This window comes from Ensifer sp. EB106-03-01-XG145, from assembly GCF_058792075.1.
Window position 1 is genome coordinate 339,476 of the sequence record NZ_JBYTEC010000002.1, and the last position, 57,671, is coordinate 397,146.

45 protein-coding genes and 1 riboswitch (2 of these 46 running past the window's edge) are annotated in these 57,671 nt (G+C 63.5%); of the genes, 19 read left to right on the forward strand and 26 right to left on the reverse strand.

The window, feature by feature from the left end:
* The 5 genes from AC3WWH_RS10190 to AC3WWH_RS10210 all read right to left on the reverse strand — a co-directional run.
* Window positions 1–825, reverse strand: the 5' portion of a protein-coding gene (locus AC3WWH_RS10190; RefSeq protein WP_058322909.1) for an ABC transporter permease. Its footprint begins 30 nt before the window's first position; 825 of the gene's 855 nt are visible here — the first part of the coding sequence; it begins with the start codon at window positions 823–825; its stop codon lies beyond the left edge, outside the window.
* A 4-nt stretch (window positions 826–829) separates the two neighbouring features.
* Complete coding sequence (locus tag AC3WWH_RS10195) at window positions 830–1,753, reverse strand: ABC transporter permease (RefSeq protein WP_057251787.1); 924 nt, start codon at window positions 1,751–1,753, stop codon at window positions 830–832.
* A 60-nt stretch (window positions 1,754–1,813) separates the two neighbouring features.
* Window positions 1,814–3,301 (reverse strand): ABC transporter substrate-binding protein, encoded by a 1,488-nt coding sequence (locus AC3WWH_RS10200; protein ID WP_373419894.1) that lies wholly within the window; start codon window positions 3,299–3,301, stop codon window positions 1,814–1,816.
* Between the two features lie 90 nt (window positions 3,302–3,391).
* Complete coding sequence (locus tag AC3WWH_RS10205; protein WP_058322911.1) at window positions 3,392–5,224, reverse strand: ABC transporter ATP-binding protein; 1,833 nt, start codon at window positions 5,222–5,224, stop codon at window positions 3,392–3,394.
* 13 nt (window positions 5,225–5,237) lie between these two features.
* Window positions 5,238–5,822 (reverse strand): winged helix DNA-binding protein, encoded by a 585-nt coding sequence (locus AC3WWH_RS10210; RefSeq protein WP_057251784.1) that lies wholly within the window; start codon window positions 5,820–5,822, stop codon window positions 5,238–5,240.
* 121 nt (window positions 5,823–5,943) lie between these two features.
* On the opposite strand from AC3WWH_RS10210, the gene AC3WWH_RS10215 reads away from it, so the two are divergent.
* Both AC3WWH_RS10215 and AC3WWH_RS10220 read left to right on the forward strand, forming a co-directional pair.
* Window positions 5,944–9,564 carry a hydantoinase B/oxoprolinase family protein gene (locus AC3WWH_RS10215; protein WP_113398604.1) on the forward strand — a complete coding sequence of 1,207 codons (3,621 nt, stop codon included), beginning with the start codon at window positions 5,944–5,946 and terminating at the stop codon, window positions 9,562–9,564.
* Window positions 9,565–9,852: 288 nt separating this feature from the next.
* The gene (locus AC3WWH_RS10220; RefSeq protein ID WP_058322982.1) at window positions 9,853–11,754 is read left to right on the forward strand and encodes a methyl-accepting chemotaxis protein; all 1,902 of its coding nucleotides are present in this window, start codon (window positions 9,853–9,855) and stop codon (window positions 11,752–11,754) included.
* Between the two features lie 71 nt (window positions 11,755–11,825).
* On the opposite strand, the gene AC3WWH_RS10225 is transcribed toward AC3WWH_RS10220, so the two are convergent.
* From AC3WWH_RS10225 to AC3WWH_RS10250, 6 genes are all read right to left on the reverse strand, one after another.
* A complete protein-coding gene (locus AC3WWH_RS10225) occupies window positions 11,826–13,367 on the reverse strand; it encodes an aldehyde dehydrogenase family protein (RefSeq protein ID WP_058322913.1) in 1,542 nt (513 codons plus the stop codon).
* An 11-nt stretch (window positions 13,368–13,378) separates the two neighbouring features.
* Window positions 13,379–14,260 (reverse strand): NAD(P)-dependent oxidoreductase, encoded by an 882-nt coding sequence (locus AC3WWH_RS10230; RefSeq protein WP_058322914.1) that lies wholly within the window; start codon window positions 14,258–14,260, stop codon window positions 13,379–13,381.
* 190 nt (window positions 14,261–14,450) lie between these two features.
* Window positions 14,451–15,368, reverse strand: coding sequence for a LysR family transcriptional regulator (locus tag AC3WWH_RS10235; RefSeq protein ID WP_245299172.1), 918 nt, complete (start codon window positions 15,366–15,368; stop codon window positions 14,451–14,453).
* Window positions 15,369–15,392: 24 nt separating this feature from the next.
* Entirely contained in the window at window positions 15,393–16,550 is a 1,158-nt protein-coding gene (locus AC3WWH_RS10240) for a M20 aminoacylase family protein (RefSeq protein ID WP_058322915.1), read from the reverse strand.
* Window positions 16,551–16,624: 74 nt separating this feature from the next.
* Window positions 16,625–17,140, reverse strand: a complete 516-nt coding sequence (locus AC3WWH_RS10245) for a hypothetical protein (protein ID WP_113398605.1) — start codon at window positions 17,138–17,140, stop codon at window positions 16,625–16,627.
* 14 nt (window positions 17,141–17,154) lie between these two features.
* Entirely contained in the window at window positions 17,155–17,973 is an 819-nt protein-coding gene (locus AC3WWH_RS10250) for a DUF3100 domain-containing protein (protein WP_058322917.1), read from the reverse strand.
* Between the two features lie 449 nt (window positions 17,974–18,422).
* Here AC3WWH_RS10250 and AC3WWH_RS10255 point away from each other — a divergent pair, with 449 nt between their 5' ends.
* The 7 genes from AC3WWH_RS10255 (at window position 18,423) to AC3WWH_RS10285 (ending at window position 26,514) form a co-directional block, all read left to right on the forward strand.
* Complete coding sequence (locus AC3WWH_RS10255) at window positions 18,423–19,448, forward strand: ABC transporter substrate-binding protein (RefSeq protein ID WP_492376972.1); 1,026 nt, start codon at window positions 18,423–18,425, stop codon at window positions 19,446–19,448.
* 166 nt (window positions 19,449–19,614) lie between these two features.
* Window positions 19,615–21,120, forward strand: coding sequence for a sugar ABC transporter ATP-binding protein (locus AC3WWH_RS10260; RefSeq protein WP_058322919.1), 1,506 nt, complete (start codon window positions 19,615–19,617; stop codon window positions 21,118–21,120).
* Window positions 21,120–22,112, forward strand: coding sequence for an ABC transporter permease (locus AC3WWH_RS10265; protein ID WP_492376973.1), 993 nt, complete (start codon window positions 21,120–21,122; stop codon window positions 22,110–22,112). The genes AC3WWH_RS10260 and AC3WWH_RS10265 overlap by 1 nt, the downstream gene beginning before the upstream one ends.
* Window positions 22,109–23,065 (forward strand): ABC transporter permease, encoded by a 957-nt coding sequence (locus AC3WWH_RS10270; RefSeq protein ID WP_058322921.1) that lies wholly within the window; start codon window positions 22,109–22,111, stop codon window positions 23,063–23,065. Before AC3WWH_RS10265 ends, AC3WWH_RS10270 begins: the two co-directional genes overlap by 4 nt.
* Window positions 23,062–24,081 (forward strand): LacI family DNA-binding transcriptional regulator, encoded by a 1,020-nt coding sequence (locus AC3WWH_RS10275; RefSeq protein ID WP_492376974.1) that lies wholly within the window; start codon window positions 23,062–23,064, stop codon window positions 24,079–24,081. The genes AC3WWH_RS10270 and AC3WWH_RS10275 overlap by 4 nt, the downstream gene beginning before the upstream one ends.
* Before the next feature lie 81 nt (window positions 24,082–24,162).
* Window positions 24,163–25,407 (forward strand): Gfo/Idh/MocA family protein, encoded by a 1,245-nt coding sequence (locus AC3WWH_RS10280; protein WP_113398607.1) that lies wholly within the window; start codon window positions 24,163–24,165, stop codon window positions 25,405–25,407.
* Window positions 25,408–25,677: 270 nt separating this feature from the next.
* Window positions 25,678–26,514 (forward strand): universal stress protein, encoded by an 837-nt coding sequence (locus tag AC3WWH_RS10285; RefSeq protein ID WP_058322923.1) that lies wholly within the window; start codon window positions 25,678–25,680, stop codon window positions 26,512–26,514.
* A 50-nt stretch (window positions 26,515–26,564) separates the two neighbouring features.
* Here the strand turns inward: AC3WWH_RS10285 and AC3WWH_RS10290 are convergent, their stop codons facing one another.
* Window positions 26,565–27,014: a pyridoxamine 5'-phosphate oxidase family protein gene (locus AC3WWH_RS10290; RefSeq protein WP_057251770.1), complete on the reverse strand. Its 450-nt coding sequence runs from the start codon at window positions 27,012–27,014 to the stop codon at window positions 26,565–26,567.
* Between the two features lie 249 nt (window positions 27,015–27,263).
* Between AC3WWH_RS10290 and AC3WWH_RS10295 the strand changes: the two genes are divergently transcribed.
* Both AC3WWH_RS10295 and AC3WWH_RS10300 read left to right on the forward strand, forming a co-directional pair.
* Window positions 27,264–27,647, forward strand: coding sequence for a hypothetical protein (locus AC3WWH_RS10295; RefSeq protein WP_058322924.1), 384 nt, complete (start codon window positions 27,264–27,266; stop codon window positions 27,645–27,647).
* 48 nt (window positions 27,648–27,695) lie between these two features.
* Entirely contained in the window at window positions 27,696–28,481 is a 786-nt protein-coding gene (locus AC3WWH_RS10300; protein ID WP_058322925.1) for a transporter permease, read from the forward strand.
* A gap of 42 nt (window positions 28,482–28,523) precedes the next feature.
* On the opposite strand, the gene AC3WWH_RS10305 is transcribed toward AC3WWH_RS10300, so the two are convergent.
* The gene (locus tag AC3WWH_RS10305) at window positions 28,524–29,006 is read right to left on the reverse strand and encodes an Lrp/AsnC family transcriptional regulator (protein ID WP_058322926.1); all 483 of its coding nucleotides are present in this window, start codon (window positions 29,004–29,006) and stop codon (window positions 28,524–28,526) included.
* 161 nt (window positions 29,007–29,167) lie between these two features.
* Here AC3WWH_RS10305 and AC3WWH_RS10310 point away from each other — a divergent pair, with 161 nt between their 5' ends.
* The 3 genes from AC3WWH_RS10310 to AC3WWH_RS10320 are packed head-to-tail and all read left to right on the forward strand — an operon-like array spanning window position 29,168 to window position 32,832.
* Window positions 29,168–30,373 (forward strand): diaminopropionate ammonia-lyase, encoded by a 1,206-nt coding sequence (locus AC3WWH_RS10310; RefSeq protein ID WP_058322927.1) that lies wholly within the window; start codon window positions 29,168–29,170, stop codon window positions 30,371–30,373.
* Between the two features lie 3 nt (window positions 30,374–30,376).
* Window positions 30,377–31,552 carry a M20 aminoacylase family protein gene (locus AC3WWH_RS10315; protein WP_156433122.1) on the forward strand — a complete coding sequence of 392 codons (1,176 nt, stop codon included), beginning with the start codon at window positions 30,377–30,379 and terminating at the stop codon, window positions 31,550–31,552.
* A gap of 29 nt (window positions 31,553–31,581) precedes the next feature.
* Complete coding sequence (locus tag AC3WWH_RS10320; protein ID WP_058322928.1) at window positions 31,582–32,832, forward strand: Zn-dependent hydrolase; 1,251 nt, start codon at window positions 31,582–31,584, stop codon at window positions 32,830–32,832.
* A gap of 224 nt (window positions 32,833–33,056) precedes the next feature.
* Here the strand turns inward: AC3WWH_RS10320 and AC3WWH_RS10325 are convergent, their stop codons facing one another.
* The 4 genes from AC3WWH_RS10325 to AC3WWH_RS10340 form a co-directional block, all read right to left on the reverse strand.
* The gene (locus AC3WWH_RS10325; RefSeq protein ID WP_492376975.1) at window positions 33,057–33,605 is read right to left on the reverse strand and encodes a hypothetical protein; all 549 of its coding nucleotides are present in this window, start codon (window positions 33,603–33,605) and stop codon (window positions 33,057–33,059) included.
* A 213-nt stretch (window positions 33,606–33,818) separates the two neighbouring features.
* The gene (gene thiC / locus AC3WWH_RS10330; protein ID WP_058322930.1) at window positions 33,819–35,639 is read right to left on the reverse strand and encodes a phosphomethylpyrimidine synthase ThiC; all 1,821 of its coding nucleotides are present in this window, start codon (window positions 35,637–35,639) and stop codon (window positions 33,819–33,821) included.
* A gap of 90 nt (window positions 35,640–35,729) precedes the next feature.
* Window positions 35,730–35,858: riboswitch (TPP riboswitch) on the reverse strand.
* 95 nt (window positions 35,859–35,953) lie between these two features.
* Window positions 35,954–37,318, reverse strand: coding sequence for a sigma-54-dependent transcriptional regulator (locus tag AC3WWH_RS10335; RefSeq protein WP_058322931.1), 1,365 nt, complete (start codon window positions 37,316–37,318; stop codon window positions 35,954–35,956).
* A 3-nt stretch (window positions 37,319–37,321) separates the two neighbouring features.
* The gene (locus AC3WWH_RS10340; RefSeq protein ID WP_113399025.1) at window positions 37,322–39,190 is read right to left on the reverse strand and encodes a sensor histidine kinase; all 1,869 of its coding nucleotides are present in this window, start codon (window positions 39,188–39,190) and stop codon (window positions 37,322–37,324) included.
* A 228-nt stretch (window positions 39,191–39,418) separates the two neighbouring features.
* On the opposite strand from AC3WWH_RS10340, the gene AC3WWH_RS10345 reads away from it, so the two are divergent.
* Window positions 39,419–40,744, forward strand: a complete 1,326-nt coding sequence (locus tag AC3WWH_RS10345) for a dicarboxylate/amino acid:cation symporter (protein WP_113399026.1) — start codon at window positions 39,419–39,421, stop codon at window positions 40,742–40,744.
* Window positions 40,745–40,823: 79 nt separating this feature from the next.
* Here AC3WWH_RS10345 and AC3WWH_RS10350 read toward each other — a convergent pair whose 3' ends face one another.
* Entirely contained in the window at window positions 40,824–41,543 is a 720-nt protein-coding gene (locus AC3WWH_RS10350; protein ID WP_058322933.1) for a helix-turn-helix transcriptional regulator, read from the reverse strand.
* 90 nt (window positions 41,544–41,633) lie between these two features.
* On the opposite strand from AC3WWH_RS10350, the gene AC3WWH_RS10355 reads away from it, so the two are divergent.
* Window positions 41,634–42,245 (forward strand): glutathione S-transferase family protein, encoded by a 612-nt coding sequence (locus AC3WWH_RS10355; protein ID WP_058322986.1) that lies wholly within the window; start codon window positions 41,634–41,636, stop codon window positions 42,243–42,245.
* Window positions 42,246–42,317: 72 nt separating this feature from the next.
* On the opposite strand, the gene AC3WWH_RS10360 is transcribed toward AC3WWH_RS10355, so the two are convergent.
* Complete coding sequence (locus tag AC3WWH_RS10360; RefSeq protein ID WP_113399027.1) at window positions 42,318–42,818, reverse strand: hypothetical protein; 501 nt, start codon at window positions 42,816–42,818, stop codon at window positions 42,318–42,320.
* Window positions 42,819–43,294: 476 nt separating this feature from the next.
* Between AC3WWH_RS10360 and AC3WWH_RS10365 the strand changes: the two genes are divergently transcribed.
* Window positions 43,295–44,197, forward strand: coding sequence for a hypothetical protein (locus AC3WWH_RS10365; RefSeq protein WP_113399028.1), 903 nt, complete (start codon window positions 43,295–43,297; stop codon window positions 44,195–44,197).
* Window positions 44,198–44,345: 148 nt separating this feature from the next.
* On the opposite strand, the gene AC3WWH_RS10370 is transcribed toward AC3WWH_RS10365, so the two are convergent.
* The 7 genes from AC3WWH_RS10370 to AC3WWH_RS10400 form a co-directional block, all read right to left on the reverse strand.
* Entirely contained in the window at window positions 44,346–45,269 is a 924-nt protein-coding gene (locus AC3WWH_RS10370) for a response regulator transcription factor (protein ID WP_058322936.1), read from the reverse strand.
* The gene (locus tag AC3WWH_RS10375; protein ID WP_113399030.1) at window positions 45,262–48,648 is read right to left on the reverse strand and encodes an ATP-binding protein; all 3,387 of its coding nucleotides are present in this window, start codon (window positions 48,646–48,648) and stop codon (window positions 45,262–45,264) included. The genes AC3WWH_RS10370 and AC3WWH_RS10375 overlap by 8 nt, the downstream gene beginning before the upstream one ends.
* A 186-nt stretch (window positions 48,649–48,834) precedes the next feature.
* On the reverse strand, window positions 48,835–50,238 hold the full coding sequence (locus AC3WWH_RS10380) for a CehA/McbA family metallohydrolase (protein WP_113399031.1): 1,404 nt from the start codon (window positions 50,236–50,238) through the stop codon (window positions 48,835–48,837).
* A gap of 7 nt (window positions 50,239–50,245) precedes the next feature.
* Complete coding sequence (locus AC3WWH_RS10385; protein WP_492376976.1) at window positions 50,246–51,349, reverse strand: ABC transporter ATP-binding protein; 1,104 nt, start codon at window positions 51,347–51,349, stop codon at window positions 50,246–50,248.
* A gap of 13 nt (window positions 51,350–51,362) precedes the next feature.
* The gene (locus AC3WWH_RS10390; RefSeq protein ID WP_113399038.1) at window positions 51,363–52,193 is read right to left on the reverse strand and encodes a carbohydrate ABC transporter permease; all 831 of its coding nucleotides are present in this window, start codon (window positions 52,191–52,193) and stop codon (window positions 51,363–51,365) included.
* The gene (locus tag AC3WWH_RS10395) at window positions 52,193–53,101 is read right to left on the reverse strand and encodes a carbohydrate ABC transporter permease (protein ID WP_057251755.1); all 909 of its coding nucleotides are present in this window, start codon (window positions 53,099–53,101) and stop codon (window positions 52,193–52,195) included. The genes AC3WWH_RS10390 and AC3WWH_RS10395 overlap by 1 nt, the downstream gene beginning before the upstream one ends.
* A gap of 116 nt (window positions 53,102–53,217) precedes the next feature.
* Entirely contained in the window at window positions 53,218–54,579 is a 1,362-nt protein-coding gene (locus tag AC3WWH_RS10400) for an extracellular solute-binding protein (protein WP_093235684.1), read from the reverse strand.
* Window positions 54,580–54,811: 232 nt separating this feature from the next.
* Here AC3WWH_RS10400 and AC3WWH_RS10405 point away from each other — a divergent pair, with 232 nt between their 5' ends.
* Together AC3WWH_RS10405 and AC3WWH_RS10410 are read left to right on the forward strand one after the other, a co-directional pair.
* Window positions 54,812–55,852 carry a LacI family DNA-binding transcriptional regulator gene (locus tag AC3WWH_RS10405; RefSeq protein WP_058322942.1) on the forward strand — a complete coding sequence of 347 codons (1,041 nt, stop codon included), beginning with the start codon at window positions 54,812–54,814 and terminating at the stop codon, window positions 55,850–55,852.
* Between the two features lie 11 nt (window positions 55,853–55,863).
* A protein-coding gene (locus AC3WWH_RS10410; RefSeq protein WP_113399033.1) for a DUF5054 domain-containing protein crosses the window boundary here: on the forward strand, window positions 55,864–57,671 show its 5' portion. The gene runs 127 nt beyond the window's last position; only the first 1,808 of its 1,935 coding nucleotides appear in the window; its start codon is at window positions 55,864–55,866; its stop codon lies off the right edge, out of view.

Here is a 57,671-nt window from a genome sequence, read left to right on the forward strand (position 1 = left end):
GCTGTCGCGCAGCCAGTCGCCGAGAAGATTGAGGCCGAGGACGGTGAGCAGGATCGCCAGGCCCGGGAAGACGCTGACCCACCAGGCGTTCTGCAGGTAGGTGCGGCCGTCGGCGAGCATGCCACCCCAACTCGGGATCAGCGGATCGACGCCGAGGCCGAGGAAGGTAAGGCTGCTTTCAAGCAGGATGTTGTTGGCGACGTTCAAGGTCATCAGCACGATGACCGGGCCGATCAGGTTGGGCAGCAGGTGCTGGAACAGGATCTTGTAGTCGCGAACGCCGATGGCGCGGGCCGACTGGATGAATTCGCGCTCGCGCAGCGACAGCACCGAACCGCGAACCAGCCGGGCATATTGCACCCACTGCGAGACGATCAGGAGGATGATGGTGTTGGTCAGCCCGCCGCCGACGATGGCGATGAAAGTGATCGCAAGCAGGATGAAGGGGAGCGCGAGTTGAACGTCGGCAAAGCGCATGACGAGCATATCCCAGAAGCCGCGATAATAGCCCGAAACGAGCCCCATGACCACGCCGACGACGACGGCGCCGGCAACCGAGGTCAGGCCGACGAGCAGCGAGATCTTGCCGCCGGCAACCACGCGGGCGAGCACGTCGCGCCCGAGCGGGTCGGTGCCGAGCGGATGGGCCCAGTTGACGAAGGGCGGCGTCAGCCGCGCCATCAGATTGATCTTGTCGACGCCACCTGGAAAGAGCACGCCGGAGAAGAGCACGGCCAGGCAGATGCCGCCGGTCAAAAGCGCACCGAGAATGAATTCGAGGTTGCGGAAACGGGCGAAGCGGGTGTTTGCAGCCTTGGTGGTCATCGGCTCACTCCGTCCGGATGCGCGGATCGACGAGACCATAGGCGATGTCGACCAGGAGATTGACGAACACGATCATCAGGGAAAGCACCGTGATGACCGCCTGAAGCACGGGGTAGTCGCGCGAGGCGACCGCATCGAAGGCGAGCGTGCCCATGCCCGGCCAGTTGAAGACGAGTTCGACGACGACGATGCCGCCGAGCAGGCCGCCGAACTGCAGGCCGAAATAGGTGATCAGCGGGATCGCGCAATTGCGCAGCGCATGCTTGTAGAGCACTTTGGTCTCACTGAGGCCCTTGGCGCGGGCAACCATGATGTATTGCGACTGCAGGGTTTCCAGCATCGCGGTGCGCACCAGCCGCACATTCGTCGCCGTCAGGATGATGCCCATGGTCAGCGCCGGCATGATGAAGCTCGCAAAGCCGTCCATGCCGCTCGGTGGCAGCCATTTCAGAACGATCGAGAACAACAGCACGAGCATGATCGCCAGCCAGAAGTTCGGGAAGGACAGGCCGATCAGCGATAGGATGCGGATCGTCTGATCCGCCCACTTGCCGCGCGCAACGGCGGCGCGGATACCGAGCGGGATGGAAATCGCGATCGAGACGATCAGCGAGGCGAAAGCGAGCAGCATGGTCGCCGGGAGGGCAGAGGCAATCAGCTGCGAAACCGGGGTGCCGCCGAGGAAGGAGCGGCCGAAATCGAGCGTGAACATGCCTTTGATGAAGTCGGCATATTGCGAAAGGAACGGCTGGTTGAGGCCGAGCCCCTCGCGGATGCGCACGAGGTCTTCCTCAGTCACGCTGCCGGCGCCCTGCGCCAGCATCAGGGCCGGGTCGCCGGTGAACCGGATGGCATAGGAAACGGTCAGTGTCACGACGAACACGACGAAGACCGCCTGCAGAAAACGTTTGATCAGAAATCCGGCCAAGTGACCCGCCCTTTAAAGAAAATGGTCCGCCGCCTCACGCGCGGCGGCGGACCGGATTGTTTACTCGACCGTCACGTCCGTGAGCCGCAGGCGGCTGTCCGGCACCGGGGTGAAGTTCTTGACGCGCTTGCTCACGCCGAAGATGGCATTGAGGTTGTAAAGCGGCATCTCGAGCGACCGGTCGGCGGCGTAGTTGGCGATCTGCTTGAGAATCTCCTCGCGCTTGGCCCGATCGGTGATCGAACGCTGGGATTCGAGCAGGTTGTCGAGTTCCGCATCCTGGTCGTAGGGATTCCACTTTTCGCCGGAGTGGTACATGGAGTAGGCGGTGTTGTCGTAGTCGAGTGTCCAGCCACCCCAGGACTGCTGGAACATCGCGCCGGTCTTGCCGGCCGGGATGATGTCGTTCAGCAGAACGTTGGTTTCATAGGGCTTGATCGTCGCGTTGATGCCGATCAGTTGCAGGTAGCTGGCAATCGCCTGTACGACCTCGTTGAAGGTCGCATCGTTGCCGCGAACGTCGATCTGCACGGAGGCGCCCGGCGCAACACCGGCTTCCTTCAGAAGGGCCTTGGCCTGTTCGGGATCGTAGGGCAGCGGCTTCATCGCCGGGTCGAAGCCGAAGGAGAGCTTGCCTTGGAAGCTGGCGATCGGGTCCGCCTGGCCGCCGAGGATCGACTGGATGATGGTGTCGCGATCGACGCCGAGGATGAGCGCCTTGCGCACCTTCGGATCCTTGGTGATGCCGTCGCGGGTGTTGAAGCGCAGAGCGTAGACCGTCGGGCCGGCGCTGGTGACGATCTCCAGGTTGCTGTCGTCCTGGATGGTCGGGATCATGCCGATCGGAATGGTCGGCGGGATCACGAGATCGACGCGGCCGGCCTGCAGTTCGGCAACGGCGGTCGCCGGCTCCGAGATGAAGCGGTAGTTGAGGTTCGAAAGCTTCGGCGCGCCGCCCCAATGATCGGCAAAGGCTTCGAGCTTGATGCCGACCTTCGGCTCGTAGGAGACGAACTTGAACGGGCCGGTTCCGACCGGATGGGCGTTGAAGTAGTCCTCGCCCTTCTCCTGGATGTACTTCGGCGGCACGATCATTGCGCCGTAGCCGGCAAGCTTGGTGAGCAGCACCGGATCCGGGGTCTTGAGATGCAGGTCGACTGTCTTCTCGTCGATGATCTCGACCTTTTCAATCACGGCATAGTTGGACTTCTGCGGGCCCTTGGAGCCTTCCTCGCCGAGCAGGCGGTCGAAAGTGAACTTCACCGCTTCCGCGTTGAAGGGCTCGCCATTGTGGAACTTGACGCCTTCGCGCAGCGTGAAGCGCAGGCGCTTGCCGCCGTCGAGCTCTTCCCACGCGGTGGCAAGGCCGGGCACGAGCTTGAGATCCGGGCCGCGATAGGTGAGGCCGTCATAGATGTTGGTGGCGACCGACGCCCAGTTGACGAGGAAGGTGTCGACCGGGTCCCAGCTACCCGGATCCTGCGGCGACGACACGGTCAGCGTGCCGGCGGCAAAGGCCGGGGCTGCGGTCATGAAACTGCCGGCCATCGCAAGGGCGATGAAAGCGGCGTGGATCCCCTTTTTGTTGATCATTTACTCACTCCTGTTTCGACAGCCTTCTCTAGGGAAGAAAGCGGCTCATGCGCCCTTGGTCACAAAGTGGCCGGGGGCGATCTCTTTGCGCGGCAGAACCGCGGGTTCGTCGCCGACACGGCGGATCGGGCTCGGGATTTCGCCTTCCAGCATGGCACGCTCGCGGCCCTTGCCGGGTTCGGCGACGGGCACAGCGGAAAGCAGCCGGCGCGTATAGGGATGGGAAGGTGTTTCGAAGACCTGCTGGCGGCTGCCGAATTCCATGATCTGGCCGAGATAGAGCACGGCGACGCGATGGCTCATGCGCTCGACCACCGCCATGTCATGGCTGATGAAGAGATAGGCGAGGCCTTCCTGCTCCTGCAGTTCCATGAACAGGTTGATGATCTGCGCCTGGATCGACACGTCGAGCGCCGAAAGCGCCTCGTCGGCGATGATCAGCTTGGGGCGCGAGGCGAGCGCACGGGCGATGCAGACGCGCTGGCGCTGGCCGCCGGAGAATTCGTGCGGGTAGCGCCTGGCATGCGCCGCCGTCAGGCCGACGCGCTCCAGGAGTTCGTGCACGCGCTTTTCGATTTCCTTTTCGCCGAGGATCAGACCATGGGTGCGGATCGGCTCGGCGATCGAGAAGCCGACGGTCTTGCGTGGGTCGAGCGAGGCGAAAGGATCCTGGAAGATATACTGGATTTCCTGCTTCAGTCTCTGCCGCTCGGCATAGCTCATGGCCGAGACGGGCCGGCCGCCGAAGAGGATCTCGCCCGATGTCGCGTTCTGCAGCTGCTGGATCGTGCGGCCGATCGTCGACTTGCCCGAGCCGCTTTCGCCGACGAGCGCCAGCGTTTCGCCTGGGAAGATATCGAAGCTGACGTTTTCGATCGCGTGCACGCGGTGCGTCGCCTTGCCGAAAAGGTTCTTGCGCACGTCGAAACGGGTGACGAGATCGCGCACGGACAGGATCGGTGCGGCCTCATAGCGGGCGGTGCGCTGGATATGGACGTCGCCGACGCGCTTCGGCTCGCCGTCGACCATCATGGTCAGCGGCAGGCGCTTCGGGAATTCTTCGCCGGTCATGCTGCCGAGTTTCGGCACGGCGGAAAGCAGCGTCTGGGTGTAGGGGTGCTTGGGGCTTGCGAAGATCTCGTCGACCGGGCCTTCCTCGACCTTGCGGCCCTTCCACATGACAACGACGTCGTCGGCCATTTCGGCGACGACGCCCATGTCGTGGGTGATGAAGATCACCGCCATGCCGAGTTCCTTCTGCAGGTCCCGGATGATCGTCAGGATCTGTGCCTGGATGGTGACGTCGAGCGCCGTCGTCGGCTCGTCGGCGATCAGAAGCTTTGGCCGGCAGGCAAGCGCCATGGCGATCATGACGCGCTGGCGCATGCCGCCGGAAAGTTGGTGCGGATAGCGGCCAATCAGTTCGCCGGAATCAGGTAGTCGCACCATGTCGAGCAAGCGGCGCGTCTCGGTGAGCGCTTCCGCCTTCGTCATCTTCTCGTGCAGCATCAGCACTTCGGCGACCTGGTCGCCGATGGTGAAGACCGGGTTCAGCGAGGTCATCGGCTCCTGGAAGATCATGGCGATCTCCTTGCCGCGGATGGCGCGCATGGTCTTCTGCGGCGCGCTCGTCAGGTCGATCTCGCCATCCTTGCCGCGAAATAGAATGCGGCCTGAGGGGAACTGGCCACCCATCATGTCAGATAGCCGCATGATCGAAAGCGACGTCACGGATTTGCCGGAGCCGGATTCGCCGACGATTGCCAGCGTGCGTCCGGGTGTTACCGTGAAGCTCAGATCTTCGACGACGGGGTTGCCGTTGAAGGCGACGGAAAGCTTCTCGACGGCGAGCAGCGGCGCAGGCGTATCGACGGTCACGCGGTCTTCCTCGTTACAATGTGGTCGCGGCGCGCGCGGACTGTTCATAGGCGCCCGACATGAAACGCAGGACGGCGGCGATCTCAGAGAGTGTCTCTTCGGAGGGGCGGGCCTTTGCGGTCGACGAGACCAGCAGGCGTTCGCGGATCTGGGCGTAGCGCGTGCAGGCGTCCGACCCCTTGTCGGTGATGAGGATGGTCTTTTCCTTGCCTTCCTTGCCCGTCGTCACCAGGCCTGCGGCCTCGAGCTTGCGGATGGCATAGGTCGCGACATGGGTGTCTTCGATATCCAGCACCAGACAGATGTCGGCGAGCTTCTTGCCGCGGTCGCGATGGCGGATCGTGTGCAGGATCAGGATTTCGATCGGGGAAAGGCCCGGCACGCCGGCGGCCGCCATGCAGCGCATCATCCAGCGATGAAAGGCGTGCGACGCGAGGATCAGGCCGTATTCCACTTCCGAAAGACCAGGGGAACCGCCTTCCGCCAAGTGCGCGGAGGAAACGATCGGGCCGATGGCCGCGACCGGCTTTAGATGTTCGGGCAGGGCGTTTTCGGCCCATTCCCGACCTTCGAAGCTATCCTCAGGCTTCTTCGTCATTCAGCTCTTCCTCATCTTGACGATTTTATGTCATCATTTTATCGACATTTTGTCAACGAACTGCTTTGATGAATTTCCGGGCTTGCACAGTCATGCGGCTCGCGAACGAGAGGGATGGACAATGAGCGCACGCGAAACCGGCAGTTGGGACTTCTGGGTCGACCGCGGCGGCACCTTCACCGATGTCATCGGCCGCGATCCGCAAGGGAACCTGCACGCACGCAAGGTGCTTTCGGAAAATCCGGAAGCCTATCGCGACGCCGCAGTGCAGGGCATTCGCCTGCATCTGGGCCTTGCGACCGGTGCCGCGATCCCGACCGGTCTCATCGGCGAAGTGCGCATGGGCACGACCGTTGCTACCAATGCACTGCTCGAACGCAAGGGCGAGCCGCTGGCGCTCGTGACCACCAAGGGTTTCCGCGACGCGCTGAAGATCGGCTACCAGGAGCGCAAGAAGATCTTCGCAACCGAGATCATCAAGCCGGAAGCGCTCTATCAGGACATCGTCGAGCTCGACGAGCGCGTGCTGGCCGACGGAACAGTCGAAACGCCGCTCGATGAGGCGAAGGCGCGCGCGGCACTCGAAGACCTGAAGGGCAAGGGCTACAAGGCCGTCGCCATCGTCTTCATGCACGCCTACAAATATCCCGAGCATGAGGCGGTCGTTGCCCGAATTGCCCGCGAACTCGGCTTCGAGCAGGTCTCGGTCAGCCACGAAGTCTCGCCGCTGATCAAATATGTCGGGCGCGGCGACACCACCGTCATCGACGCCTATCTGTCACCGGTTCTCCGCCGCTACGTCGCCCAGGTCTCGGGCGAACTCGATATCGCCCGCACCGGCGCGCGCGTCATGTTCATGATGTCTTCGGGCGGCCTCACCGCGGCCGAGATGTTCCAGGGCAAGGACGCGATCCTCTCCGGTCCGGCCGGCGGTGTCGTCGGTCTTGCCAAGACCGGTGAAGCCGCAGGTTTCGACCGCGTCATCGGCTTTGACATGGGCGGAACCTCCACCGACGTCGCGCATTTCGACGGCGAATATGAACGCGCCTTCGAGACCGAAGTGGCCGGCGTGCGCGTGCGTGCGCCGATGATGCTGATCCACACCGTCGCTGCCGGCGGCGGCTCGATCCTGCATTTCGACGGCGAGCGTTTCCGCGTCGGTCCCGATTCCGCTGGCGCCAATCCGGGCCCTGCCTGCTACCGCAACGGTGGTCCGCTCGCGGTCACCGACGCAAACGTCATGCTCGGCAAGCTGCTGCCGGAATTCTTCCCGGCGCTCTTCGGTCCAAACCAGGACGAACGCCTCGATGTCGAGGCCGTGCGCGACCGCTTCACGGCGATGGCCGCCGAGATCGGCGACGGCCGCAGCCCGGAGGACGTCGCTGACGGCTTCATCCGCATCGCGGTTGCCAACATGGTCGAGGCGATCAAGAAGATTTCCGTGCAGCGCGGCTATGACGTCACGCGTTATGCGCTGAGCTGCTTTGGCGGCGCCGGCGGCCAGCATGCGTGCCTCGTTGCCGATCAGCTCGGCATGAAGAGCATTCTCGTGCATCCGATGTCCGGCCTGCTCTCGGCCTATGGCATGGGGCTCGCGGACATCCGTGCCACACGGCAGAAGGCGCTCGGCGTGGCGCTTGACGACAAGGCGCCGGCAGCGCTCAGCACCCTTGGCGCCGAGCTTGAGGTCGAATGCCTTGCCGAACTCGACGCGCAGGGCATAACCCGCGACGAGATCCGCACGCATCTGCGCGCCCATATCCGCTATGCCGGCACCGATACGGTGCTCGCGGTCGACGCGACCTTCCCGGATCATGACGATATCGCCCGCCTGCGCGCCGAGTTCGAAGAGTTGCACAAGCGCCGCTTCGGTTTCGTCGCCGACAACAAGGCGCTGGTCATCGATGCCGTCGAGGTCGAAACGGTCGGCGGCGGTGCCGCCCAGATGGAGCGCGAAGGCGGCTCGATCACGGCGGGAACGCCTGACATCGTGCGGCGCACGCGCTTCTATTCGCAGGGCCAGTTCCACGACGCGCCCGTTCTGCTGCGCGCAGAAATCGCGCCCGGCCAGCGGCTCGACGGTCCGGCGATCATCATCGAACCGAACCAGACCATCGTCGTCGAGGATGGCTGGCAGGCGGAACTGACGGCCAAGGACCACATCGTGCTTCGCCGCGTGAAGGCGTTGCAGCAGCAGAGCGCGATCGGCACCCATGCCGATCCGGTCATGCTGGAGATCTTCAACAACCTGTTCATGTCGATCGCCGAGCAGATGGGCGTGACGCTGCAGAACACCGCCTATTCCGTGAACATCAAGGAGCGGCTCGATTTCTCCTGCGCCGTTTTCGACAACCGCGGCAATCTCGTTGCCAACGCGCCGCATATGCCGGTTCATCTCGGCTCCATGGATGCCTCGGTCGCGACCGCGATCCGCGAGAACCCGGTGATAAAGCCGGGCGACGTGTTCCTGATCAACGCGCCCTATAACGGCGGCACGCACCTGCCCGACCTTACCGTTTGCACGCCGGTCTTCGACGATGCCGGCAAGGAGATCCGTTTCTGGGTCGCCAGCCGCGGCCACCATGCCGATATCGGCGGCATTTCGCCGGGCTCGATGTCGCCGTTGGCCACCAATATCGAGGAGGAAGGCGTCTACATCGACAACTTCAAGCTCATCGATGCCGGCCGGTTCCGCGAGGCGGAACTCGAAGCGCTTCTGAACGGCGCCCGTTATCCGGTGCGCAACATTCTGCAGAACGTCAACGACCTGAAGGCTCAAGTTGCGGCCAACGAAAAGGGCGTCGCCGAACTCAGGAAGATGATCGCCCAGTTCGGCGAGGACGTGGTCGAGGCCTATATGGGCCACGTCCAGGACAATGCCGCCGAGAGCGTGCGCCGTGTGCTCGACCAGTTGCCGGATGGCGAATTCTCCTACGAGATGGACCAGGGCTGCAAGATCGTCGTCAAGATCACCGTCGACCGCGACAAGCGCGAAGCGACCGTCGATTTCACCGGCACGTCTGAGCAGCGCGGCGACAACTTCAACGCCCCGGCGCCGGTGACCCGCGCAGCGGTGCTCTATGTCTTCCGCGTGCTGGTCGAGGCGGAGATCCCGATGAACGCCGGGTGCCTGCGCCCCATCCACATCGTCATTCCCGAGGGCACGATGCTGACGCCGCGCTATCCGGCAGCAGTTGTCGCCGGCAATGTCGAAGTCAGCCAGGCGGTGACCAACTGCCTGTTCGGCGCGGTCCAGAGCCAGGCCGGCGCGCAAGGCACGATGAACAACCTGACCTTCGGCAACCAGAACTACCAGTATTACGAGACGATCTGCTCCGGTGCGCCGGCCGGTCCCGGCTATAACGGTGCCGATGCGGTCCACACCCACATGACCAATTCGCGGCTGACCGATCCGGAAATCCTCGAAACCCGCTTCCCGGTGGTGCTCGAAGATTTCCATATTCGTGTCGGCTCGGGCGGCCGTGGCCAATGGAACGCCGGCAACGGTACCAAACGCACGATCCGCGCTCGCGAGAAACTGGATTTCGCCATCCTCTCCGGCCATCGCCGTGTAGCCCCCTTCGGCATCAAGGGCGGCAGCCCCGGCGAGCTTGGCCGCAACCTGGTACGCCGCAACGACGGCCGGACGGAAGAATTGCCGGGCTGCGCCCACACGGTTCTCGAAGCCGGTGAAGCCTTTACCGTGGTAACGCCGACCGGCGGCGGCTACGGCCGGTCGTAGGCTTCAAAACAAGATCTCCCAAGACTGCTGCGGTGGTCTGCGGGCGGGCGAGCGATCGTCCGCCCGTTTTTCATTTTCGCTCCCGTCTTCATTTTTTGCTGCACTGCGAAAAGCTGCGATCGCTTTTTTAACCCGAATTTAAATTCGAAATTACTAAGTACTTATTGGTCAGTGCGCGCCCTTCGTTCCTCCCCTTAAAGGCGCAGCAAACAGCCGGTCCTCCTCCCGCCGGTATGGCTGACCATGTCCTCCCAACAACGCGATCGCGACATCACAGGAGTCACGGCAGTGACGTTCAAGAACCTATCGATATTGACCAAGGTCGGCCTTGTGGTCGTGGTCATGGGCATATCCTCCATTCTGATCGCGATTGCCGGTGCGCGCGGTCTTTCCTCGCTCGGCGCGACGATCATCGACGTCGGCGCACGCGAGGAAGCGGCGCGCGAGGCGATGGATCTGCGCGTCGATATCATCGCCATCAGCCGCATGACCTATCAGCTTGCCGCAGCGCCGGAGAAGGCCGCCGACTTTGGCCAGGAAACCGAAAAGCGTGCCGAGGAAATGCTCGGCCGTCTGACGAAGATCGAGGCGGTTGCCGATGATGCCGAAGACAAGCTGCTGAACGACATCCGCATCACCCTCAACAGCTACTTCGACGAAATCCGGGCAATGGTCGCCGTTGCTGCCGGCAAGGGCGCGGATACTGCCGTCGTCAAGGCTGCGCTCGACAAGGCGCTCGAAGCCCAGAAAACGGTAACGGCGACGGTCAAGACCTACAGCACCTATTCCGGCGACGCGCTCGCCGCCGCGCGCGCCGAAGCCCTCAAGTCGTCCTCGGTCGCAATGACCATCCTGGCCGCCGCCGCTGCAGCCTGTGTGCTCTTCGGCGTCGGCGTCAGCCTCGTCGTTGCCCGTCGCGGTATCGTCATGCCGGTGCGCGAACTCACTTCCACCATGAGCGAACTCGCCGACGGCAAGCTCGACGGCAACGGTACCGATGTCTCCCGCCAGGACGAAATCGGCGAGATGGCCCGTGCCGTCGAAGTCTTCCGCAAGAACGGTATCGCCATGCGCACGATGAAGGCACAGGAAGCCGCACTGCATGCCCGCAGCAGCGACCTGCAGTCGAACATCAGCGTCGTGGTCGCTTCCGCCGTGGCCGGCGACTTCACCGGCCGCATCACCCAGGACTATGAGAACGACGACCTCAACCGCTTCGCGTCGAGCGTCAACGAGCTCGTGTCGAGCGTCGACCAGACGGTCAACGAAGTCCGCCGGGTCATCGCGGCGCTCGCCGACGCCGACCTGACGCAGAACATGCGCGGCGAATTCCATGGCGCCTTCGCGGAGTTGCAGAAGAACGTCAACCAGACGATGGTGACGCTGCGCTCGACGATGCAGAACGTGCGCACGGCCGCAAGCACCATCAACGACAATTCCGCCGAACTGAGCTCAGCCGCCAACGACCTTTCGAAGCGCACCGAACAGCAGGCGGCGGCGCTTGAAGAAACCGCAGCCGCGCTTGACGAGATCACCTCGACCGTGCGCACGGCCTCCGAGCGGGCGAACGAGGCGCATGAGATGGTGCGCGCCACCAAGGACAGTGCCGGCCGATCCGGCGCGATCGTGCGCAGCGCGGTCGACGCCATGGGCCGGATCGAGAATTCGTCCAACCGCATCAACCAGATCATCTCGGTGATCGACGAGATCGCCTTCCAGACCAACCTTCTGGCGCTAAACGCCGGCGTCGAAGCGGCGCGTGCGGGGGAGGCCGGTCGTGGTTTCGCCGTCGTCGCCCAGGAAGTGCGCGAACTCGCCCAGCGTTCAGCAAATGCCGCCAAGGAGATCAAGACGTTGATCCACAGCTCGGCGTCGGAAGTCGAAAACGGCGTGGCGCTGGTGCGCTCCACCGGTGAGGCTCTGCTGGAGATCGAGACGCTGGTCAACAATGTCAGCGGCCACGTCAACACGATCGCGACGGCGGCGCGCGAGCAGGCAACGGCACTGCAGGAGATCAACACCTCGGTCAACCACATGGACCAGATGACCCAGCAGAATGCGGCGATGGTGGAAGAGACTACGGCGGCAAGCGGCACGCTTGCCGAAGAGAGCCGCCAGCTCCGCACGATGCTGGCGAAGTTCAAGCTCGAAGCGCAGGGTGCACGCGACAGCTGGAGCCGGGCGGCCTGATCGAGAGTCGGGAAAATAAACGGGAAAGGGCCGACAAATGCCGGCCCTTTCTCGTTTCAGGTGCGTATCGATCAAGCTTCCGGCGAATAGCCGAAGACGACGGCCGGATGTTCCGCGGTCTCGACCCAGACGCTTTTCGTTTGCGTATAGGCCATCAGCGCATCGCGCCCGGAAGAACGGCCGTAACCGGAGCGGCCAAAGCCGCCGAAGGGCGACATGACGCTGATCGTCTTGTAGCCGTTGATCCAGAACGTACCTGCACGCACCTTGGAGGCGACGCGATGGGCACGCCCGACGTCGCGGGTCCACACGGCACCGGCGAGGCCGTAGGGATTGTCGTTGGCGAGCGTGATTGCCTCTTCTTCATCGTCGAAGACGGTGACACCGACGACAGGGCCGAAGACCTCCTCACGGGCGATCGTCATGTCCGGTTTGACGTTGTCGAGAATGGTCGGGGCGAAATAGAAGCCGCCGGAGGATTGAAGTGCCGTTGGCTTGGCGCCGCCGGTCGCAAGCGTGGCGCCTTCCGCCACGCCCTGCTTGACCATTTCCTCGATCTTCGCCCACTGACGGGCATTGTTGATCGGGCCGATCTGCGTCGTATCGAGATAGGGATCGCCGACCGGGATGCGCGCGGCGGCCTCGGCATAGCGCTCGACGAACTGCTGGTGCACCGAGCGGTGGACGAGCAGCCGCGAGCCGGCAACGCAGCTCTGGCCGGCGCCGGAGAAGATTGCCGACTGCGCGCCGACGATGGCACGGTCGATATCGGCATCGGCAAAGACGACGTTGCCGGACTTGCCGCCGAGTTCGAGGATGCAGGGCACGACGTTCCTTGCCGCGGCCGCCGCAATGGCTGAACCGGCCAGCGCCGAGCCGACGAAGACGACGAGTGCTGTCTTGGGATGGGCGACCATCGCCTGGCCGGCTGTCACGCCCCGGCCGGCAATGACGTTGACGAGGCCCCGCGGCGCACCGCCGGCTTCGCAGAGCGCGCCCAGCACCAGTGTGCTGAGCGGCGTCAGTTCCGAAGGCTTGATGACGACGCCGTTACCGGCGCAGATGGCGGGTGCGATTTGCCAGCCGCCGGTAAAGAGCGGCGCGTTCCAGGGGGTGATCTGCGCGACGACGCCGACCGGCTCGTTGCGGGTATAGTTCAAGTGCGAGGTCGGAACCGGAATGACCTCGCCATGCAGCTTGTCGCACCAGCCGGCATAATATTCGAACATCTCGGCGACCCGGACGGCTTCGCCGCGGATGTCGCGGATCGGCCGGCCGGCCGAACGGCTTTCGAGTTCGGCGATCTCGCCGGCGCGCTCGCGGATCTTGCGGGCAATCTCGTTCATCACCCGACCGCGGGCCGAGGCGGTCATCGCGATCCACTCGCGCTGGGCGCGCGCGGCTGCCTGCATCGCCGCATCGACCACGTCGCTTCCGGCGTCCTTAAACGTGACAAAGACTTCGCCGGTCGCCGGATCGGTCAGCTTCTGCTCGTCGCCCGAGCCCGGCACCAGCGCGCCGTCGACATAGCTGCCGATTTCGGCGCCGGGAATGATACCGTGGAAGAGGGCGCGGATGCGCTCGGCCTTGGCGGGCATGGTCATGTCGTTCATTGTCGTTCCCTTCAGTTGTCGTTGGCGGGGCGGAAGGCACCCATGCGGGTGAAGTCTTCGGCATTGTCGAGCGGGCTTTCGGCCCAGAGCTTGGCGACAGAGGCAGAGAGCGGCAGATCGGCGCCGGTGCGCGCCGCAAGCTCGCTCGCAAGCCGTACGTCCTTGCGCATCAGGCCCATGGTGAAGCCGCTGTCGAAGCGTCCGTTCATCACCCAGGTCGGGAAATGCACCTCGCTGATCATCGACTTGCCTGAAGCCGCGTTGAGCACCTTCAGCGCCTCGTCCGGATCGAGCCCGGCGGCAAGCGCCAGCTTCAGGCCTTCGCCCGTCGTAACCATGTGGGCGGCCGCAAGCAGGTTGTTGACGAGCTTGGCGACATTGCCGGCACCGCTTTCACCCACATGCAGCGCCTTCGCCGACATCGCCTCGATGACGGGGCCGGCAAGCGCGACGTCTGCATCGCTGCCGCCGATCATCATCGTCAGCTTGCCCCTGGCCGCACCCGCCGGGCCGCCGGAGACGGGCGCGTCGATGAAGCCGTGGCCGAGGCCGGCCAAGGCGGCGGCCAGATCGCGCGAGACATCCGGCTCCGATGTCGAGGTGTCGATGATCACGACGCGACGACCGGCCGATTTCAGCGCCTCGAGATTGGCTTCCATCACTGCTGCGACGTCCTTGGCGGTCGGCAGAGAGAAGACGATGAAATCGGTGTCGAAGAAGATTTCGGCGAGTGAGGCGACGGGCGAAACGCCGCCTTCAGCCGCAAGTACACGCCGCGCCTCGGAAAGGTCGAAGCCCTTGACCGAAAATCCCTTTCCGGCGAGCGTCGTCGCCATGCCGAGCCCCATGGCGCCCAATCCCACCACGCCAACTGTTGTCCGTTTCGCCGTCATGATCCGCTCTACCCTCGTATGATCTTGATGATCCGGCGAAGGTGGCATGCAGGTACGTGAGCGGGTAGACGGCGCGCCCGGTACAATGCGTTGCTGGCATGGCAACGTCTGGATGATGCACGCGGCGGCGCCAGGCGAACGCGCGTGTCACCGTTTCACCGAGAACAGGTGCGCGATTGGAACTGGCTGCCTAGGCCCGAAACGACTGCATTTCGGTTGCCAGGTGCTGGCCGAGCTTTTCGACCGAGAGCGGCAGGCGGCGATGCGCGCGCACCATGAGATGAGCGCTTGCCTCGCGCAGGAGCGGATCGGCAAGATCAATGGCCTGCATGGCGCCACGCGCAATTTCACCGGCGACGGCCGTACGTGGCAGGAAGGTGACGCCGAGGCCGGCGGCAACGAAGCGGCGGAGCACCTCGATCGAATGGGTTTCGAGCAGCGGCGCCAGCGCCAGCCCGGCGTCGGCCGCCACCCGTGCCACCAGTTGCGTCACGCCGTTGCCCTTGCCGAGCAGAGCGCAAGGCGAGGTCAGGCAATCGGCGAGTTTCAGTTCTGTGCGCTTCGACAGCGGATGACCGGTCGGCACGATGACGCAGAGCGGTTGGCGGGCGATCGCTAGCGCGCGGATGCGCGGGTCGGTGAAGGGGGTGTAGGCGATGCCGATATCGGCGTCGCTGTTGGCAATGGCGTCGACGACGTCTTCGGTACTGCCGAGCTCGACGATGTAGCGCACGTAGGAGTGCGCCCTGGAGAACGAGGAAAGCCCGTTTTCCACCAGATCGGCCATGAAGCCCTCGCCGCAGCGAATGCGGATGCGGGTCTGCTGCACGCCGCGGATCTGGTCGAGTTGCTCGGCGAGCAGCCCGTTGTCCTCGAGCACCCGCTTGCCATGTTCGAGAACCAGTTCGCCGGCATCGGTCAGGACCGTGCCGCGGGCGGTGCGCTCGAACAGCGAAAGGCCGATGTCGCGCTCGGTGTCGGCGATCTGCCGGCTGACGACCGATGGTGCCAGCCCCATATGCTCCGCAGCACCCCGGATCGAGCCGATGCGCGCAACCGCCATAAAGATCCTGAGCGCTTTCGCGTCGAGTACGTCCATGGCGGTCATGGATGCGATGGAATCCCTTTGGGGTCAACGACCAAGCGATGTCGCGATCAGGCGTGTCCAGAGGTCTACGCCCTGACCGATGATCGCGTCGTTGAAATCGTAGTGCGGCGAGTGCAGCCCGGGATTGGCGCCCTTGCGCCGGGCACCGAGCCAGAGATAGCAGCCCGGGCGCTCGTCGAGCATGAAGGCAAAATCTTCAGCCGCCATGCTCGGCGGTGCGTCGACGACGGTCAGGGCAGGGGCCTCGGCGGCAACGGAGCGCACAAGGGCGGCAGCAGCCGGGTTGTTGATCGTGGCGGGGTAACGCCGCTGATAGTCGAGCTCCGCCTTGCAGCCGAGGCCTTCGGCAAGCGCCGTGACGAGCGCGCGCATGCGGTTTTCTAGCGTGTCGCCGACCGATTTGTCGAACCAGCGCGTCGTACCCCGGATCACTGCTTTCTCCGGGATGACGTTCCATGCGTCGCCGCCATGGATCTGCGTCACCGAGACAACGGCAGCGTCGAGCGGCGAGATGTTGCGGCTGGCGATCGTCTGCAGTGCCGTGACGATCTGGGCGGCGGCGACCAGCGGATCGGCGCCCTCGTGCGGCATGGCGCCATGGGCGCCGCGGCCGGTGACGGTGATTTCGAAGACGCCGAAGGCGGCCATCATCGCATCGTCGCGGGCGACCACCGAGCCGACGTCCAATGCCGGCCAATTGTGCAGCGCATAGACGGCATCGGCCGGAAAGTCGCGGAAGAGCCCGTCGGCGACCATGACCCGCGCGCCGCCTTCGGCCTCTTCGGCCGGCTGGAAGATGAAGTGAACCGTGCCGTCGAAATCCATTTCGCTTGCCTGCCTCGCGGCGGCAAGCAGCATGGCGACATGGCCGTCATGGCCGCAGGCATGCATCTTGCCGGGCGTCTTCGAGGCATAGCCGACGCCGCTGGTCTCGATGATCGGCAGGGCGTCCATATCGGCGCGAATGGCGATGCTGCGGTTCGACGTGCCTCGCGTCAGCGTGCCGACAAGGCCCGTGCCACCATAACCGTCCTTTACGGCAATGCCCCATTCGGCCAGCCGGCCGGCGATGAAGGCCGCAGTCTGCCGCTCTTCGAAGGCAAGCTCGGGATAGGCATGCAGGTGATGACGCCAGCGGATCGTTTCCTCGATGCGCTCGGGGCTGATGTCGTGGCGTTTCATGGCTTGCATCCTGTGAATGGAGGGATGGTCGGCCGGCCTGCGCGGGCCGGCCAATCCTTGTGTCAGGGTCTCGGCTATTGCCCGAGGCGCAGGAAGAGATCGGCGACGACGACCGAGCCCATGTAAGTTCCGACCATCACGCAGATCGCGACGATGACGATCTTCCAGCCCGAGCGGCGGGCAATCGCGAATTCGCTCGCGGTCAGCGCAAGGCCGCCATAGGCGAGCGCCGGCGTTGCCAGCGCGAGAAAGTTCAGGTGTTCGACCTTTTCGCTGACCCAGGCCGCACCCGGGACGCCCGGGATGGTGATGAGGATCGCGATCAGCGACACCCAGGCGACACCAGGCAGATAGAAAGGCACAAAGCGGGCGAGCGCCAGGCCGACGATGCAGGCGACATAGAGCGTTGCCATGCCTGGCAGCGCCGTCAGCGGCGAGGTGCCGGTGCCGACCCAATTGGCGATAAGCCCGATGGCGCAGGCGATCAGAAGCAAGCCGGCATGGCCGACGACATCGATCTTGCGCTCGTCTTCGGCGTTAAGCGGGAGATCGTCGGCGTAGTTGGCGGAGGTGTTGGTCTGGTTGGCCATGATATCTCTCCCGATCAGGCTTGAGCGCGACGCTCGGACGGCCGAGCCTTGTTGTAGAGCCACTCGGTCAAGGGCAGAGCGACGAACATGCCAACATAGAGGCCGGTGGCATAGGTCAGGATGTTGCTGGCGGCGGCGAGTGCGAGAATGATGTCTTTCTGGTCCGGCACGGCAGCGACGAGTCCGCCGGTGCAGGCCGCCAGCATCGAGCCGGAGCCGACGCCGCAGGACATGGCGAGTGCGCGCACGTCGAAGATGCCAAGGCCTTGGACGATCGGCGGCATGATGGCAAAGACGAAGGTGCCGATCAGCGTACCGGTGGCATAGACGCCCATGGCGCCCGCACCTTCCGGCGAATTAAGGCCGTACTTGTCGGCGATCAGCGCGAGGTTCGGTTCACGGTCGATCGAATAGGTGGCGCCGACGGCCTCGCGGCCCATCTTGAGCAGGAATACCGCGACCGGGAAGGCGACGAGAATCGTGCCGAGATTGCCGAGCTCCTGGAGCACCAGCGCCGGGCCGGCCTCGATGATCTTGGAGATCTGCGGGCCGACGGTCGTTCCGAACTTGGCGATGAACGGCATGATGGCGACGGTGATCATCGCGCCGGAAAGCTTGACCGCATCGCGCGACAGGAACTTGGCGCTCGCCTTGAAAATGGCGGGATTGACGAGGATGCCGAGCGCGAAAGCGTAGAGGATCGGCAGGAAGATGACGGTGCCGATGCCGATCGGAAGGCGTTGAATGCCGATCAGCTCGGAGACGATGACGATCGCCAGCACAAGGATGTGCAGATAGAGCGCGCCCGAGGCGGCTCCGGTTTTTCCGGTCATGATGTTCTCCTCTGGTTGGGAGCCAGTTGTTGTTCTTTGCCCAGATCTCACAGTAGGGGGAGAGGGCAAATTGCGGCTAGCCGGCCGGCAAGCAACGAAGTGTTGCGATTTGAGCAACGGCCCGGCCGCGGCCCCGGCGGCAATCGGGATCAGTCCCGCAGCGCCTTCATGTCATGGCTTCATTCCTGCATTTCATTCCAGCTGGCGTCACGACGAATCGTCGTCGCCTCTGCCCCAGCTGTTGCACAGCGGGAAGGGGGAGCCAAGCGCTATTGCCCACCGCTCGCACCACTTCGGGCGAGGCGGGTTTTTGGCCCTTGCCGCTATCAATCACTCCAGATCCCGGTTCGCCGTTGAAATTGAAAGCCCCGCAAAATTCGCTGAAAACTCCCATTGAAATCGATTACATTTTCTGGCTTGATAGGTTTCGCAAGATTTGGGAGGATCTTATGAAGAAATTTATCGCTGCGGCGCTTGGCGCTGTCGCAACTATTGCCATTTCCGCTTCTTTCGCCAATGCCGAGACCTTCAAGATCGGCCTATCCAACGGCTGGGTCGGCAGCGAATGGCGCACGCAGATGATCGACGAGGCCAAGGAGGCCGCGGCGAAGTGGAAGGAAAAAGGCGTCGACGTCGAAGTCTCGGTCCAGAGTGCCAATGTCGACGTGCCCGGGCAGATTGCGCATGTGCGCAACTTCATCGCCGAGGGCGTGAACGCCATCATCATCAACCCCAACAGCCCGACCGCCTTTGATCCGATCTTCGCCCAGGCGAAGGAAGCCGGCATTTTGGTAATCGCGACGGACGCCGAGGTTTCCTCGCCGGACGCGACCTATGTCGGCATCGACCAGACGGCCTGGGGTGCGGCAGGCGCCAAGTGGTTGGCCGATACGCTCGGCGGCAAGGGCAAAGTGGTCGCGATCAACGGCGTCGCCGGTCATCCCGCCAATGAGATGCGCGTTGCCGGCTACAAGAGTGTCTTCAAGGACTTTCCGGATATCCAGGTGGTCAACGAGGTCAACGCCAACTGGGATCAGGCGCAAGGCCAGCAGGCGATGCAGAACATCCTTGCGACCTATCCCGACATCAACGGTGTCGTCGTGCAGGACGGAATGGCGGCCGGCGCCTGGAAGTCGATCATGGACGCCGGCAAGACCAGCCAGATCGCCGCCACCGGCGAAATCCGCAAGGACTTCATCGACCTCTGGGTGAAGGACAAACTGAACTCCGGCGCAACCGTCAACCCGCCCGGCGTCATGGCGAGCGCGCTCAACGTCGCGGTGCTGATGCTGCAGGGCAAGGAACTGAAGGAGCCGGCAACGGCGGGGCAGTACAAGAACGCCATCTATCTGCAGATCCCGTTCATCGACTCCAAGAACCTCGGGGACGCCGCCAAGCAGCTCGACGGCAAGCCGGGTTATTACTCCTACACCAACGCGCTTTCGATCGACGACGCGACGGCGTTGTTCAAGTAAGCTCTGGTTTCGCCGGGCAGCTCGCATCTGAGTTGCCCGGCGGCCAATGCCGCCGACGGCTCCCAAGTGCAGGGTCGAATCGGGCATGAAAATCAGCTGCAGCGGAGCCCGCCCAGGCGCGGCTTGAGGTGGTGCAGCAAGCAACCAAAATGGTGGACGACAGCCGATGTCGAAACTGAGACTGAACGGCGTGAGCAAGGCTTACGGCGCAACGCTGGCGCTACGCCGCGGCGATCTCGAAGTCGCCGCCGGCGAGGTGCATGTGCTGATGGGCTCGAACGGCTCCGGCAAGAGCACGCTCTGCAAGGTCATCGCCGGCAGCGTGCGCCCCGACGGCGGCCAGATCCTGATCAATGACAAGCCCGTGACGATTTCCGGGCCGCAAGCCGCGCGCGTTGCCGGCATCGGCATCTTCTATCAGGAACTCAGCCTGGCCAGCCATCGTTCGGTCGAAGAGAACATCTGCCTCTCCGCCCTGCCGGTGAAGGCCGGCTTCTTCATCGACCGGCGGGCGCTGAAGGCGCGGGCGGCGCGTTACATCGCGCTGTTCGCCGAGGTCGCCGGCGAAGGCTTCCACGCGGAGGCGCTCGTTGGCAATCTTAGGGCCGACCAGCGGCAACTGGTCGAAATCATGAAGGCGCTCGCCAGTGAAGCACCGATCCTGATCTTCGACGAGCCGACCTCGGCGCTCGATCGCGCCCAGGTCGATCGCTTCTTCGAAATCCTTCGTGGCCTCAAGGCGCAAGGGCGCGGCGTGATCTTCATCTCGCACCGAATGGACGAAATCACCGCGATCGGCGATCGCGTGACGATCATCCGCGACGGCGAGACCATCGAGACGCTCAAGCTCTCCGATACCGATCCAGCAACGGTGATCCGGCTGATGGTCGGCGGTGCCAGCGACATGCCGGCGGCCCGGTCCTCGGCGCCAGCGGTGGTGGAAACCCGGGCGAAGGCGGCGATCTCGGTCCGAAATCTATCCGGCAAGGGCTTTCGCGATGTCAGTTTCGAGGTGGCACGGGGAGAGATCCTCGGCCTTGGTGGCCTGCACGGCCAGGGGCAGTCGGCGCTGCTGAGAGCGATCTTTGGCGCAAGCGCCGTGACGTCAGGTGAGGTGACGATCGGCGGCGAACGCTATGACGCCAAGAGCCCGCGCGATGCGATCCGGCGCGGCTGCGCCTATGTCTCCGGCGACCGCGGCCGTGACGGGGTCATCAGCGGCCGCCCAATCATCGAGAATGTCACGCCGATCCACTATCTCCGCGACCGGCTGATGATTGCGCGGCCCTCAAGCCTGAAAAACAAGGCGATGCCGGCGCTCGAGGCGATGCACACGAAATTCGCGAGCCTGTTCCATCCGATCAATTCGCTTTCCGGCGGCAACCAGCAGAAGGTGATCATCGCCCGTTGGCTGATCGACCGGCCCGACGTGCTGCTGCTCGACGATCCGACCAAGGGCATCGACCTCTCGGCGAAGGCCGATCTCTTCGCGCTGATCCGGCAGCTTGCCGCCGAAGGGCTGGGCATCCTGCTCTATTCGTCCGAGGACGCCGAGTTGCTTGGCAATGCCAACCGGATCCTCGTCTTCAACGGCGGCTCGGTGACGCGCGAACTGACCGGTGACGATCGCACCCGCTATAATCTCTACCAGGCTGCATACGAGGCCGCGTGATGACATCGACAACGACCGACATGCGAACTTCCGGGACGGGCGGCCTCCGTTCCTGGCTGGAGCGCTACCCCTTCCTGCCGGCGCTTGTGATCGTCGTTGCACTGCTGGCGCTCAACGGTGTCTTTTCGCCGAACAGCCTGAGCTTCCGCTCGCTGACTGGACTTCTCAGCACCTATATGGCGCTGATCATGCTGGCGATCGCCCAAACCTATGTGGTGTCCGCCGGAGACATCGACCTCTCGGCCGGCGCGACGCTGTCGCTGGTCAACGTGGCGATCGTCGTTTTGATGGAGCGCTGGGGCGGCGGTGCCGGTGCGGTGCTGCTCGCGCTGGCGCTTGGCGTCTTGATCGGCCTTGCCTGCGGCCTGGTCAACGGCCTCGTCGTCGCAGCCCTTCGCCTGCAGGCGATCGTCGCCACCTTCGCCACCAGCATCTTCTTCACGGGCCTGGCGCTCTACGTCATGCCGGTCGCCGGTACGCCGGCGCCGGCGCTCTTCTGGCGCACCTATGGCGGACGCCTGCTCGGCCTGCCTTTCGTCTTCTACGTGCTCGCGGCTCTCGCCGTGCTGCTCTATCTCCTGTCGCGCACCCGTATCGTGACCGAACTGCTGGCCGTCGGCGATGACCAGCAGGCCGCCTATCAGACGGGGCTGCCGGTCGTGGCTGTCCGCATTAGGGGCTACCTGCTCAGCGGCCTCTTCTCGGCGCTCGCGGCCTTCTGCCTGACCGGCGATACGGCCAGCGGCGATCCGCTCGTCGGCGGCAAGATGACGCTCTACAGCGTCGCGGCGGTCGTGCTCGGCGGCAGTGCGCTCGCCGGCGGCTGGACGACGGTGGTTGGTTCGCTGCTCGGCGCTCTGACGATCGGCCTCGTCAACTCGCTGGTCTTCTTCATGGGCACGCCTTCGGAATGGCAAAACTTCGTCCAGGGCCTTGCCATTCTCCTGGTGTTGATGGCCGGCGTGCTTGCCGGCCGGAGGGCACGTGCATGACTGCGGTTACCACCTTCTTCAAACAACCATTGGTCGTTGCGCTGATCCTCATCGTCGCGCTGCTTTATCTCGGTCAAAGCCTTTCGCCCGGCTTTGCCTCGGCCGACCAGATCCTTCGCCTCCTGATCGTCGCCTCGCTGCTCGGCATTGTTGCCGCCGGCCAGAACGTCGTCATTCTCGGTGGCCGCGAGGGCATCGATCTTTCGGTCGGCGGCGTCGTCTCCTTGTCGGCGATCATCGCCGGCAACGTCATGAACGGCGCCGATGGCGGTATCCTGCCGGCGATGCTGGCCTGCCTGGCGGCCGGCGCGTTCTTCGGCTTCTTGAACGGTCTCGGCGTGACGCTTTTGCGCATACCGCCGCTGGTCATGACGCTTGGCATGCTCGGCGTGCTGCAGGGCCTGCTCGTCGTCATCCGCCAGGGTATCCCTTCGGGTCGGGCCGCGCCGGGGCTTTCGGCCTTCGTCACGCAACCCTTCGCGCTCGGCATTCCCGGTATCATCTGGCTCTGGATCGCGATCGGCCTGTTGATGGCCTTCATGTTGAACCGCACCGTCTTCGGCCACCGCATCTATGCGATCGGCTCGAACGAACATGCGGCCTATATGGCCGGCGTCCCGGTCCGCCTCATGCGCGTCGGTCTGTTCGTGATTTCGGGCATGTTTGCCGCGATCGCCGGGCTCTGCCTGCTCGGCTATTCCGGCTCGTCCTTCGCTAATGTCGGCGAGCAATACATGCTCTCCTCGATCATCGCGGTCGTCTTTGGCGGCACCTCGCTCGCCGGCGGCAAGGGCGGTTACACCGGCACCATGGCGGGCGCCCTGCTGCTCGTCATCCTCCAGGGCATCCTGACGACGGTCAATATCGACGAATCCGGCCGCCAGATGGTGTTTGGCGCGACGCTGCTGCTCCTGATGTTGTTCTACGGCCGTGGGCGGGCGATGCGGGCATGAGCGAGCGGCCGAAAATCAAGGACATTGCGGAGAGGGCCGGAGTCTCGGTCGCGACCGTTTCCCGCGCGCTCAGCGGCTCCAGCCTAGTGACCGACGAGACGCGCAAGCGCATCCACGAGCTTGCGCGCGAGTTGAACTACCGGCCGAACGTCAGCGCAAGAAACCTGAGGACACGCCGGTCGATGTCGGTGCTGCTCGTCGTGCGCGATGTTGGCAACCCCTTCTATCTCGAGATCCTCAAGGGCGTGGAGGCGACGGCCCGGGCGGCCGGCTACGCCGTTCTCATGGGCAATACCGAGAACGATCCGGATCGCGAGGTCGAATACTTCAACATGCTGCGCGATGGCCATGCCGACGGCATGATCCTGATGACCGGCAAGCTGCCGGAGCCGCAGCCGGGCGAAAGCGCCGCGGTTTCTCACCTTCCCATCGTCGTGGCGCTCGAAATGATCGAAACTGCAGGCTTTCCGCATGTGCAGATCGACAATTCTGCCGCGGCGCGTTCGGCGGTTGAACATTTGATCGTACTCGGGCATCGCCGCATCGCCCATATCGCCGGCCCATTGCCGGAGGTGATGGCGATGCACCGGCGTGACGGTTACCGTGCCGCGATGGCAGCCGCCGGTCTGCCGATCCCTGAGGGTTACGAAGTGCGCGGCGACTACCTGCTCGAAAGCGGAGAGGCTTGTGCCACCGCGCTCTTCGATCTGGCGGAGCCGCCGAGCGCGATCTTTGTCGCCAACGACGAGATGGCCTATGGCGCGATCCATGCGCTTAGGCGGCTCGGCCTCGATGTTCCGGGCGATGTTTCGGTCGTCGGCTTTGACGATCTCTATCTGAGCAAGGCCTTCTATCCGCCGCTGACGACCGTCAGCCAGCCGCGCGCCGATATCGGTCGCACGGCGATGTCGCTGCTTCTCGATATCCTGTCCGGCGACGATGTTGCCGCTGCACCGGCCGTCGTGCTGCCGACCGCCCTCAACATTCGCGGCAGCACCGCGCCGCCGAAGAAATGACCAGAGCGGGATGAGGAAACGTGAGGGCGGTATTCCGCCAGCATCCGGCTTGTACAAAAACCGATAGACCGGGAGAACAGAATGACACAGCTACCGAAGCAGACGCTGCGCGTGGGTTTCGTCGGATCGGGCTTCATCGCCCATTTCCATCTGAAATCGATGATCGGTGTGCGCAATGTCGAGGTCACCGGCGTCTTCAGCCGCAAGCCCGAAAACCGGGAGAAATTTGCCAAGGAGGTCGCCGCACTTGGTCTTGGCACCTGCCGCACCCATGGGAGCCTGGAGGCGCTGTTGACGGCCGATGATGTTGACGCGATCTGGATACTCTCGCCCAATTACACCCGCCTCGACGTCATGCGTACGCTGCACAAGGCGGTCAAGGATGGCCGAAGCACGGTGTTTGCCGTCGCCTGCGAGAAGCCGCTGGCCCGCACCGTTGCCGAGGCGCGCGAGATGCTATCGCTTGCCGAGGACGCCGGCCTCAACCACGGCTATCTTGAAAACCAGGTGTTCTGCACGCCGGTGCTGCGCGGCAAGGAGATTATCTGGCGGCGCGCCGCCTCGACCACCGGTCGCCCCTATCTGGCGCGCGCCGCGGAGGAACACTCCGGCCCGCACGAGCCCTGGTTCTGGCAGGGCGACAAGCAGGGCGGCGGCGTGCTCTCCGACATGATGTGCCACAGCGTCGAGGTGGCGCGCTACTTGCTCACGGCGCCCGGCGCACCGCGCAACTCACTGAAAATCAAGGCCGTCAACGGCACCGTCGCCAACCTCAAATGGACGCGGCCCAATTATGCCGAACAATTGCGCAAGCGCTTCGGCAACGAAGTGGACTACCGCAACCGGCCGTCGGAAGATTTTGCCCGCGCCACGGTGACGCTCGAAGACCACGACGGTAACGAACTGATGATCGAGGCGACCACCTCCTGGGCCTATGTCGGCGCCGGGCTGCGCATCCAGCTTGAACTGCTCGGGCCGGAATATGCGCTCGAGTACAATTCGCTGAGCACCGGCCTGAAGATCTTCATGTCGCGCGAGGTCAAGGGGTCGGAAGGCGAAGACCTCGTGGAAAAGCAGAATGCGGAGCAGGGGCTGATGCCGGTGCTTGAGGACGAGGCGGGTGTCTATGGCTATACCGATGAGAACCGCCACATGGTCGAGTGCTTCCGCAAGGGCGGAAAGCCGCTCGAAACCTTCGAGGACGGGCTCGCCGTCGTCGAGATGCTGATGGGCCTCTACCGCTCGGCGGAAATCAACGCGACGCTCAAGTTTCCGGCACCGGAGCTCGAGCATTACGTGCCGGTCGTCGCGCGCCGGAGTGCGTGACGACCGCCTTTCCTCCCCGAACTCCATCACCAAACGTGGAAGGTGTCGAGACGACGGGGCCACGATCTGGGTCGTGCAGTTCATCGGCGACGCTATGCGCCCATCCCACCCGTTCTCGCCGCCGCGAAAGACTGCGGCTGCGAGAGGGCAAAACTCTTTCGGAATTATACGCCCATGTCCGCGATCTTTGTTGACGGGGATCAATGCCGCCGCACGGGCTTCTACCTACGCTGATTTAGACCCTAATTCTGGTCGCCAGGAGAAAACCCGATGACATACAAGACCATTCTCGCCGTCGTTGGTGTCGATCATTCCGTGGAGCATCTGCGTTCGGCAGCACAGGTCTGTGCTTCCGCAAACGCCCACCTCTCCCTGTTGATCGTCAAGCTCGCCGCCTCACCGCCGATCGGCGATTATGCCGCCGCCATCTCCATTGATTGGCTGAACGAGCGGCAGCGTGACGTCGACAAACTCGAATCCTGTGCGGAAAGAGCTGTTGATGTTCTCACCAAGGAAGGCATCTCGTTCGGCGTCGAGACGAAATATACCGAGGTCGCCTGGGCCGATGACGAGATCGGCGAGCGTGCGCGTTACGCCGACCTGACGCTGGTCGGCGATGGCCTGATGCTGGACCCGGAACTGCGCGCCCGCACCATCGACGGGACGTTGTTCAGCTCCGCGCGCCCAGTCCTCATCATGCCCAGGGGAAAGACCGTGCGGCTTGATCCGAAGACCGTGGTACTCGCCTGGAACTCCAGGCTGGAAGCCGCGCGCGCGGTGCGTGAAGCGCTCGATCTGCTGATCGGAGCCGAGACCGTCTACGTCACGATGGTCGACCCCCGTTCCGCCTATGGCAAGAACGGTGAGGAACCGGGCGCCGATATCGCCGGTTATCTCGCCCGGCACGGCGTTTCCGTCTCCGTCGAGAGACTACCGAGCGGAGGGCATCGGGTCGACGACGTGATCAATCGGTTCGCATCGGATGTTGCGGCCGACCTGATCGTCATGGGTGCCTATGGGCACTCCAGAATGCGTGAACGCGTCTTTGGCGGCGTTACCCGTTCGATGCTCGAAAACGCCGTGGTCCCCGTGCTCATGGCGCATTGACCGGCAGAGCCCGGAACGGCGCGCAGCATTTGCCTGCGCGCCGACAATCGTTAGCCGGCAGAGGCGGCACGTCCGGTCACATCGTCGATCTCGATTTCGAAAAAGAGATGCGGCGATGCGCCTGCAACCGGCTGTTCACCGGGCTTCAGGCCGCCCGGTTCCCACCAGTTGATGCGCTGTTCGAGAAGCGACCAGGCATTCATGCGCTCGCGATGCCATTGCTTGGTGTCCGGCAGTTCCTGGTAGCGGCCGTGGATGACGACGCTTCGCCAATTCTGCCGGTCCGTTGCCGTGTCGACCTGTACGCACACACGCGGATTGGCGCGCATCCAGTCTATCTTCTGCCCGGGCATCGAAAAGCTGTAGAGCCGGTTGGCGGCCAAAGCATATTGGATGGGAACGATATAGGGTTGGCCATCTCGGGTACAGCCCAGGCGGGCGATATGGTTCTCAGCGACGAGGTCGAGACATTCCTGTCGCGTCATTTCTCTGATCAACATGAGGCGCTCCTCTTCTAAAGAGATCGTCCAACCGTCAGTCTCCGCCGACCAGGTATCTTGGCATTGATCTCGCTCAAGTCTCGTCGATTTCGACTGCGTCCGCCGCCTAGGCACGGCCGGCGAGAAGATCCTTCTGCACGGGAATACACTTCGCCACGCTCCGTTTTCCCTCCAACGAAATTCAGCCCGATGGCTTTCGTGCAGCGCGGTTGCTGCGCGCAAGCGCGGTGCCAGCAAGGGAGCGCAGCCATGACCGCCAGCCCGGTGATCGCTTCGGAAAAGGACCTCATCATCATGACAGCCGCGGGAACGGACCGCATCGATGGCCATATGCCCGTGAGCCAGGTGCGTCTGCTCGTCGGGGCGATGCTCGTGGTCTTCGCGGCCGTGCTGATCTTTCTTTCCGCTGACGGACTGCTGCTTTCGATGCGGCTGGCGCTTATGGTGTTTGCGACGACGCTCGTCTGCTGGACAGTCTTCGACCTGCCGGAGACACCGGTCGCGCTTGCCGGGGCGGCGGCACTTGCCGTCACGGGTGCCGTTGATGAGGAGGCGGTCTATGGCGCGCTCGGCAATGATATCGTCTGGTTGATGCTGGCGGCATCGGTGATTGCAGCCGTGCTCCAGGCATAGGGCCTCGTTGAGCGGCAGGCTTTCCTGCTGCTCGCCCGGTTCCGCGATGTGAACAGGCTGTTCTGGGTGGTGACGCTCACGATCTTTGCAACCGCCTTCGTCATTCCCTCGACCTCGGCGCGGGCGGCGATCTTCATGCCCGTCTTTCTCGCGCTTGCTTCAACCATTGGCCGCCCCGGTGTCACGCGGGCGCTGGCTCTGTTGTTCCCTTCGGTGATCCTGCTTTCGGCGGCAGCATCGCTGACGGGCGCCGGCGCGCATCTCGTCGCGGCCGATTTCATTCGCCGCAGCGGCGGCGAAGCACCGGGCGTTCTCGGCTGGGCACTTCTGGCGGCACCCTTCGCGCTTCTGACAAGCCTGATTGCCTGTGGCCTGATCCTGATGGCGATGGCGGCTTCGCTGCTCGTTGTCGTCGGCGGTGCCGGTGGCTATCTGCTTCGCGGCGGCGGGTTGGCGGACACCGGTGAGGTGCGCATGGCCGGCTCTGTTGATCCCATGCTCTCCGCTATCCTCGACCAGGCGGCTTCGGGAGAAGAAATCGCGATTGGCGAAGGGCAGCGGACGGTCCGACTGGTGTCGGCATTCGAACTCGCCACCGGCCAGCTCTGCCGCGAGTACGAGTTGGCGCAGCCCGGTGAGCCCGCTCTCGTCTCCGTGGCATGCCGGAAGACGTCGACATGGCAGACGCGGCTGACCGTCGCCAAGCCCGAAGGCGGAGACGGGTACGCGCCCGCCTCGTCGCTCGAAACCGTCGACGCCTTTCTGACATTGATCGGCGCAGGACAGCCGCTGGATGCGGAAGCGGAGAAAAAGGCACTCACGGGCTCGAAGTAGTGGAACAACGCCATTTAAACGGCGATCGCACGTGGCATCACTCTAGATCGGCACCGACAGGCCGACCTTGACCGGGTCCATCGTCACGAAGGTGCGGAATCGCTTGATATTCGCATTGCCGAAGAACATCCGCCGCGTAAAGGCTTCATAGTCGGCCATCGTCGGCACGATGACGACGAGCATGAAATCGACATCGCCGGTCACGTAGTAGCATTGCTGCACCTCGGGCGCGGCGGTGAATGCCGCCTTCGCCGCGTCGAGCAGGGCGATCTGCTCGCTCTCGACCTCCACCTCTACCAGGATCGTCAGCGCCTGGTTGACGCTGACCGGGTCGATCAGCGCGACATTGGCGCGGATGACGCCGGTTTCCTCCATGCGCTTGATCCGCCGCTGGACGGCCGGAGCGGATAGATTGACCGCTTCGCCTATCTGGCGCTGCGGCGTCGTGTTGTCCTTCTGCAGAATGGCGAGGATCGCGAGGTCGAAACGATCCAGTTCGACCTTTGGTTTTTTCGAAGGGGCCATCTGGTGCCTGTCGGTTCCTGTGTCTGGAGCAGGCCGAAAGCGGAATACGGCGCTCGTTGACGACCTGATCAGCTTTACAAAATTGCATTCGTGCCGACCATTTAGAGCGCATTTCTCGTCCGTGATGAAATAGATATTCGCAGGTCTACGGAGATTGCATCATGTTCCTTGCCAATACCCATGCCGATTTCGGTCACCATCTGCTGTCCGAGGATGCGGATATGCTGTCGCTCGCAGCCGCCGCTGACGTCGAGGCGCAACTGGCTCGGCGCGCCGATCATCGGCCTACGCCGCTTCATGCCTTGCCCGCCTTGGCCAGCGAGCTTGGCGTTGCCGGTGTCTCCGTCAAGGACGAAGGCCATCGCCTGGGGCTCGGAAGCTTCAAGGCGCTTGGCGGCTCCTATGCTGTGATCCGTCTGGTGATCGAAGAGGCGGAACGGCGTCTCGGGCGCAGCCTTGATCTCAATGACCTCGATCAGCCCGAGGTCCGGGCGATTGCCGGGGCGATGACCTTCGGCTGCGCAACCGATGGCAATCATGGCCGGTCCGTCGCCATGGGCGCCCGGCTCGTCGGTGCGAGATCGGTAATTTTCGTGCATGCGGGCGTCAGCGAGAAACGCATCGAGGCGATCGCTCACTATGGCGCCGAGATCGTTCGTGTGGCCGGCACCTATGACGATTCTGTCCACGAGGCCACGCGGGTGTGCGGCGAGAATGGCTGGACCGTGGTTTCCGACACATCCTGGCCCGGCTACGAGTACATTCCCGGCCTGGTGATGCAGGGCTATACCGCGCTCCTCAGCGAGGCGTTGCGGCAGATGAAAGAGCCGCCGACCCATGTCTTTGTGCAGGCGGGTGTCGGTGGTATCGCCGCCGCCACCGCGGGACATCTGGCCTTGCGCTATGGAGCGGAGCGTCCGTATTTCGTCGTCGTCGATCCCGCGCGGGCCGCCTGCCTTTACGAAAGCGCCAAGGCCGGGCAACCCGTCAAGGTGCCACATGGCGAGCCGACCATCATGGCGATGCTCGAATGCTACGAGCCGTCGCTCGTTGCCTGGCGTATCCTGTCCCGCGTGGCCGATGCCTTCATGACCGTCGATGAAGAGGACGCCGTTTCGGTCATGAACCGGCTCGCGCGCCCGAAGGGGGCTGACCCGGCGATCGTCGCCGGTGAGAGCGGTGGCGTCGGGCTGGCCGGGCTTCTGGCGGTTGCCCGTGATCCGGCGTTGCGGGAAGCGCTCGGATTGACCGCACAGTCGCGCGTCTTCGTTATCAATACCGAGGGGGCCACGGATCCCGAGCGTTATGTCGCCTTGGTGGGTCTGTCGCCTGAGACCGTCGCGAACACACCGAACGAAAGAGGGTGACCCATGGTGGGAATGGACATTGATCGGCTTGTCGAGGATATGACCGCCTGGCGCCGTGACCTGCACGCGCATCCGGAATTCGGTTTCGAGGAGCAGCGCACCGCATCCTTCGTCGCGGCGAAGCTTCGGGAATTCGGGCTCGACGAAGTGGTGGAAGGCGTCGGCGGCACCGGTGTCGTCGGCCGGCTGAAACGCGGCAGTGGCAATCGCGCCATCGCGCTTCGCGCCGACATGGACGCGCTGCGGATACTGGAGCAGGGAGAGCAGTCCTATCGCTCGACCCGGCCCGGCATCATGCATGCCTGCGGCCATGACGGTCATACGGCGATGCTGCTCGGTGCTGCGAAACTGCTGGCCGAAGACGGCGGCTTCGACGGCACGGCATGCTTCATCTTCCAGCCGGCCGAGGAATGGGGCAAGGGCGCGCTCGCGATGCTCGACGACGGCCTGATGGAGCGTTTCCCCTTTGATGAGATCTATGGCCTGCACAACATGCCGGGGCTGCCGATTGGCCGCTTCGAGACCCATGTCGGTGCGATCATGTCGGCCGAGGACAATTTCGAAATCGTGCTCAAGGGTGTCGGCGGACACGCGGCGCGGCCGCATTGGGGCAATGAGACGCTTGTCGCGGCTTGCGCTACCGTCGTCAATCTGCAGACGATCGTCTCGCGGCGCCTTTCGCCGACCGATATCGGCGTCGTCTCGGTGACTGAACTCTTGACCGACGGCACGCGCAATGCCTTGCCCGGCCTCGCCCGGATCCTCGGCGATGCCCGCAGCTTCCGCCCGGAGGTCAGCGCCAAGATCGAGGCGGAGATGCGTGTGATCGCGAAGGGTACGGCGGATGCCTATGGCTGCGAGGTCGAGGTCTCCTACACGCGCGAGTTCGTGCCGCTCATCAACGACCCGGCCTTGACCGGCCACGCCTTTGCTGCGGCGGAAGCGGTGTTCGGGCCTGAGAATGTCGCGACGGCCGCTGAACCGATGACCGGTTCGGAAGATTTCGCGCGCTTCCTCGACCACGTGCCGGGCTGCTTCGTCTTCATCGGCAACGGCGAGACGTCGGCGCCGCTGCACAATCCGCGTTACGACTTCAACGATGACGCCCTGATCTTCGGCGCGCGCTACCACGCCGAAATCATCCGGCAGAGACTGGCGCCGACTGAGCCCCGGCCATGACCCGAAATCCGCATGAAAGCAGGACGGAGATGCCATTGCATACCATCGACACCGCGCGCCTGACCGGGCGCATCCGTGAGCTTGGCGAAATCGGTCGCGATGCCCAAAGGCAATTGACCCGACTGGCCGGATCGGACAACGACAAGGCTGGCCGCGATCGCCTCGTCGCCTGGCTAGAGGCTGCCGGGCTCGACGTCGCTGTCGACCGCATTGGCAACATCTTCGGCATCTGGTGCGGCGAGAGCAACGCTGACGTGGAGCCCATCATGCTCGGCTCGCATATCGATACGGTCATCAATGCCGGCATCTATGACGGCTGCTACGGCGTGCTTGCCGCGCTCGAAGTGATCGAGACGTTAAGAGAGCGCGGCGTGGCGCCGGCCCGACCGATCGTCGTTGCCGCCTTCACCAACGAGGAGGGCGTGCGCTACGCACCGGACATGCTGGGCTCGCTGGTCCATGTCGGCGGTCTTTCGGTCGAGGCGGCGCTCTCCACCGTCGGTACCGATGGCACGATGCTGGGCGAGGAGCTCGAACGGATCGGTTATGCCGGCGACGCCGAGCCGGGCTTCCTCAAGCCTCATGCCTATGTCGAGCTGCATATCGAGCAGGGGCCGGTGCTGGAGCGGGAAGGTTTCGCAATCGGTGCCGTTGAGAGCCTGCAGGGCATCTCCTGGCAGCGTATCACCATCGACGGTGTCGCCAATCACGCCGGCACGACGCCGATGGCGATGCGCTGTGACGCCGGGCTTGCGGCCGCCCGCATCGGCCTTTTCCTGCGCGATCATATAACCCGCTCGAACGCTCCGAGCGTCGCGACCATTGGCACCATGCGGTTTGAGCCGGATGCGATCAACGTCATCCCGTCGCGCGCAACCTTCACCGTCGACTTGCGCGACCCGGATGAGGATCGGCTACAGGGGCTCGAAGCGGCGCTTGCGGATTTCCTCCTGCGTGTCGCCGCTGAAGAGGGTGTCGAGATATCGGTCGAGCGCCTTGCGCGTTTCCAGCCGGTCGCCTTCGATCTGGGCATTGTCGCCACGATCGAGGCTTCGGCGAAGGCGCGCGGCCTCAAGAGCCGGCGCATGACTTCGGGCGCCGGCCACGATGCGCAGATGATCGCACGCATCGCGCCGACGGCGATGATCTTCGTGCCGAGTCGCGATGGCATCAGCCACAATCCGCGCGAACACACGGAGGCGGATGATCTGGTTGCCGGGGCGAATGTGCTGCTCGATGTCGTCGAGCGGATTGCTTGCAGCGGCTGGAAAGGCAGTTAGGAATACGCGCGGCGAGAAAGACGATGCTCTGTATCCGTAACTCCGCCACCACACTCCGGCAGGTCGTGATCGGGATAGACATTTCTCGAATGTAAAGCTCTGACGCCGGCTGAGCTGGTTCTCGCGGGTCAGAACCCGTTCCTACACGCACATCCGGAGTCCGGCTTCGAGAAATGGCGTAGGTCCCCCTCCGTTGCGACGAAGTTGACCTGTCTTCAAGGCTCTCATTTCGTGTCAACGGTCTTCTGCCGGGCAGACGATTCAGGCTGGCTCCGTTCGAAGCGCCTTTCCGGCGTCTGGCGGAAAAGGTTAAGGAAATTGCTGCCGCCGTGCCAGACCTTGCCGCTTGGTCCGTAATCCCGTGAGTCGCGCAAGGATGAGTGGGGCTCGCTGTGGCTATCGCTGTCGATGACGGCAGCACCTCCGCCGCCTGCGCCGGTACCGCCGGGAACGCCGCCTACGCCGCTGCCGTCACCGGTGCCCCAATCGCCACCACCCCCATCGCCGCCACCCCCCCCATCGCCGCCACCCCCATCGCCACCACCCTCTGTGCCGTTGCTTCCGCCGCTCCCGACGTTTTCGCCACCTTGGTCGCTGCCATCAGTGCCATTTTCACCATTCCCGACGCCGACATCGTCGTCCGCATGGGCGGCGGAAATCCAGGAAAAACCCGTGGCAAAACTCCCGCTGTCGTTAAGGCGTGGCAGAACTCCAGCGAGTGCCACAAGGCCGCCTATCGACAGGGCCGTCAGTCTCAGCAGGCGTGTCCTCAAGTCATTCTCCTCGTAAACGGCGTTATTTTCGTCGTCCTGCAAGAGCGCCGCAGAGGACAGCAGCTTGGCGTGAATGACGGGTCCGCCGGCGGCGACTTTTGCGTGAACCTTACATATCGTTCAACCGATAAGGGAGCAAGCTATTCCCCCAGGGCCCAGCATCCGCCTTGCCGTCGGAAGGGACTACGAGGCGTCCCTCCCGACGTGTGCGCTTTAACTCTGAGCTTCGACCTCAGCGACCGGCATATAGAGGTCGCCACCCTCGCGGTATTTCGCGGCCATTGCCTCCAGCCCCTCCTTCTGTGCCTCGGCGCGGATGTCGTGCGAGATCCGCATCGAGCAGAACTTCGGGCCGCACATCGAGCAGAAATGCGCGACCTTGTGCGCCTCCTTCGGCAGCGTCTCGTCGTGGAAGTTGCGGGCCGTCTCCGGGTCGAGGGAGAGGTTGAACTGGTCCTCCCAGCGGAACTCGAAGCGGGCGCGCGACAGCGCGTCGTCGCGCACCTGTGCGGCCGGGTGGCCCTTGGCGAGATCGGCGGCGTGGGCGGCGATCTTGTAGGTGATGACGCCGACCTTGACGTCGTTGCGGTCGGGCAGGCCCAGGTGTTCCTTCGGCGTGACGTAGCAGAGCATGGCGGTGCCGAACCAGCCGATCATCGCAGCGCCGATGCCGGAGGTGATGTGATCGTAGCCCGGTGCGATGTCGGTCGTCAGCGGGCCGAGCGTGTAGAACGGCGCCTCGCCGCAGACGGCAAGCTGCTTGTCCATGTTCTCCTTGATCTTGTGCATCGGCACGTGGCCGGGGCCTTCGATCATCACCTGACAATCCTTGGCCCAGGCGATCTTCGTAAGTTCGCCGAGCGTCTCCAGTTCGGCGAATTGCGCGGCGTCGTTGGCGTCGGCGATCGAGCCGGGGCGCAGGCCGTCGCCGAGCGAGAAGGAGACGTCATAGGCGCGGCAGATGTCGCAGATCTCCTCGAAATGCTCGTAGAGGAAGCTTTCCTTGTGGTGATGCAGACACCACTTGGCCATGATCGAGCCGCCGCGGGAGACGATGCCGGTGACGCGATCGACGGTGAGCGGGATGTAGTGCAGGCGTACGCCAGCATGGATGGTGAAATAATCGACGCCCTGTTCGGCCTGCTCGATCAGCGTGTCGCGATAGACCTCCCAGTTGAGGTCCTCGGCAATGCCATTGACCTTTTCCAGAGCCTGGTAGAGCGGCACGGTGCCGATCGGCACCGGTGAATTGCGGATGAGCCATTCGCGGATGTTGTGGATGTTGCGTCCGGTCGAAAGGTCCATAACCGTATCGGCGCCCCAGCGCGTCGCCCAGACCATCTTCTCGACCTCCTCGGCCATCGACGAGGTGACAGCGGAGTTGCCGATATTGGCGTTGATTTTCACCAGGAAGTTCCGCCCGATGATCATCGGCTCGGATTCCGGATGGTTGATGTTGGCGGGCAGGATCGCTCTGCCGCTGGCGATTTCCTGGCGCACGAACTCCGGTGTCACATGGTCGGGGATATGGGCGCCGAAGCTTTCGCCGTCGCGAGCTATCGCGCGTGCCGCATCGCGGCCGAGGTTCTCGCGGATCGCCACGAACTCCATCTCCGGCGTGATGATGCCGGCGCGGGCGTAGGCAAGCTGCGTTACCGCCTTGCCGCCAGTCGCCTTGAGCGGCGCGTGCTGGAACGGGAAGGTCGGCGTCAGCCGGTCGCCGCTGGCAAAACCGTTGTCTTCAGGACGGACGATGCGCCCCTCGTAGGTTTCCACGTCGCCGCGCCCGACGATCCAGTTGCGACGGAGTCGCGGCAGCCCCGCCTCGATGCTGATCTCCGCATCGTCGGCGGTATAGGCGCCGGAGGAATCGTAGACGGTAACCGGCGGCTCGCCGGAGGTCGGGTGCAGCGCGATCTCGCGCATCGGCACGCGGATATCCGGGTGGAGGATGCCTGATTTGTGGACCTTGCGGGAGGCGGGAAGCGGGCCTTGGGTGACCGTGAGAGGGGTGGGCTTTGTGGCAATATTCATGACGAGGCTCCAAGTTTGCGATTGGAGACCCAGTTCTGATGCCGGAAGGATGAAAGACGCTCCGCCAGGTGCTGGACGCACGGAATCCTGGCTTCGATATCTGCACCGTCCCTACGCCAGTATGAACTGGATCAGGTTCAACGGGTCACTGCGCCACAGCCGGTAAGCCGGCCATCCAGCAGAATCTCAGCCCCTTGCGGGACCCCCCTGGTGAATGCCCAAGAGATAGCCATCGAACGGCACGGGTCGTCAAGCGCGAATTCGCACGTCGACGAAGATGCAATTTTTGGGTGTATTTTGGCCGCTGACGAGAGTTAGCTGCCGGATTTTTCCGGAACGCCGCGCTCCGCATAGTCGGCTCGGTTGATGCCGTGGCGCTGGAGCTTGTCGTAGAATGTCTTGCGCGGAATACCGAGCGCCTCGATCGTCGCCTTGACGTCGCCGCGCTGGGCGCGAAGCACTTCCTTCAGGATCTCTGCCTCGTAGCGTTCGAGCCGTTCCGGTAGCGCGAAACCCGGCTGTTCTGCTGGCGCAACCGGCTGTCCCAGCGGGCCTTCGACGCCGAGCGCCACGCGTTCGGCAAAATGTGAGAGTTCGCGCACATTGCCGGGCCAAGCATGGGTCATCAGGTGTTGCTGCACTGCCGGCGAGACGTGAGGCACGTCGCGCTTGAAGCGCTCCGCCGCCCGCGTCAGGAAGTGCGAAAAGAGCAGCGGGATATCATCGCGGCGCTCGCGCAGCGGCGGGATCGACAGGATCACGACGTTCAATCTGAAGTAGAGATCTTCACGAAAGTCCCCGCGCTGCGCCGGATCGCCGAGATCGATCTTGGCAGCCGCGATGACCCTGATATCGACGGGGCGCACCTGATTGGTGCCGAGTGGCGTGATCTCGCGGGCTTCGAGTACGCGCAGCATCTTGACCTGGGTCGCCGGCGGCATCGCTTCGATCTCGTCGAGGAAGAGCGTGCCGCCGCTCGCATGCTCGATCCGACCAATGCGCTTCTTCAGGGCGCCGGTGAAAGCACCCTGTTCGTGACCGAAGAGTTCGCTTTCGATCACCGTTTCCGGTAGCGCGCCGCAGTTCAGCGCCACGAAATTGCCGTTGCGGCGCCGGCTCCAGTTGTGGAGCAGTGTCGCGACCACCTCCTTGCCGCTGCCGGTTTCACCGGCGACGAGCACGTCCACATCCGTGTCGGCGATGTGCCGGATCGTCTGGCGCAAGCGCTCCATGACCGGCGTCTGGCCGATCAGCGGCAGGCTGTCGCCGGCCGTTTCGGCCGCCCGTTTCAGCGCGCGGTTCTCCATGACGAGCCGTCGCTTTTCCAGCGCGCGCCGCACGCTTTGCACCAGCCGGTCGGCGGCAAAGGGTTTTGGGATGAAGTCGTAGACGCCATCCTGCAGCGCCTGAACTGCCATCGGGATATCGCCGTGGCCGGTCACCAGAATGACCGGCAGGTCCTTGTCGAAGGTAGCGATCCGGCGAAAGAGCTGCAGCCCGTCGATGCCGGGCATGCGGATATCACTGACGACAATGCCATCGAAGTTCGCGTCGAGGGTTTCCAAGGCTTCGGCGGCGCTCGCAAGCGAAGTGACGTCGAAACCGGCGAGCTCCAGCGTCTGCTTCATCGCCTTGCGCAGATCGTTGTCGTCGTCGATGAGGCAGACGGATGGCTGCATCGCTCAGGCCCTCTTCAGGCGAACCGTGAAGACGGTGCCCTTGTCGCTGGTTTCGACTGATATCTCGCCGCCATAGTCGGCGACGATCTCCTGGGAGATGGCGAGTCCAAGGCCGAGCCCTTCGTCCTTCGAGGTGTTGAAGGGGGTGAACAGGTCCTCGCGGATATGCTGTGGGATGCCGGGGCCGTTGTCGGCAACGACAAGCAAGACGGTGTCGGAGGGACCTTCCTCACAGCGCACGCGGATCTCGGCATCGCTGCGCTCGCCGAGCGCCTCCAAGGCATTCTGCAGCAGATTGATCAGGACCTGTTCAAGACGGATGCGGCTGCCGTAAACGCTGAGCCCGTTTTCCGGCAGGTCGATGATGATTGCATCCATGCGGCCGGCAAAGCGGCTGCGAAGCAGCATCAAAGCGCCCTCGATTACCTCGCGCATCGGCGTCGGCTCGGCGACGAAGCGGCCCTTGCGGGCGAAGCTGCGGAGCTCGTCTGTGATCGTGCCGACCCTTTCGGTCAGTTCCGCGATGCTGGCGAGGTTCTCCACCGCCGTTTGCTGCTGCCCCCGGTCGAGGAAGGTGCGGGCATTGTCGGCATAGGCGCGGATCGTGGCGACCGGCTGGTTGATCTCGTGGGCGACGCCGGCGGCCACCTGGCCGAGGATCGCCAGCCGGTTTGCCTGAACCAGTTCCTGCTGCACCGCCTGCAGCTTCTCGCCGGTGCGCCTGTGGTCGGCAATCTCCGTTTCGAGATGATCGCGCGCAAGGCTTAAGTCATGGGTGCGCTCCGCCACGCGGCGCTCCAGTTCATCGCGTGCAGCACGCTCCCTGGTCGCAACCAAGGTCAGGGCCTGGCGGCGACGCAGGAGAAAGGCTGCAAACGCGAGCAGCGGCACGACCACGGCCAGCGCAATCAGCCGGGCCTCGCGGGTTGCCGCCGAGACCGCACCATCCAATGGCGCCAGTTGCTCCAGCCGCCAGTTCGTGGTCGGAACCATGGTTTCGACCCGCAGGAACCGCCGCTCGCTGTCGCCGGGCAATAGCGCCCGCAACTCGCTGGAGCCGTCGCTCGTCGGCTCGATGTCGCGGAACGGCAGCGGCAGCAGCGAGGCATCGCCGAATTGCAGGCTGTCGCGGATCGCGGCCACCCGGTCGCGCGGAATGGTTCTGGTGGTCATGAAGCGCCAGGACGGGAAACTGGTGATGAGCACGATGCCGCGCCGGTCGGTGACATAGACAGGCTTGCCGGAAGCGAGCCACTCCGCTTCCACATCGTCGAACTCGAGCTTGGCGACGACGACGCCGATCGGGCCGTCCTGCCCCTGGACCCGACGCGAGATGTAAAGGCCCGGCCGTTTGCTGACCGTACCCATGGCGAAATGCTCCGCCTTGCCGTCCCGCATCGCCATGCGGAAATATTCGCGGAAGGCGTAGTCGTTGCCGACGAAGCTCGTCGGCTCACGCCAATTGCTGGCGGCAACCGCAACGCCGTCGGTGCCGATCACATAAATGACGGCGGCGTCCGTGTTGGCGGCAAGTGCCTGCAGTTTCTCGTTCAGCCGCTGCAGTGCCTGATTGTTGTGAGTCGAAAGCGCGGCCTTCACCTCGACGTCGTCGGCCAGCACCAGCGGCGTCGAGCGTTGGCGTTCGAGCACGGCGCGCAACAGCGACGCCTTCAGATTGGCATCGATCCGGCTCTGGGCGTCGACCGTTTCGAGCGCCTGGCTGCGTCCATACTCGCCGGCAAGCAGGAGGGCGGCGACAAGCAGGACCACGGCGAAGCCGGCGAACACCAGCCAGCTGCGGCGCATCGACCGGTCGAGATCTGCCAGATTGAGGGGGGCGAATGGGGCATTGAACATGGCGCGATTGTGCATTTTTTCGCTCAGACTTCCAGGTGGCCTGTGCGGAAATCCGCTCAACTCTTTGTGCGTGTCGAACCGTATGAACGAAACATCCACGTCGATTCAAGGGCTTGGCTCTCGCCGCAGAGAATTGGCACGCCCGTTGCAAATGACATCCTCATGACAGCCCGAGCTGTCGCGCATCGGAAATTGACCCGGGAGGCCCGGCATGACGCCGGACTGGGTCCAGTGGAGGATATCATGATTATCGACCAATCCGCGGAACCGCGCGGCAAGACACCTTTCTATCGTCATCTCTATGTCCAGGTGCTGGCGGCGATTGCCGCGGGCATCCTGCTCGGCCATTTCTATCCGTCGCTCGGCACCGAGCTTAAGCCGCTCGGCGATGCCTTCATTCGCCTGGTCAAGATGATCATTGCGCCAGTCATCTTCCTCACGGTCGCCACCGGCATTGCCGGCATGACCGATCTCGCCAAGGTCGGCCGCGTCGCCGGCAAGGCCATGATCTACTTCCTGACCTTCTCGACGCTGGCGCTGATCATCGGCCTGATCGTCGCCAATGTCGTTCAGCCGGGCGCCGGCATGCACATCGATCCGGCATCGCTCGACGCCAAGGCGGTGACGACCTTTGCCGAGAAGGCACATGAGCAGACGATCGCCGGCTTCCTGATGAACATCATCCCGACGACGCTGGTCGGTGCCTTTGCCGATGGCGACATCCTGCAGGTGCTGTTCATCTCCGTGCTCTTCGGTCTCGCGCTTGCCATGGTCGGCAAGAAGGCTGAGCCGGTCGTCGATTTCCTGCACGCGCTGACGCTGCCGGTCTTCAAGCTCGTCGGCATCCTGATGAAGGCCGCTCCGATCGGCGCCTTCGGCGCCATGGCATTCACCATCGGCAAATACGGCGTTGCCTCGATCGCCAATCTGGCGATGTTGATCGGCACCTTCTACTTGACGTCCTTCCTCTTCGTCTTCCTGGTTCTCGGCGCCGTCGCCCGCTACAATGGCTTCTCGATCATCGCGCTGATCCGCTACATCAAGGAAGAACTGCTCCTGGTTCTCGGCACATCCTCGTCGGAAGCGGCACTGCCGGGCCTGATGAGCAAGATGGAAAAGGCCGGCTGCAAGCGCTCGGTCGTCGGCCTGGTCATCCCGACCGGCTACTCCTTCAACCTCGACGGCACCAACATCTACATGACGCTGGCGGCCCTCTTCATCGCCCAGGCCATGGACATCCCGCTGTCGCTCGGCGACCAGGTGCTGCTGCTGCTCGTCGCCATGCTGAGCTCCAAGGGTGCTGCCGGCATCACCGGTGCCGGTTTCATCACGCTGGCCGCAACGCTCTCGGTCGTTCCCGCCGTGCCGGTCGCCGGCATGGCGCTGATCCTCGGCATCGACCGTTTCATGTCGGAATGCCGCGCACTCACCAACTTCGTCGGCAATGCGGTCGCGACGATCGTCGTTGCGAAGTGGGAAGGTGAACTCGATGAAGCGCAGATGGCAGCTGTCCTCGGCGGTCGCGCGCCTGCCGCCCTTCCGCAGCCGGCATTGCAGCCGGCCGAATAAGGTTGCCTCCCAAGGCATGACTGCCTAAGCGCAGTCCGAACGCGGCCCGTGGAAACACGGGCCGCGTCGTCGTTTGGGCTCATCGCCCGCTCAGCTTCATCTTCGGCCGGTCGGGCGCACTACCGTTCAAGTAGGCGATGAACTCTCTCAGCATAGGCACTCGGCGAGGGCGGAAGCTCTCTTCAGTCATGCGGATATCGACGACGCGATCGACGCGAAACTTGCGATAGCCCTCTCTGAGGCAGCACCAGGCGAGCAGCACCAGCACCCGCTCCAGATAGACGATCGCCAGCGGCAGCACCTGCCGGTCGGTCCTCTGTTGCCCAGCGTCCACATAGCCGATGACGACCGCGCGCTCCTGCCAGCAGGCTTCGCGCAGCAGGCTGACATCGGCCACCGGTGGATCCCGGCGCTCGAAGCGATAGACCTGTGATGCGGCGTGCAGCGCCTGGCGCTGCAACCGGTCGGGCAGCGTCGCCGTGATCTTCGAAAGCACAGCGCCTGCCGCGGCCGCAAGATCAGGCTCGCCCATGTGCTGCACTTCGGCGAGGCCGAGCACCAGCGCCTCGATTTCGAGTCGCGTGAAGGTCTGGGGTGGCAAGGCAATGTCCTCGGTCAGCCGGTAGCCGAAGCCCCGCTCGCCATCGATGACGGCGCCGGCGGCACGCAGGCTGTCGATGTCCCGGTAAAGCGAGCGCAACGACACACCGGTCTCTTCGGCGAGCCGAGCGGCCGTTACCGGGGAAGGGAGGGTGCGCAGCGCCTGCAGCAGGCGGAACAAACGATCACTACGGGCCATGACTGAAGATAGACGAAGCCTACTGACGGAAACTGACAGTTGGGCAACTGTATAGGTTTCGCATTCGCAAACGCAACCGAGGACTTCATCATGCTGACGCTCTTTCACGCCCCGCGCTCGCGCTCGTCGCGCATCATCACGCTGCTTCGCGAACTCGACGCCCTCGACAAGGTCGAAATCAAGATCGTCGACATCACCCGCGGTGACGGCAGTGGCCGGAAGGACCCGGCGAACCCGCATCCGGAAGGCAAGGTGCCGCTGCTCGTCCATGACGGCGTCGTTTTGTGGGAAAGCATTGCGATCATTCAGTATCTGACCGATCTCTTCCCGGAAAAGAAGCTGGCGCCGCCTGTCGGCGACCCGCAGCGCGGCCGTTATCTGAGCTGGCTTGCCTGGTACGCCGGCGTCGTCGAGCCGGTGCTGATCATGCAGGCGGCAGGGCTTTCGCACCCCTACCTGGATACCACCTTCCGCGGTCCGGAACAAATGGCACAGCGCCTTGAAAACGCGCTGAAGGACAGGCCCTATCTGATGGGCGAACACTACTCGGCGGTCGACCTGCTGCTGCATTCGCCTTTTGCCTGGTATCCTGCAGCGACACCGGACAGCGAAGTCGTCAAGGCCTGGGTCGAACGCTGCGGGCAGCGCCCGTCGCTGCAATGGACCGCCGACTACGACACTCGCACCGCGGCTGCAGCCTGACGGTCACTCACTCCCGGTGGGTCCTCGACAGGAGCCGCGAGGGCCCTTGTCCGGGCGAGGCAACGTTCCAGCTCATTTTCGTTTGAGATTGATCTCGCTCGTCACGATCCGCTTGCCTGAGGCGGGATCGACGTCGATCGTCGTCAGTTGCATGCCGTTGGTGCCGATCTTACGCAGGGTGAGATCGGCGCGGCGGTCGCCGTTGACTTCCTTGGCCCAGCGAATGGTTAGAATGATCGCGTCGCCGCGGCGGCTGCCGTTGAGACCGGCACGGCCGCCGCGAGGGCCGAGATAGGAGCCGCTATAGGTCGAGCCAGTATAGCGCAGTTTCGCGTCGACAGATCGCGAGATCAATAGCAAGCCGCGGCATACACCCTCCATCGACAAGGCGAGACCACTGGCCTCGGAACTGAAATTGCAGGAGACATTGATCGGCGACATGTTGGCGCGGATGCGGACCGTTCCAGTGCCTGCCCAATTGCCGTCAAGCGTTTTCAGGAACGCGCCCTCGTCTGCCCGTGAGCCGCTCGCGGGCGTCAAGGTGAGTGCAATCATCAGGACCCATCGCCACATGCCTTTCGCCTCCCCTCTTTCGTGGATGCTACAACACCCCGTTGCTGCACACGAGCGTCAACGCAGCATGCGGCAGCGAAGTTCCTCAAAGCTCCTTATCCGACCAGATCTCTCGACCAATCAAATCGGGCAGCACGTCCACGCAGCGATCAAAGGTAGAATCCAGGTCCGTTGCTGGTTCCAACGTCCCCGTTTTACCGTTGATCCCCGAATCAGCGTTTCGCGCTCGCGACCCCGTAAAAGCCGATAAAGACTTCGTTACCTTCGAAGAATAGACCTCGATCTTCACTGCCGATGCGAATTAGGTATTGTTCGTAGGGGTGCGAGGGGAGCTGGGTTATGTTCAGTGTCACATGTTTTTTGCTTTCTTCAACCACTCAGAGTGGCCAATCCTGCATAAAGCCACGCACTAACCACCAGGTCATTTCAAGCGGCAGCAAGCAACAAACAGCAGATGCGCTGTCAGGCTGGTGCCTATGACGGCGCGACTGGAAGTCGTCCCGTCCCCGGACGGCGGAACGCTGTTGACGCCTGCGCGGCTCGTCGGCGATCTGCTCTTTGCGGAGGCGTTGCGGCAGGCGGCCCTTCATATGGTCGCGGTGCATGACGCCGCTCCGCGTATCGTGCGCTATACTGCCAGCTTGAGAAAATGGCTCCTCACACAAGCCATCCTAGCGTTGCATTTCGAGCGTCTGACCGATCCATCTCGCCCTGAGCTGACGGCGGCAAAGCTGATCGACTTTATCGCCGCCAACAGCGTTGCCAGCAAAAACACGGCGGCGGCGCACCTGGCCGAGATGCGCAACTATCGCCTGCTGCTCGATGCGGAACAGGGCAGCAACAGGCGGATCAGGCCGCTGATCGTTTCCGATGTCGCCGAGGGCCTGATCCGACAGTGGTTCGAGGGGCACCTTTCGTCGCTCGACATGCTCGACGAGGGAACACGGCTGGCGCAGTCACAAACGCAGCCGGTGTTGATGCACCATGCACTGCCGCGTGCGACGCGGCGGCTCATCGCGGACCGCGCCTGGTGCGATCCACCCGAAAGCATCGCCGCCTTCGTCTCGACGGAGTCGGGGAGCAACATCCTGCACGATCTGGTGGCGCGGCTGCCGATGGGCGCTTTGTCCGATCAGCGGATTTGGGTAGGGCCTCTGAAGCTGAGCGAAATTACCAGCCGCTACATCATCTCGCGCACCCATGCGCAAAGGGTTTTCGCGCGTGCCGGTGACCTGGGCGCACTCGGCTGGGAGAACCCCGGCAGCCGCGGTCCTCTCTGGATTTCGCGTGGACTGGTCGACGATTACCGTCATTGGCAAGCGGTCAAGTTCGCAGCGCTCGATGAAGCCTTCGCCTGGGCAACGTGGCAGACAAAGTGAAAGGCGTGGCGGCCCCGCGCGTGCAGATTGTTTAAGTTGCGATGCGTAAATCGATCGGGCTGTCGCTCTCAGGATTTGCTGACCTGTCCTTAGCGCTGGACACGCCGCAAACGGCAAGGAACGGACCGGAAATCGAACCCTAGCCTGCCTATAGGCCGTGCAGAACCTGCGTTGCCTTGACGGCGGCCGATGCCCGGTTCTCGACGCCGAGCTTCACATAGATCTGTTCCAGATGCTTGGTCACCGTACGCGCGCTCAGGCCCAGGATCTCGCCGATGTCGCGGTTCGACTTACCCTTGGCGATCCAGAGTAGTACCTCGGATTCCCGCTGCGTCAGCGCGAAGTGCTGGCGCAGCATTTCGTCGTCCGTCAGCCGGTTCTCGGCCGTCAGGCGGAACAGATATTCGTTCGGGCCGATGCCGCCGAGATAGGATATCTGCAGGCCCGATTGGCCTGGCTCATCGAGCGTGAAGCTTTCTTCGTGAGAGGACGGTCCCCGATTGCGGTTTTCCATCCAGCGCGCGATACGTTTCGTGACCGTACTCAACCCATCGTCGCGGCCGGTTGCGGCATTGACGAGGCGGGTGGCCTGCGGGGTCGACCAGCAGATGCTGCCATCTGTGCGCACAGCCAGGAGATGGCGCCCGGCCGCATCGAGCGCGACGCGTGCGCTCTGGGCGGAGCGCGCGTTGGAGAGATGGACGCGGATGCGTGCCCGGAGCTCGTCGATGTTGATCGGCTTCGTCAGATAGTCGACGCCGCCGGCTTCAAGGGCGCGGACAACATGCTCTGTCTCGGTCAATCCGGTCATGAACAGTACCGGCGTCTGGCCGACGGCGGCGTTGGCCTTGAGGCGCCGGCAGGTTTCGAACCCATCCATGCCTGGCATGACCGCGTCAAGCAGAATGACGTCGGGAGTAATGCGCTCCGCGATCGAAAGCGCGGCGTTGCCCGACGTTGCGATCAGCGCGGAGAAGCCCGATTGCTCGAGCGCTTCGGTCAGGAAGCCGAGGGCTTCTGGCGAGTCGTCGACGAGCAGAACGATGTCGCGACGGTCATAGGTCTCAGCCACGGGCGTCGCCTCCTTCTTGGGTGCCGTTCCTGAGGAAGGCGTCGTAGCCGGAAAGATCGAAGGCCTGCACATAGGTCCGCGCCTCCTCGACAAAGGATAGGTGTTCGGGTGCGAGCGCGATCTCCGTCAGCTTGGCCTCGATGCCCCTGATGTAACCGATCTCGCCGAGGCGGATCAGTTCCTGCACATGGTGAAGATCCGGACGCGTCATCGATCGGACCGTTGGCGCGGCATGCGGCGGCTGTTCCTCGTCTTCGTGGATCCAGGTCAAGGCGAGATGCACCGCAAGTTTGTCGACGAGTTGGCCGACGACGAAGGGTTTGGCGAGCGTGTCGTTGTGGCCGGTGAAGGCGCCAGTGGTCGAGCCATCGCCGATATTGGCCGACAGCATGATGATCGGCGCCGTTTGTCCTGCTTCACGCAGCCTGGCGGCGAGTTCCCAGCCGTTCATGCCCGGCATCGAGATGTCGATCAGGAAGAGGTCAGGGCTGACGTCCGCAAGGAGGGACAGGCAATCGGCCCCGGATGGGATTGCGAAGACCGTGAAATCCATGGGCACCAGGATTTCGCGCATCAGCGTGCGATGATCGGCATTGTCGTCGACGACGACAATCGTGCGCCGTGAGCCGAGATAGGAAGTGACGCGCCGGACGGGTGCCGCGAGCGCGGGACGGTCGACGGCCGAAAGCATCAGCCGGACGCGGAAGGTGGTGCCTTTGCCAAGCGTGCTCGTGACGGCGATTTCGCCGCCGAGCGTCTGCGTCAAAAGCCGGGTGATCGTCAGGCCCAGCCCGAGGCCTGGCATGCTGCCTTGATGCTCGGCCTCGCCGCGCTGGAAGGGGTCGAAGATGCGTGGCAGATCCTTGTCGGCAATGCCGCGGCCGCTGTCGATAACGGTGAAGGTCGCCACCTGGCTTCGATAGGCGACATCCAGGCGGATGCCGCCACGCTCCGTGAATTTCAGCGCGTTGGAGAGAAGGTTGACGAGGATCTGGCGCAGGCGTTTCTCGTCGGTCTTCACATAACGCGGCAGACCGGCGGCGCGCTCATGCTCAAAGGCGATGCCTTTCGCCTGCGCCTGCGGCCGGAACATTTCGACGATCTGGTCGAGGAAATCGAAAATGTTGATCTCGTTGGAATAGACCTGCAACTTGCCCGCCTCGATCTTGGAGATATCCAGCAGCCCGTCTATCAGGCCGGAGAGATGATCGGCGCTGCGCTTGATCACCTTGATCGCGCCCTGTCGCGCCGGCGGTATGGTCTCGTCGCGCTCAAGCACCTGGGCATAGCCGAGCACGGCGTTGAGCGGCGTTCGGAGCTCGTGGCTGAGGCCGACGACATAGCGGCTCTTGGCACGGTTGGCGGCCTCCGCCGTCTCTTTCGCCTGCTGCAGGGCTGCATCGGTCTTCTTGTGGGCGGCGATTTCTTTCAGCAGCAGCGTGTTCTGGCGGGAGGATTCTTCTTCGGCCACCACGCGGCTGTCATGGGCGAGCACATAGAACCAGGAGACGATGCCCGCGAGCACCGCAAAGACGAAAAAGACGATGGCGACGGTACGCTCGACCACCGCGGCGCTTTCCGGAGAAGCGCCGGCGGTCTGATGCGCGATCATTGCCAGGATCAGGCCTATGCCGGCAATCGAGAGGATCGCCGAGATCGCATAGCGACCAAGGCGCGTTGCCAGCTTTTCAGTGATGGCGCGCGGCAGCAGGGTGTTGGCGACGGTTGCGACCTGGGTGTTGAAGCGCGCCTTCGGCTTGCACATGTCGTGGCAGCGACTGTCGAGCGAGCAGCAGAGCGAACAGATCGGCGCCGCATAGGCGGGGCACCAGGCCATGTCCTCCGGCTCGAACGGATGTTCGCAGATTGAGCAGGTGATCTCGGTCCGGTTGGCCCAGCTCCTGCGCGGCTTGCGGGCGAGGTAGAATTTGCCATCGGTCAGCCAGGCGATCAGCGGAGAGGCGATGAAGGCGACGACGAGGGCAATATAGGGGGCAAGCGAGGCGGCAATTTCACCGAAGGCGCCGAAATGCGCCGTCAGGGCCACTGTCGCCGAGATCGCCATGGCGCCAAGGCCGACTGGGTTGATGTCGTAAAGATGCGCACGCTTGAATTCGATACCGGGCGGCGACAGGCCGAGCGGCTTGTTGACGAAGAGGTCGGCCGAGATCGTGCACAGCCAGGCCATGGCGATGATCGAGAAGACGCCGAGTGTTTCCTCAAGTAGCCGGTAGATGCCGAGCTCCATCAACAGAAGCGCGATCGCAACGTTGAAGATCAGCCAGACGACGCGGCCCGGGTGGCTATGCGTCAGTCGCGAGAAGAAGTTCGACCAGGCGAGCGACCCGGCATAGGCGTTCATGACGTTGATCTTCAACTGCGACACGACGACGAAGGCGACCATCAGCAGGAGGGCTGCCGTTTGCGACGGGATCATGTAGCCGAAGGCGGTGTAGTACATCTGTGCCGGATCGGCGGCCCTGGTCGAGGGCACGCCGCTCGAGAGCGCCAAGACGACGAGGAAGGAGCCGGCGAGCAGTTTTGGCGCGCCGACGATCACCCAGCCAGAGCCGGCGAGGAACACGGCGATGCGGTGATGCAGCTTGCGCTGCCCGTCCGGCGGCAGGAAGCGCAGGAAGTCGACCTGCTCGCCGATCTGCGCCATCAGCGCGAAGATCACGGCAGACGCCGCACCGAACTCGACGAGGTCGAACGAGGCGATCGTGCCCGGTGGGCCGGACGCATGGTGGATGCCGGAATAGGCGAGCCAGGCGCCAACTTTCTCCCAGTCAGCAAGGGCGATGAAGACGAAAGGCAGGATGTTGAGCACGATCCAGAAGGGTTGTGTCACCAGCTGGAACTTGCTGATCAGCCGTACGCCATGGGTGACGAGCGGGATGACCATGACGGCACTGATGATGTAGCCGATCCACAAGGGGATGCCGAGCGCCAGTTCGAGCGCGCCTGACATGATCGAGGCTTCGATCGCAAAGAGGATGAAGGTGAAGCTCGCATAGATCAGCGAAGTCAGCGTGGAGCCGATATAGCCGAAGCTGGCGCCGCGGGTCAGAAGATCGATGTCGACGCCATGGCGGATGGCATAGCGGCTGATCGGCAGGCCGACCGTCAGGATCATCAGGCTCGCAACGACAATAGCGACGATCGCATTGGTGGTGCCATAGGACATGGTGATGGCGCCGCCGATCGCCTCCAGCGCCAGAAAGGAGATTGCGCCGATGGCTGTCTGCGAAATGCGTTCGGAGGAAAAACGGCGCGCGCTTTTGGCGGTGAAGCGCAGCGCATAGTCTTCGAGCGTCTGGTTGGCGACCCAGCGATTGTATTCACGCCTGACGGGAATGATGCGCTGGCGTGCCGCCATGGGGTTCCTAACGTGCCTTCAAGGGAGCCTCTGCCGTTTTTCTTAGCACAGATGTTTTCTGCTTAAAATTGCTGCAGTTGCAAAAATGTGCGGTGCAGCAAAGAAAAAGCGAGACCAGCGGATTCGGCTATTGGGATAGCCGAATGCGGTGATCCGGGCGCATTTGAGGTCTGATGGCCTCGGCGGTCAGGCGGGGCTGCAATAAACTGGATTGCTGATGGCGCGGCGAACCGCGCGCTGCGCGAGATCGTCATTGGAGAGTTGCCACGGCAGGCTATTTCCGGGCAGCGCCTTGCGAAAAGCAGCGACGATGGCGTCTCGGCTCGCGACAGCAACGATCTCGGCGCGCAGGAAAAGAGAAGGCGAACCGGTGCAGCGCCCAGTCCAGTCGTCGGCTTCGATTGTCTGTTCGCCAATAATGCCCGAGGCGTCGAGCCATACGAGTTTGTCGCCCTTGGCGCCGCGAACCAAAGCCTCTGCCGCAACTTGCCCGGTGACGGTCGATCCCATGGGCTGGCCGTTGGCGGTGAGTTCCAGATGCGGTCCCGTTGGGCCTTCGGTGACATAGCAGTGGCCGGATTTCATCGCGCCGAGCACGGCCTCTTCCGAAAGTTCTTCGAGAAAGAGCACCGTCGTCGGGCGGGCGAGCACGAGCGGGCCCTCCGGCATCAGTCGCGCCGGCTGATGGAAATCGCTGCCGCCGATCGCCGAGATCTTCAGACCGGAGGCCAGCCGCTGCTGGTAGCGCTCCAGCGATACCCAGTTCCAGGCAAGCCAATGGGATTGCCAGACCTCCATGCAGTCGATCTTAGGCAGATCGTAATCCCAGGGGATGGTCGGCTTGTCGTGGTTGATCGACAGCAGGCCACCGCGCTCATGCACGAGACGTTCGAGCGTATGGGCGTGCTCGGGTCTCGTCATGCGGAAATCGATCCAGTCGTCGACGCCGAAGACATTGGCGTGGCCGACGGCGGTGGTGACCTCCATGGCGCGCACGAAGACGAGTTCCGGGGACGAGTGTGGGTGAAAATAGCGCCGCTGGGTGATCGTGTTGTGATCGGCGACAGCGAGGAAGTCGAGCCCCGCGTGTCGCGCGGCGGCGTGCAGCAGTTCCGGCGAACCGGCCGCATCCGAATGGAACGTGTGGCAATGAAGGTCGCCGCGATACCAGCCGGCCCCCTTGCGGACCGGAAACTGTCGCGACGGCTGCGGCGCGATCGCACGCCGGCTGCTGTCATGGTCTACGGTCACCAGCACGTCGACGCCGTCTTCGGGGACTTTATAGAGACCCAACATGACCTTCCACCGCCCGGAGGGTATCTCGCCATGGATGTAGCCGGGGGTGGCGTCGTCGGTGGCGACGAAAAAGTGGTCGCGCGCGCCGCCGCTCCAGCCGCGAAATCCCTGATCGGTCGGATAGTCGGTTGCGCGCGGGTCAAGCACGCCGAGATCGATGATGCACTGCTCCGACTTCGGATAGCTCAGCGTCACGTCGATCCGCGTCACGCCCTCAGGTACATCGAAGGGGACGTAGAAATAGGGATCGGCCGCCTGATCCCTGCGAGTGATCCTCGCGGAAAATTCCAACATAGCGGCCTCAGCGCTCGTCGGCTGCGGGAATGCGCGCGCCGGTGTCGTCAAAGAGGGTGACGTGCCTGGCGTCAAAGGCGAGGTGCACGGAGGTTCCGACCTTGATTTCGTCATCGGTGAAAATGCGCGCGGTAACGCGGCCGTTGTCGCCACGCTCGAGCGTAACGAGGCTTTCCGGCCCCATGTTCTCGTTGGCGAAGAGCTCGCCGGAAAGAATGTTGTGGTCGGTGGCGCCGGCGATGCGCAGGTGCTCCGGGCGCACGCCAAGCGTCATCTTGCCTGATCTCGCCGCCTCGGCGACGGCGTCGGTGAGTTCGATCGGCGCAACCTGAAGTCCGTCGGCGCGCAGATGCAGCGCGCCGTCGCCTACGGACGCCTCGACCGGAACCAGATTCATCGGCGGGTTGCCGACGAAATTTGCGACGAAAGTGGTCGCCGGCCGGCGATAAATCTCGATCGGCGGGGCGAATTGCACGATCCGTCCCTTATCCATGACGGCGATGCGGGTTGCGAGCGCCATCGCTTCCGCCTGGTCGTGGGTGACGTAGACGGCGGTCATGCCCATGTCGCGCTGCAGATGGTTGAGGAAGCCGCGGGCTTCGAGGCGCAGCTTGGCGTCGAGGTTCGAGAGCGGCTCGTCGAAGAGGTAGACCTCGCTTGGATAGACCAGTGCGCGGGCCAGCGACGTGCGCTGCTGCTGGCCGCCGGAGATCTGGCTCGGCAGCCGCTTCATCAGGTCGCCGATCTTGAGGACGTCGGCCACTTCCTTGGCGCGGGCGTGGCGCTTGGTCTCTTGCTCGCCGCGCACCTTCAAGGGATAGGCGATGTTGTCGGCGATGTTCATGTGCGGGTAGAGCGCATAGTCCTGAAAGACCATGGAAATGCCGCGGTCCTTCGGATGCAGGTAGGTAACGTCGCGGCCGCCGATCATCACCCGGCCAGAGGTTGGCGTTTCGAGACCCGCGATCATGCGCAAGCTCGTCGTCTTGCCGCAGCCCGACGGGCCCAGCAGGCAGATGAACTCGCCGTCGGCGATCTGGAAGCTGATGTCGGGCACGGCGACGAAGGCGCCGAAGGTCTTGGAGATGTTCTGGAATTCGACAGAGGCCATGACAGATTTCCGATTACGACTTGATGCCACCGAAGAACCGGAAACCGAATTTCCAATTCACGAAGAGATAGAGGGCGATGACGGGCAGCGAATAGATCAGCGAATAGGCAGCCAGCAGCGTGACGACCGGCGTGCCGGCCTCCGAATAGAAGGAGTAGATCGCGACGGATGCCGGCATCAACTTGTCGCTGCGCAACAGGATGAAGGGGATGAGGAAGCTGCCCCAGATGTTGACGAAGGCCCAGACGACGACCACGACGATGCCCGGCCGGATGACCGGCAGCGCCACATCGAAGAACGCCTGCAGCGGCGAGGCGCCGGCGACCATGGCGCTCTCCTCATAGGAGCGCGGGATGGCGTCGATGAAATCGCGAAGAATGAACATCGCCGTCGGCAACAGCCCGCCGGCAAAGACGAGAATGACGGCAAGATGGGTATCGATCAGGCCTGCCGCCGAGATGATGAGGAAAATCGGCACCATCGCCGCCGAGCCTGAAACGACCGACGAGAAGAGCAGCAGGATATAGGTGACGGCGCCCTTGCCGGGGATCGACGAGCGCGACAGTGCGTAGGCGGCAAGCGTTGCCGCCCCACCAACCAGAACCACGCCGCCCGCCGCCTGGATGAGGCTGTTCAGCAGCGCCTGCATCGCGAAGGTGTTCTGGAAGACGGTGGCGAAATTCGAAAGCGTGAAGGGCGACGGGATGGCAAGGCCAAGTTCGGCACGGGCATTGAACGGCGCAAAGACGAACCAGACGAGCGGCAGCGCAAAGACCGTGCCGAGGAAGGTGGCAGCGGCCGCAAAGACCGTGCGCCGCACGAAGATGTTCTGAGTCTTCTGCATCATTCCGCCTCCACCGGCTTCTTGTGGGCAAGGCGAAGATAGACGAGCGCGAAGGCGAGATTGATCAGCATGATGACCACGCCGACGGCAGCGCCCTTGCCGAACTCGAAATCCTTGAACGCGATGCGGTAGGTGTAGATCGACAGGATCTCGGTGCGATAGGACGGCCCGCCATGGGTGAGCAGGAACGGCGTGAAGACGTTAAAGGTCCACATGGTGATGAGGATCAGATCGGTGACGACATGGCCGCGGATCAGCGGCAGCGCAATGTCGCGCAGCTTCTGCCACGAGGTGGCGCCCGCGACATCGGCTGCCTGGAAATAACTCGGCGGGATCGACTGGAAGGCCGAATTAAACAGCATCATCGAGAAGGCGGCGCCCCGCCAGGTGTTGAAGAACACGATCACCCAGAACGGTTGTTGCAGCAGCCAGTCGCCCGGCGGCAGACCGAGGCCGCGCAGGATCATGTTGAGCGTGCCGTTGTCGTAATCGAGGAACGCGAACCAGGCAAAGCCGATCACCACCTCCGGCAGGATCCAGGCGGCGATGACCGCGGTCTGCAGGAAGGATTTGAGCGTCGGCGTGACCGTCTGGCTGAGCCAGGCGAGCAGCAGCCCGAGCAGCGCCTGGCCGATCAGCGCCGAGAGCAGCACGAACTGGATCGTCAGGATCAGCGAAAACCCGAACTGGCCGCGGGTAAAGAAGGTCGCCGGATTGAAGAGCGCGAAATAGTTCTGCAGGCCGACGAAATCGGGGTCGACGGCCGTGCGGCCGAGCAGTGTGCGGTTGGTGAAGGAAACGAAGATCACCCAGAAGAAGGGAACGATGACGAAGACCCCGACGAGGGCCGTGGCCGGTGCCAGGAAAAGCGCGCCGGCGCGCGTCGAAAGCAGGGAGAATTTCTTCATGCGCGTTTCATGCCCATATCCTGGATCGGGAGCCCGGCCACGGATGGCAGCCGGGCGCTCTGTCGTTGGATCGAAGCGGGATGAGGGGCCCGTTGCGGCCACATCCCGCATTGGCTTTAGAGCGTGCTGACGGTGTTTTCTTCGCCGACGATGGCGATGACGGCCGCCTTGTACTGGGCCATCGCGTCCTCGGGCGAGAGCTCGCCGGAAACGACGCTTTCGGTCATGCGCTGGATCTCGGTCGAGACCTTGTTGTAATTGGCGTCGTTCGGACGGGCCGTGGTGATCGGCAGCAGCGTCGTTGCCGTTTCCGTCAGGAACGGCGAGTTCGGGATCGCCACGTCGTCGCGGATACGGATGGCCGGCTGGATTTCCTGGAACGCGTCGAGCTGCTCCTTGCTGTTCATGAACGAGAGCAGCGCCCAGGATTCGGCAGGCGCGTCCGTATGCGGATTGATGACGAAGCCGGTGCCGCCGGACATCGTGACGAAATCCTGGCCGCGTAAGCCCTTTCCGGGTGCTGCGGCGGGCATCTTCTTCCAGGTCATGGTGTTGTCGCGATCGGCGACGGCGAATTCGGCGCCGGGTGCTGTGACCGAGCGATAGAACCAGTCGCCCTCGACGAGCATCGCAGTCTTGCCATCGCGGAAATTGGCGAAGGTGCGGTTGCGGCCGTCGGCAAGCAGCTGCGCGCGCTGGTCGCCGAGCTTGTCGTCGACATAGATGGTCTTGTAGAGCTTCAGCGTGTCGAGGATGCCCTGGCTCGACACGATATATTTGCCGCTGTCGTCGGTGACCTGTTCGCCGGTGCCGAGCAGCGCCATCCAGTAGCCCTGCATCGTGGTCGCCTCGCCCATGGAGACGCCGGCGTTGAGCTGCAACGGGAAGCTGTCGGGGGCGGCCGCCTTGATCTTGCGGGCGGCGTCGAGCAACTCATCCCACGACTTCGGCTGCCAGCTGTCGGCATCGAGGCCGGCCGATTTGAAGAGGTCCTTGCGCACGAAGATCATGCGGGCGTCGGTGCCGAGCGCGATGCCATAGGGCTTGCCCTGGTAGCTCATCAGCGCCTTGGTGCCGTCGGAGATATGCTGCCAGCCCTCCCACTTCGGAACGTCTGGGCCAGCCACTTCCTCGAGCGACTTCAGGAGATTGCCCTGGACGAAGCTCGGGATCAGGAAACCGTCGAAGCCGGAGACATCAGGGCCGGCGCCGGTGGAGAAATCGAGCGCGAGCTGCTGCGTCAGCTGCTCGTCCTCGCCGCCGAACTGGGTGAGCTTGACGGTGACGTCCTTGCCTTCGGCCTTCATCTTCTCGGTAAAGGCCGGAATGACCTTTTTTTCGATCCACTCGGCCATGCCGCTGTTTACGCCGCCGATGATGCAGCGGCAGGTGATGTTGAGTTCGGTGGCGCTCACCGGCGCGGCAAAGGCGATGGCCGCGGCTGCGCTGAGCAATAGGGAATGAAACCTGGTACGCATGTTTTCTCCTCCCGGTCGATCCTCTCAAGGACCTAAGTGTCTGGCTGCGACAGTCCGTCCCTCCTCCAGGTCCGGCGTCCCGACGATGGTCAAGAATGAACACGCTTTCATCTTTGTCAACATGGATCATGTGTTCCGTGCGCAAAAATTGGCGGAATATCTATTGGACTTGACGAAGTCGTCGCATTGCTCTCTTTTGAGAATGAACACGTTTTCATTTTGTGACGGATAGATGAACGAGCGCGCCGACAAGAAAGCTGCCCGAGCCACCGCAGACCAGGTGGCGCGCGCGGCTAATGTTTCCAGGGTCGCTGTGTCCCGGGCCTTCAACCCGAACGCTTCGCTGAAGCCGGAGAAGCGCGACCGCATCCTGCAAGTGGCGCGGGAACTGAACTATACGCCCGACATGGCGGCGCGCTCGTTGGTGACGGGACGTTCGCACCTCGTCGGCATGATCGTGCCGGATGTCTGCAGTCCCTGGGAGAGCCAGGAGATCGACGCGTTGACGACGGCGCTGCAGGCGGAGGGCTTTGCCACGCTGCTCTTCAAGGCCAAGGCTGATTTCAGCATGGATCCGCGCCTGCTCACCTATATGCGCGGCTTCAATCCGGATTCGGTGATCGCCTTTACCGAAAACATCCTGCCCGATGTGCTCTGCGGCTTTCTCGACCGCGCCGTGCCGATCTACGTGATCTACGACGACGTGAAGCAGTTTGCAGGCGCCGCATCCGGCACACTCTATGACCGGCTGCTCGTCCGGCAGAAAAACGGCATCGAACAGGCGGTGGCCCTGCTTCAGGGCTATGGCGCGCGCCGCATCGCCTATCTCGGCGGCAAGGCGCAGTCGCTCGCCAATGCCGAGCGCGAGCGCACTCTCAAGGAGACGCTCGCGGAGCGCGGCATGGATGCGCCGATCCTGCTTGCCGGGGACTACACCTATGACACCGCCTACCAGGCGACGCTTGATCTGTTCCGGATCGGCGAGGGCGCCGATGCGATCTTTGCGGCCAATGACGTCGGCGCCTTCGGCGCGATCGACGCGCTGCGCCACGAGCTCGGGCTTTCGGTGCCTGAGGACGTCAAGGTCGTCGGTTTCGACGACATCCCGCAGGCGCACTGGAAGAGCTACAACCTCACCACCGTGCGCATCGACCTCGAAGAGCGCGTGCGTGCGCTCGTCCGCCTCATCCTGATGCGGCTTCGTGCGCCCGATGCCGAGCCGTTTACCGAGACACTCAACACCCGCCTGATCGTGCGGGGCACCGTCGGCTGAAGGTAGCGAACATGGCCAAAAAACGCATCCACGTCGTCTTCAAGACCCATCTCGACATCGGCTTTACCGATCACGCCGAGAAGATCCGAAAGCAGTATCACGAGCGCTTCATTCCGCAGGCGATCGAAACCGGCGCACACTTCTACAATGAGAACCCGGACGAGCCGCTGTTCGTCTGGACGACGGGCGCCTGGCTGATCTGGGATCACCTGAATTCTCGCTCGAAGGAAGAGGTCGCGCGGCTGGAGCAGGCGATCGAGCGCGGCCTGATCCGCTGGCACGCGCTGCCGTTCACGACGCATACGGAGTTGATGTCACCGGACCTTTTTCGCACCGGGCTTTCCTATGCGCAGGAGCTCGACCGCCGCTTCGGCCTGAAGACGATCGCCGCCAAGATGACCGACGTGCCCGGCCATACGCTCGGCATGGTGCCGCTCTTGGCGCAAGCCGGCGTACGCTTCTTGCACATCGGCGTGAACTCGGCCTCGCCGCCGCCGGAAATCCCTGATGTTTACCGCTGGCGGGCGCCTGATGGCGCGGAAATCGTCGTCATGTACCAGCGCTCCTATGGCGAGACTTATTTCCCGGAGGGGATTTCCGACGGCCTGAGCTTCGCCCATACGAGCGACAATATCGGACCGCAGAGCGTGTCGCAGACGGCCGAAGCCTATCGTGAGATCCTGAAACACGAGCCCGGCGCCAGCGTGCGCGCGGCGACGCTTGAGGACTACGGCGCATTGATGTGGGAGGCACGCGAGCGCTTCCCGGTCGTGGAAAAGGAACTCGGCGATAGCTGGATCCACGGCAGCGGCACCGATCCGGAAAAGATCGCCCGCTATCTCGCACTGCAGCGGCTCTACGGTCGCTTCGCTGAGGAGCGGATGACGGCGAGCCGTCAGGCCTTCGGGCGCAAGCTGGCGCTGGTTGCCGAACACACCTGCGGCGTCGATATCAAATCTTTCCTGCGCGACGAAAAGGCCTGGGCGCGCCCGGCTTTCGAGGCGGCGCGAAAGACGGATCCTCGTTTCCACTATACGGAGGCATCCTGGGCGGAGCAGCGCGCCTATCTCGACCAGGCCGTTGCGGAGCTGGATGCGGAGGATGCCGCGCGCGCCGAAGCGGCGCTTGCCGAGCTTGCCGTTTCGCCGCGGCCCGAACCTGGCAGTGCTGCAGCAAGACTTGAAGTTGGAGGCTGGGTCATCGACCTCGATCCCCTAACGGGCGACGTTGCCGCGCTGACAGCGCCCGACGGTCGAACGATCCGCGGCGCCAACGGCTCGCTGATCGCCTATCGCTACGAAAGTTATGATGCCGGCGATGTGCGCCGTCACATGGATACCTACCTGACGCATTGGATGGACTGGGCGGTGCTCGATCATGACAAGCCCGGGCTTGCCCAGGTCGCGGAGGCCCGTTCGCAAACCTATTCACCTAAGCTTCGGGGCACGACGGCGACGTCGATCGTCGCGGCAATGCCGGCCGAGGCGGTCGAGCAATTCGGCGCACCGGCTGAGATCGCCATTGAATTCTCCGGCGGGCAGGACGGCCTCGATATCCGGCTGACGCTCTACGGCAAGAATGCCAACCGTATGCCGGAAGCAAGCTTCCTGTCGTTCACGCCCGAGGGGCGCTCGGAGTGGATCGTGCGCAAGATGGGGCTCTGGCACGCGACCGACAATTTCGCCCGTGCCGGCGGTGCCCAACTTCAGGCGGTCACGGCCGTCCGGGGGACGCACGAAGCAGGCGCAGAGCTGATGGTCGAGAACCTCGATACGCCGCTGGTAGCACCTCAAGCATGGCCGTTCATGGCCTTCTGCAA

Coding starts and splice junctions, on each gene's coding strand:
- AC3WWH_RS10200 (WP_373419894.1), bottom strand. CDS start 3,301: ATGGCCGGCAGTTTCATGACCGCAGCCCCGGCCTTTGCCGCCGGCACG.
- AC3WWH_RS10210 (WP_057251784.1), bottom strand. CDS start 5,822: ATGACGAAGAAGCCTGAGGATAGCTTCGAAGGTCGGGAATGGGCCGAA.
- AC3WWH_RS10215 (WP_113398604.1), top strand. CDS start 5,944: ATGAGCGCACGCGAAACCGGCAGTTGGGACTTCTGGGTCGACCGCGGC.
- AC3WWH_RS10225 (WP_058322913.1), bottom strand. CDS start 13,367: ATGAACGACATGACCATGCCCGCCAAGGCCGAGCGCATCCGCGCCCTC.
- AC3WWH_RS10230 (WP_058322914.1), bottom strand. CDS start 14,260: ATGACGGCGAAACGGACAACAGTTGGCGTGGTGGGATTGGGCGCCATG.
- AC3WWH_RS10235 (WP_245299172.1), bottom strand. CDS start 15,368: ATGACCGCCATGGACGTACTCGACGCGAAAGCGCTCAGGATCTTTATG.
- AC3WWH_RS10240 (WP_058322915.1), bottom strand. CDS start 16,550: ATGAAACGCCACGACATCAGCCCCGAGCGCATCGAGGAAACGATCCGC.
- AC3WWH_RS10245 (WP_113398605.1), bottom strand. CDS start 17,140: ATGGCCAACCAGACCAACACCTCCGCCAACTACGCCGACGATCTCCCG.
- AC3WWH_RS10250 (WP_058322917.1), bottom strand. CDS start 17,973: ATGACCGGAAAAACCGGAGCCGCCTCGGGCGCGCTCTATCTGCACATC.
- AC3WWH_RS10255 (WP_492376972.1), top strand. CDS start 18,423: ATGAAGAAATTTATCGCTGCGGCGCTTGGCGCTGTCGCAACTATTGCC.
- AC3WWH_RS10260 (WP_058322919.1), top strand. CDS start 19,615: ATGTCGAAACTGAGACTGAACGGCGTGAGCAAGGCTTACGGCGCAACG.
- AC3WWH_RS10265 (WP_492376973.1), top strand. CDS start 21,120: ATGACATCGACAACGACCGACATGCGAACTTCCGGGACGGGCGGCCTC.
- AC3WWH_RS10270 (WP_058322921.1), top strand. CDS start 22,109: ATGACTGCGGTTACCACCTTCTTCAAACAACCATTGGTCGTTGCGCTG.
- AC3WWH_RS10275 (WP_492376974.1), top strand. CDS start 23,062: ATGAGCGAGCGGCCGAAAATCAAGGACATTGCGGAGAGGGCCGGAGTC.
- AC3WWH_RS10280 (WP_113398607.1), top strand. CDS start 24,163: ATGACACAGCTACCGAAGCAGACGCTGCGCGTGGGTTTCGTCGGATCG.
- AC3WWH_RS10285 (WP_058322923.1), top strand. CDS start 25,678: ATGACATACAAGACCATTCTCGCCGTCGTTGGTGTCGATCATTCCGTG.
- AC3WWH_RS10290 (WP_057251770.1), bottom strand. CDS start 27,014: ATGTTGATCAGAGAAATGACGCGACAGGAATGTCTCGACCTCGTCGCT.
- AC3WWH_RS10295 (WP_058322924.1), top strand. CDS start 27,264: ATGACCGCCAGCCCGGTGATCGCTTCGGAAAAGGACCTCATCATCATG.
- AC3WWH_RS10305 (WP_058322926.1), bottom strand. CDS start 29,006: ATGGCCCCTTCGAAAAAACCAAAGGTCGAACTGGATCGTTTCGACCTC.
- AC3WWH_RS10310 (WP_058322927.1), top strand. CDS start 29,168: ATGTTCCTTGCCAATACCCATGCCGATTTCGGTCACCATCTGCTGTCC.
- AC3WWH_RS10315 (WP_156433122.1), top strand. CDS start 30,377: ATGGTGGGAATGGACATTGATCGGCTTGTCGAGGATATGACCGCCTGG.
- AC3WWH_RS10320 (WP_058322928.1), top strand. CDS start 31,582: ATGCCATTGCATACCATCGACACCGCGCGCCTGACCGGGCGCATCCGT.
- thiC (WP_058322930.1), bottom strand. CDS start 35,639: ATGAATATTGCCACAAAGCCCACCCCTCTCACGGTCACCCAAGGCCCG.
- AC3WWH_RS10335 (WP_058322931.1), bottom strand. CDS start 37,318: ATGCAGCCATCCGTCTGCCTCATCGACGACGACAACGATCTGCGCAAG.
- AC3WWH_RS10340 (WP_113399025.1), bottom strand. CDS start 39,190: ATGCACAATCGCGCCATGTTCAATGCCCCATTCGCCCCCCTCAATCTG.
- AC3WWH_RS10345 (WP_113399026.1), top strand. CDS start 39,419: ATGATTATCGACCAATCCGCGGAACCGCGCGGCAAGACACCTTTCTAT.
- AC3WWH_RS10350 (WP_058322933.1), bottom strand. CDS start 41,543: ATGGCCCGTAGTGATCGTTTGTTCCGCCTGCTGCAGGCGCTGCGCACC.
- AC3WWH_RS10355 (WP_058322986.1), top strand. CDS start 41,634: ATGCTGACGCTCTTTCACGCCCCGCGCTCGCGCTCGTCGCGCATCATC.
- AC3WWH_RS10360 (WP_113399027.1), bottom strand. CDS start 42,818: ATGTGGCGATGGGTCCTGATGATTGCACTCACCTTGACGCCCGCGAGC.
- AC3WWH_RS10365 (WP_113399028.1), top strand. CDS start 43,295: ATGACGGCGCGACTGGAAGTCGTCCCGTCCCCGGACGGCGGAACGCTG.
- AC3WWH_RS10375 (WP_113399030.1), bottom strand. CDS start 48,648: ATGGCGGCACGCCAGCGCATCATTCCCGTCAGGCGTGAATACAATCGC.
- AC3WWH_RS10380 (WP_113399031.1), bottom strand. CDS start 50,238: ATGTTGGAATTTTCCGCGAGGATCACTCGCAGGGATCAGGCGGCCGAT.
- AC3WWH_RS10385 (WP_492376976.1), bottom strand. CDS start 51,349: ATGGCCTCTGTCGAATTCCAGAACATCTCCAAGACCTTCGGCGCCTTC.
- AC3WWH_RS10390 (WP_113399038.1), bottom strand. CDS start 52,193: ATGCAGAAGACTCAGAACATCTTCGTGCGGCGCACGGTCTTTGCGGCC.
- AC3WWH_RS10395 (WP_057251755.1), bottom strand. CDS start 53,101: ATGAAGAAATTCTCCCTGCTTTCGACGCGCGCCGGCGCGCTTTTCCTG.
- AC3WWH_RS10400 (WP_093235684.1), bottom strand. CDS start 54,579: ATGCGTACCAGGTTTCATTCCCTATTGCTCAGCGCAGCCGCGGCCATC.
- AC3WWH_RS10405 (WP_058322942.1), top strand. CDS start 54,812: ATGAACGAGCGCGCCGACAAGAAAGCTGCCCGAGCCACCGCAGACCAG.